Genomic DNA, 56,475 nt, shown 5'->3' on the forward strand with positions numbered 1-56,475 from the left:
CGCGAGCCTGATCAGCCTGGAGCAGGACCTGACCCGGGCCGCGGGACTGCCGGACCCGCAGGGGCCCGCCCTGCTCCACGCCTCGCCCGGGGTGCCGGTCCGGGTGGGGATGTGGCGCCCGTGACCGCGAGGTCACGGGCGCCGCGGGTCACGGGGTGACGGTGACCCGGGTGGGCGGGGACGCGCCGATCCGGACCTCCAGGGTGATCGGGGTGCCGGCGCGCAGGGCCGTGCGGGCGTCGCCGCGGAGGTTCAGCTTCAGGTCCCGGCTCTTGCCGGGCTGGAGCGTGACCTTCTTGGCGTCGACGGGGTCGCCGTCGTGGGTGACGGTGACCTGCTCCTGGCACTTGCTCTTTCCGGCGCAGATCAGGGTGATCGTCGCCTGGGCGGGGGCGTTGCCGGGCTTGAGCGTGGCGGTGACGGTGTCGTCGGCCACGCTCATCCCCGCGCCGCCGGGCTCCCGCGCGAGCAGGGGCGCAGTGTAGCGCTGGGTCCCGGCCGAGGTGTTCAGCGCCAGGACGGTCCCGGCCGGCTCGGCCAGGCGTACGGTCAGGGCGCCGTTGCCCTGCTCGTCGAGCCGGACCTCGCCGAGGTGGGCGATGTCGGCCTCGCCGGGCGCCGACGCCGAGGCGCCGGGTTTCAGCAGGAGGAACGACAGCTGGGCCCCGGCCGCGCCGGCGCCCGCCGACATGGCGACGGTGACCGTCCCGTCGCCTGCGGTCGCCGCGTGGCTGATCCCGCTCCCCGTCGCCGAGGCTGTCGAGGCTGTCGAGGCTGTCGAGGCCGACGACGCGGCCGTGGCCGACAGGGTCGCGGCGGCCGAGAGCTTCGTGGCGGCCGCGGCGGTGGCGCGCAGGGTGGGGTGGCCGAGGGCGGCGTCCCACTGCCAGGTCGAGGCCAGGTCGAAGCCCAGCTCGCCCGACCAGAACGCCTCGGCGGCGGCCTGGTCACGGGTGGCGGTGGCGCCGTTGAGGGTGGCGGGGCCTGTCGTGGTGTCGATCTGGGTGGTGGCCTGGACGGTTTCGAGCGCCCAGTTGTTCTCCAGGGTGGCGACGTGGCCCGCGCCGACGCGGCCCAGGAAGCGGTGCGCCCAGGACGGGGCCGAGACGGCCGGGTTGAGGGCGGCCGAGTCGCGGATGACCGTGCCCGTGTAGCCGTATCCGGCCACGCCGCCGTCGTTGCGGGTGTCCGCGCGGACGGTCCCGGTGGCGAAGACCCGTTCGGTGGTGGAGCCGGCCAGGGCCACGCCGACGACGCCGCCCGCCTCGGTGGCGCGTACGTGCACGTCGGCGGTGGAGTAGGAGTCGCGCACGACGCCCTGGGAGTCGCCGACAAGGCCGCCCGCGCGCGAGCCCGCGGTCACGGACCCGGAGACGAGAACCCGCTCGACGGTTCCGGTGCTGGTGGCGGCCAGGATGCCGGCGCGGGCGGCGGTGGTGTTCACCACGCCGGCCAGGGCGAGGTCGTGCACGCGGCCGGAGACCTGGGTGAACAGCGGGGCGGTCAGGCCCCTGATGCTGTGCCCGGCGCCGTCGAACTCGCCGGTGAACGGCCTGGGCAGGCTGGTGAACGGCGTGCCGGTCAGGTCGAGGTCGGCGGCGAGCGCGTAGTCGTGCGACGGGTGCTCGCCCATCACGGTCAGGTCCGCGGCGCTGTCGACGAGGTGGAAGCCGCGCGGGTCGGTGGGCAGCGGGGGCGCCGGGGCCGGTTCGAGCTTCTCGGGCGCCATCCGCAGGGTCGGCCTCCTGGCGACGTCGTCCCACTGCCAGACGGCGCCGAAGTCCCAGCCGCGCGCCTCGTAGAAGGCCTGCCGCTGGATCTCCGAGGGGGCGACGACGTTGCCCTTCTGGTTGCCGGCCGACGGCGGGTCGGTGATGGTCTGGCCGCTGATCGGCACGGACCTGCTGACGTGGTTGTCCTCCAGGGTGGCGGTCTGCCCGCCGTAGACGCGGCCGACGATGGCGTGCGCGTAGCTCGACGCGGTGATGTTCGCGTTGAGGGCGACGGAGTGGCTCACCTGGGTGCCGGTGTAGCCGTAGGCGGCCACGCCGCCGGCGGAGGCGCTCTGCGCGCTGACGGCCCCGGTGGCGAGCACGTTCTCGGTGACGGAGCCGCCCACGGCGACGCCGACGACGCCGCCCGCGTACTGGGTGGTGGCGCGCACGTCGGCGGTGGAGACGCTGTCGCGCACGGTGCCGAAGTGGTGGCCGGTGACGGCGCCGGCGTAGCTGTGCGCGATCAGCGTCCCGCCGGCGCGGACCCGCTGGATGGTGCCGTGGTTCTGGTCGGCGACCAGCCCGGCGGGGGTGCGGTCGGTGGTGACGTCGCCGTGCACGACGAGGTCCTCGATGGTGCCGTGGTTGTCGGCGAACAGGCCGGGCCCCTGGTCGGGCAGGGCGGCCAGGCCGGAGACGGTGTGCCCGTCGCCGTCGAGGACGCCGGTGAACGTGGTGGCGCGGCCGAGCTGGGCGCGGCTGACGCCGGTCAGGTCGAGGTCGGTGGTCAGCCGGTAGTGGCCGGCCGGGTCGTTGTCGACCTTGGCCAGGTCGTCGGCGGAGTCGATCAGGTAGGGCGACTCGGCGGTGCCCTCGCCGGCCAGGCCCTCGCGCACGGTCATGACCGGCCGCAGCGGCCTGCCGGACGCGAGCGAGTCCCACACGTACAGCTTGACGGTCGCGCTGGGCGCGACCGGCAGCGGCGTGCGGAAGCGGACGTACTGCTCGCGGCCGAGGTGGTCGAACGTGACGTCGGCCGTGCGCACGTCGATCATCCGCTGGTGGGTGTTGTCGTACGTGGCGGCCATGACGGTGGCCTTGTCCAGGCTGCCCGGGTAGGACAGCAGGCCCACGCCGGCGAGCTCGCGGTTCTCGACCTCGGCGGCGGAGACCTTCCAGGAGCCCTGCGGCTTGGTGACGGTCACCTCGTCGACGGGCCGCCCGTCGATCGTGTACGCCGACAGCTTCAGCCCGGCCTCGGTCGCCTCCAGGACGGCGCCCATCTGGACGTTCTCGTCGAAGACCTTGTCGTCCCACCAGAACCGCTGGTTGTCGTAGAACTTGGGCCCGGAGGAGCCCAGGGTCACGAACGTGGTGCCGGCGGCCTGCTCCTCGGGGGTCGTGGCCAGGCGGCCCTCGAAGATCGTGGAGCGCTTGTAGACGTGGTCGTGGCCGCCGAGGTACAGGTCGACGCCGAGCCGGTCGAGCACGCGGGTGACCTTCTCCCGGGCGAGGTCCATGCCGGCGTCGTCGGCGTGCTGGCCGCCGTAGTAGGAGAAGTGGCCGGTGACGACGTTCCACTTGGCGCCGGAGGCGCGCACGTCGTCGACCAGCCAGGCGAGCTGCTCGTCGAGGCGCGTGTTGGAGTTCAGCACGGAGAAGTGGATCTCGCCGCGGTCGAAGGAGTAGTTGCTCTCCCCGATGGCGCCGTTGGCGGGCAGCGCGAACGTGTTCGTGAAGATCGCGGCCGGCTTGCCGCCGACCACGTCGTAGTCCAGGTCCTCGTACGTCTCGTGGTTGCCGACGAGGCCCGCGTACTGCAGGCCGAGGCGGGACAGGAAGTGCTCGTGGACCTCGGCCCACTGCTCGCCGCGGCCGCCCCGGTCGACGAGGTCGCCGACCTGGAGCACGGTGCCGCCGCCGGGCCGCTCGGCCTTGAGCCGGTCGAGCACCTTGCCGGGCAGGGCGAGGGCGCCGGGGTCGCCGTCGGGCACCTGGACGTCGCCCAGGAGGTAGACGGGTCCGGCGTCGCCGGCGAGGAACGGGCCGCGCTCGCCGGTCCAGGAGGAGCGGTCGGCGCTGAGCCGGTAGCGGTAGGCGGTGCCCGTCTTCAGCCCGGTCAGGCGGAACTCGTGGGAACGCAGCGTCCGGCCGGTGATCGCGTGCTGGCGGACGGGCTCGTCGTTGCCGACCACGTCGACCTCGTACGGGCGGCTGTTCTCCGAGGTGAGGACCGGGGCTTCGGCCCAGTCGCCCGAGCCCTCGGGCAGGACCTGCGCGTAGACCTTCCGGATGGCGCGGTCGGTGGTGACGGCGATGCCGGCGGTGCCTGGCTTGTCGCCCACGGCCACGTTGGCGCGCAGGAAGACGGACTCGGGGTCGGGCTTGTCCTGGGAGATCCGGATGCGGAGCAGTTCGGCGTTGGTGTTGCCCAGGTTGTCGGTGGCCTTCACGACGACGAACGCGTCGTCGTACGAGCGGACGCGGAAGGCGCCGCCGGTGACCGGGACCTCGCCGGCGGAGTCGTACACCTCGACGCTGACGGCCGGCCGGGTGCCGGAGTCGTCGGTGGCGGTGGCCTGGGGCAGGGTGATCGTGTCGCCGTGGCGGGCGGTGGCGGGCACGCCGGAGACGGTGATCTTCGGGGCGTAGTTGGCGCCTCGGGTGGTCTCGCCGATCCAGATCGGGGCGGAGACCACGAAGTCGCCGTCGGCCTGGTCGGCGCGGACGTAGAAGAAGTCGCCGTCGCGGACGGCGAGCTCGGCCTTCAGCGTCAGGTCGTTGCCGCTGAGCTTGCCGAAGTCGTGGGCGACGGCGCCGCCGTTGGTGATGAGGCGGGCGCCGGTGAAGGAGTCGCCGTCGCCGGGGTCGGCGAGCCGCAGGTCCACGTTCAGGGCGGTGGTGGCGGCGGGCAGGATCGTGCCCATGGGCTTGTCGTTGCCGCCGAGCGCGACGACAGCGTCGACGTCGGTCGTCGAGTAGAGGGTGCGCTCGCGCATGGCCGCGTACAGGCCCTTGAGCGAGTGCTCCGCGGCCCACACGCCGGTGATCGACGGGTTGCCGGACACCCAGGTGGCGGAGTGCTCGTCGCCGTTCCACACGGGGGCCAGGTGCCAGCCGGCGTCGAGCGCCTTCTGGAACTCCTTCACCGCGTCGGCGGACTTGACCTCGATGAGCTCCATCCGCTCGTCGGCGACGGGGTCGAGGCCCTTGAAGCCGAAGAAGTCGCCCTTCGCGGTCGGGGACGGGTGGTTGAACTGGCCGATCGCGTCCGGGTCCTGCTTGATGCGGGCCAGGAACGTGAAGTAGTCGTACTTCAGGTCGCCGGTGCCGAAGGCGTTGCCGTAGCCGTCGACGCTGCCCTTCTCGGTCGCCCTGGCCGTGGCGTGCCAGTCGGCGTTGAACACGTTGATGTGGCCGGTGCCGTCGTACCAGGTGTTCTCGATCGACGGGACGGCGACCAGCTTGTCCTGGCCGGCGTTGAACTTCTCGGCGCTCTCGTGCAGGTAGCGCCATTCGGCCGAGTCGGCCTCGCGCCAGTCGTCGAGGTAGTCGTCGCCGTTGCGGATGTCCCACATGACGTCGTGCTCGGACACCGTGAAGAAGTCGGCCCCGGTCGTGCCGTGGACGTGCTCGTAGGCGTCCGGCGGCAGCTTGACGCCGTCGCTCACGGAGGTGTGCGAGTGGAACTCGCCGGTGTAGAGGCTCCTGCCCAGGTAGGTGGGCCGGTCCTCGGGGGCCGCGGCGGCGGGTTGGGGGGCCAGTGCGCCGGCCGCGAGGGCGATCGCGGTGATCGCTCCGGGCCAGGCGCGTCGTGGTGCGCTGATGCGCGTCATGTTTCTGCCGTTTCACGTGGGTCCAGCGGGACAAAAGTGCTTTCCACAGAAACCACGACAGGTAGAACGCTTTGTCTCGCACTCATGTGCTAAAGGTGAACGAGGGCCGAAACCATGACAACTACTCCGCTTGGGTCGCGTTCCGGAGTAGGATCCGCCCGTGCGTGATCCAGGTGAGGACCCCAGGCCCGTCCGGGGCGCGGTGCGCGAGATCCACTCCATGAGCGGCGCGGCGACGCTGCACTACTCCCCCGACCTCGACGGTCTCGCCGACCCCGGAGAGATCGTCTGGGCCTGGGTGCCGTACGAGGAGGACCCGTCGCGCGGCAAGGACCGGCCGCTGCTCGTGGTCGGCCGCAGCGGGCGCAGGCTGCTGGCGATGATGCTGTCGAGCCGGGGCGGCGACGGCCCCGACTGGGTGGAGATCGGCGCGTGGGGCCGCGACGGGAAGGTCTCCCACCTGCGGCTGGACCGGGTGTTCGCACTGGACGAGGACGACATCCGGCGCGAGGGCGCGGTGCTCGACGCCGACCGGTTCGCCCGGGTGGCCGCCCGGCTGATGAAGACCTACGGCTGGGCCGCCGGCCGCTGACGCGCGGCGGCGGCCCCCGGGTCAGGGGTGCAGCCAGTGCGGCTGCTGCCCCGGCGCGTGCAGGTGATAGTCAGGGGCGCCCTCCAGCGCCCTCTCCTCGCCGCCCGGCGTGTAGGTGACGATCAGGCGCAGCGGGCGCCACGTGGTGTTGTACGTCGAGTGGAACACCCCCATCGGGATGTGCACCGTGTCGCCCTCGCGGATCGGGAACGGGTCGCCGTCGTCGACCATCTGCTCCGCCTCCCCGGAGATCACGTAGATGACCTCCTCGGCGTCGGGATGGTTGTGGCGGGCGTGGCCCTCGCCCGGGTTGACGACGACCTCGCCGAGCGTGCTGGCCGCGCCGGGGACCAGCGACGGGGTGACGAACCACTTGATGGCGCCCCAGCCGAACGTCATCGTCGGCACCGTGTCCGGCTTGATCAGCATCTACAGCTCCAGGTTCTTGAACGCGGTCACCTGCTCGGTGATGGCCCGCTCGGTGGGGAGACGCTCGACGGAGGAGGCGCCGAAGAAGCCCGCCACGCCCTTCGTCCGCGACAGCACGTACTGGGCGTCGGCGGGCTCGGCGATGGGCCCGCCGTGGCACAGCACGAGCACGTCGGGGCGGACGGCGGCGGCCGCGTCGCGCATGGCCTGCACCCGCGCGACGGCCTCGTCGAGCGTGAGCGCGGTGCCCGCGCCGATGCTGCCCTTGGTGGTCAGGCCCACGTGCGGCACCAGCACGTCGGCGCCCGCCTCGGCCATGGCCCGCGCCTGGTCCTCGTCGAACACGTACGGCGCGGTCAGCAGGTCGCGCTCGTGGGCCAGCCGGACCATCTCGATCTCCAGGTCGAAGCCCATGCCGGTCTCCTCCAGGTTCTGGCGGAACACCCCGTCGTACAGGCCGACGGTCGGGAAGTTCTGCACCCCGGCGAAGCCCATCGCCTTGAGCTGGTCCAGGAAGACCGGCATGACGCGGAACGGGTCGGTCCCGCACACGCCGGCGAGCACGGGCGTGTCGCGCACCACCGGCAGCACCTCGGCCGCCATCTCGACGACGATCTGGTTGGCGTCGCCGTACGGGAGCAGCCCGGCCAGCGAGCCGCGCCCGGCCATGCGGTAGCGGCCCGAGTTGTAGATGATGATCAGGTCGGCGCCGCCCGCCTCGGCGCACTTGGCCGACAGGCCGGTGCCCGCGCCCGCGCCGATGACCGGCCTGCCGTCCGCGACGCCGCGGCGCAGCCGTTCGAGTGCCGTGGTCCGGTTCACCGGTGTCCTCCGATCAGTTCGTGGAGCCGGCCGGCCATGGCCCGGCCGAACTCCGGATCGTTGATGTGCAGGTCGAGCCGCACGGTGTCGGGATGGGCGGCCAGGGCGTCGAAGCACGCCTCGTCCGCCTCCGGGTCGTGGAAGGGCATGCCCTCGGCGTCGAGCGCCGACACTCCCCGGGCCGGGACGAACACGACGGCCGGCGCCCTGGCCCCGGCCAGCTTGGCGGCGACGCGGCGGCCGAGCTCGGCCATCTCCTCGCGGGTGGTGCGCATGAGCGTGACCGCCGGGTTGTGCACGTACAGGGTGCGGCCCTCGAACCGGGCGGGCACGCTGTCGCGCGGCCCGAAGTTGACCATGTCGAGCGCGCCCGGCGCCACCACCTGCGGGACGCCGTGCCGGGCGGCGGCCGTGAGCCGGTCGGGGCCCGCCGACAGCACCCCGCCGACCAGGTCGTCGGCCAGCTCGGTGGTGGTCAGGTCGAGCACCCCGGCGAGCATCCCGCTGGCCGCCAGCCCCTCCATCGCCCGGCCGCCCGCGCCGGTGGCGTGGAAGACGAGCACCTCGTAGCCCAGTTCCTCCAGCCGGTCGCGGGCGGCGTCGACGGCCGGCGTGGTCACGCCGAACATCGTCGCCCCGACCAGCGGCCGGTCGGACGCCTCCGGCCGCTGCTCGCGGTAGGCGAGCGCCATCCCGGAGGCCGCCGCCGCCGCGTTGCCGAGGATCGCCCGCGAGACCCGGTTGACGCCCGCCACGTCGACCACGCTGTACATGATCGTGACGTCCTTGGCGCCGACGTACGGGGACACGTCGCCGGACGCCATCGTGGACACGATGATCTTGGGCAGCCCGATCGGCAGGTCCCGGACCGCACGCGCGGCGATCGACGAGCCGCCGCTGCCGCCCACCGCCAGCACCGCGGCCACCCGGCTCCGCGCGTGCAGGTCCGCCAGGACCGCCGCCGCGCCCTCCCCCATGGCCGTGACGGCGGCTCCCCGGTCGCCCGCCGCGCGCAACGCCGCCAGGTCCGCGCCGCCCGCGGCCGCCACCCGGTCGTTGGGGACGTCGATCGGGTACGACACGCCCGGCTCGCCGGTGCCCGCGTCGATCACGACGACGTCGCGGCCGAGCTCGATCAGCCTGTCACGCAGCCATCCGTATTCGTGCCCCTTGGTGTCCAGGGTGCCGATGAGTACGACTGTCATTCTCCGACGTTATCCCGGCTGCGATCATTGGAGCATGCGTGTTGCAGTGATCGGGAGCGGCATCGTCGGCGCGGCCGCCGCCCACCACCTGAGCGGGCGCGGCGTGTCCGTGACCGTGGTCGACGGCGCCTACCCGGGCGAGGCCACGCAGGCGGGGGCGGGCATCGTCTGCCCGTGGGTGGACCACTGGGACGACGAGGACTGGTACCGGCTCACCCGCGAGGGCGCCCGCCACTACCCGGGGCTCGTGGAGGAGCTGGGCGAGGACTTCGGCTACGCCCGCGTGGGCGCGCTGCTCGTCGCCGAGGAGCCCGCCGACCTGGAGCCGGTGCGCGCCCTGCTGGAGCGGCGGCGGGCCGAGGCGCCGGAGATGGGCGAGGTCACCGACGTGCCGGCGCCGTCGGCGCTCTTCCCGCCGCTGGCCGAGGACCTGGTGGCGCTGCACGTCGCGGGCGCCGCCCGGGTCGACGGCCGGGCCGTCCGCGACGCGCTCCTGCACGCCGCCGTCGCCCGGGGGGCCGAGGTGCGTCCCGGCACGGCGGTGCTCACCCCGTCGGGGCAGGTCCTCGTCCGCGAGACCCGCGCCGCCGACGCCCGCGCCCGCGTCCACGCCCGCCACGCCGCTCCCCCGCGCCCCGCGGGCACCTGGCGCCAGGGAGACCCCGCCCCGGGCGCACCGGAAGGCGCGCCGGCCGAAGGAGCGCCGGGCGAAGGAGCGCCTGCCGAAGGGGCGCCGTCCGCCGGGCCCGCCTTCGGGGTGGGGCGCGAGGTCGAGGGCGGGCCCGGCGGCGAGGCCGGGGAGGCTCTGGAGGCGGACGCGGTGATCGTGGCCGCCGGGGCGTGGGCCGGGGAGGCGTGCCGGCCGCTCGGCGTGGAGCTGCCCGTGTTCCCGAGGCGGGGCCAGATCGTGCACGCCACGCTCGACGGCGTCGACACCGCGTGGTGGCCGATCGTGCTGCCGCGCAGCGGGCCGTACCTGCTGGGCTTCCCGGGGTCGCGGCTGGTGGTGGGGGCGACGGTGGAGGACGTCGGGTTCGCGCCGCGCGTGACGATGGGCGGGCTGGACGAGGTGCTGCAGGCGGGGCTGCGGATCGCGCCGGGCCTGTTCGGGGCGACGGTGACGGAGGCGAGGGTGGGGCTTCGGCCGGTGTACGCGCCCGGCCGGCCGCTCATCGGGCGGCTCACCGACCGGGTGGTGGTGGCGACGGGCCTGAGCGCGTACGGGCTGACGGCGGGGCCGTTCGCGGGCCGGATCGCCGCCGCGCTGGCGCTGGGCGAGGAGCCGCCGATCGACCTCACCCCGTACGCCCCGCCGGTGTGAGGGCCGGGCGTATGATCGTCGTTCCCCCACCGTGCGCGAGTAGGGGGAGGCGGCGATGCGCCCGTTCCTGGTCCTGGCCCTGGTGCTGCTGACGGCGGGCTGCGGCGAGGCGGTCACGCCCGCGGGCCAGCCGGTGGCGGGCGTGGCCGCGACGGCGCCCGGCCCGGAGACCGGGGAGTCCGGGGAAGGCGGGGAGGCCCGGGAGGTCGTGGTGCCGAGGGCGGCGTCCGGGCAGTACGAGGTCGTCGGCGGGAGCGCGGCGGCCCGGCGCGGGCCGGGCCGGGCGGTGCGCTACCTGGTGGAGGTGGAGCGCGGGCTGCCGTTCGACGGCCGGGCCTTCGCGGCGCAGGTGCACCGCACGCTGAACGACCCGCGCGGCTGGACGAGGTTCCGGCGCGTGTCCCGCCCGCCGGTGCGGGTGCGGGTGGCGCTGTCGAGCCCGGCGACGACCGACCGCAGGTGCCGCCCGCTGCGGACCGGCGGCCACCTGTCCTGCTGGAACGGCACCCGCTCGGTCATCAACGCGCTGCGCTGGGCGCGGGGCGTCCCCCAGTACGGCGGCGACCTGGCCGCCTACCGCCGCTATCTGATCAGCCACGAGGTCGGCCACGCGCTGGGGCACCGCCACCGGCCGTGCCCCGGCCCCGGCAGGCTCGCCCCGGTGATGGCGCAGCAGACGAAGTCGCTGGGCCGCTGCCGCCCGAACCCGTGGCCGCACCCCGAAAGGTAGACCGGCCCCATAGCGGAGAAGACTGGTGATCGCAACACGACGACGAGAAGGGCTCACGTCATGCCGACGATCACGACAGGGAAGGTCAGCGGCCTGGAGGACGACGGCATCGCCGTCTTCAAGGGCATCCCGTACGCGAAGATCCCGTTCGGGCCGCTCAGGTTCGCCGCGCCGGAGCCTGCGGACCCGTGGGAGGGCACGCTGGAGGCGACCGCGTTCGGGCCGCGCCCGCCGCAGCCGGCGATCATGCCCGGCCAGGAGCCGTGGGATCCGGCCGCCGGACTGGACATCCTCACGGTGAACGTGTGGACGCCCGATCCCGGCGGCTCCGGGCTGCCGGTCATGGTGTGGCTGTACGGAGGCGCGTACTGGATGGGGTCGGCCGACTGGCCCGAGTACGACGGCGCGCGGCTGGCCCGGCACGGGGTGGTCGTGGTGACGCTGAACTACCGGGTCGGCATGGAGGGATTCGCCCAGATCGAGGGCGCTCCGGCCAACCGGGGACTGCTGGACCAGGTGGCGGCGCTGCGCTGGGTGCGGGAGAACGTGGCGGCGTTCGGCGGCGACCCGGACAACGTCACAGTCTTCGGCGAGTCGGCGGGGGCGGGCTCGGTGGCGGCGCTCATGGTGATGCCGTCGGCGGCCGGGCTGTTCCGGCGGGCGATCGCGCAGAGCGTGCCGGGGCCGTTCCTGACCTCCGAGCTGGCCTCGCGGGTGACCGGCGCGGTGATGGCCCGGCTGGGCGGCGGGTCCCCGTACGAGACGACGCCGGAGGGGCTGGTGGCGGCGTCGGCGGCGTTCGCCCGGGAGGAGCTGCCGGGCGCGAGCGATCGGTGGGGGCTGCTGACGCACATGGGGATGCCGGTGGCGCCGGTGGTCGACGGCGAGGTGCTGCCGGACACGCCGTGGAACGCGCTGGCGGCCGGGGCGGGCGCGGACGTGGAGCTGATCGTCGGGTACAACCGCGACGAGTTCACCGTCTTCCACGCGATGGCGAGCGGGCCGCCTAACCTGGCGGCGGCGCTGGAGGCGCTGGCCCCCGACGGCGCGGACGCCGCCTACCGGGCGGCGCTGCCGGGAGCCTCGGACGGCGACCTGTACGTGCGGCTGATGTCGGACTGGCTGTTCAGGATGCCGAGCGCGCTGCTGGCCGACGCCCATCACGGGACCACGTACGCCTATGAGCTGACCTGGGCGCCCACCCCGGTGCTCGGCGCGTGTCACGGGCTGGACGTGCCGCTGGTGTTCGGCACGACGCGGGGCGAGCTGGCGCTCATGCAGGCGGGCGGCTCGCCGGACACGGAGGCGATGTCGGAGCAGTTCCGCACGGCCTGGACCCGGTTCGCGGCCACCGGCGACCCGGGCTGGCCCGCCTACGACCCGGCGACGGCGGTCACCCACCTGTTCGACGTGAAGCCGTCGGACGTGGCCGACCCGGAGGCGGCCTCGCGGGCGCTGTGGTCGAAGACGGGCGTGCGGGTGATCGGCTGAACGCCCGGCGGTGATCAGCCCGCGTCGCTGAGCCGCTCCGCGCCGACGCCCCTGAGCAGGGTGTCGACCAGGCGGGTGGCCAGGGCGTCGGGCTCGCCGGGGCTCTGCGCGGCCTCGTGGATGAGCGCGTAGTAGACGCGCCTGGCCCAGTCGAGGTCCACGTCGTCGCGCAGCACCCCGGCCGCCTGCGCCCGGCGGAACAGCTCGGCGCAGCTCTCCTCCACCTCGGCGTGGACGCGGGCGACCTCGGGCCCGGCCGTGGCGGCGCGGCTCATGGCGAAGCCCCAGTCGATCTTCACCCGGAGCACGTTGGCGGTGGCCTGGTAGAGCGCGACCAGGGGCGGCGTGGTCTGCGGGCCGGCCGCGGCGACGGCCTCGGCGAAGCGCCGGGTGGCCCACTCGGTCATGGCCTCGACCAGCGCCTCGCGGGAGGCGAAGCGCCGGTGCACGGTGGTGCGGGCGACGCCGGCCGCCTCGGCGATCTGCTCCATGCTGGCCGACGGGTTGCGGCTGAGGACGCGCTCGGCGGCCTCCAGGATCGTGCGTACGGTCCGCTCGGCGTCTGACCGGCGGGCCCGGGTTCCCTGGCTCACGCGTCACGAGGATACAGCACCGTACCGCTTTGCCGAAGAGTTGCATCATCAGTGTCGCATCTTCTATGGTCTACGCATCGAGCTTGTCGCAACTAACGAAGGGCTTCATCATGGACCTGCGACTCACCGGGCAGACCGCCGTCGTCACCGGAGCCGGCCGGGGCATCGGGCTGGCCATCGTCCGCACGCTGCGCGAGGAGGGCATGCGCGTCGTGGCCGGAGCCAGGACGATCACGCCCGAGCTGATCGCCACCGGCGCGACCGGCGTCAGCGTGGACCTGTCCACCCCCGCCGGGCCCGGCGAGCTGGTCGAGCGGGCGCTGGCCGAGCTGGGCGAGATCGACCTGCTGGTCAACAACGTGGGCGGCGGCGACGGCGGCGACGGCCAGACCGGCGGCTTCCTCGGCTTCACCGAGGAGCAGTGGCGGCTCACCCACGACCTCAACTTCCTCAGCGCCGTGCGCGCCACCCGGGCCGCGCTGCCCAGCCTGCTGCGCGGGAGCGGCGCCGTCGTGAACGTCTCCTCCAACGGCGCCCGCATGCCGCACGCCGGCCCCGTCCCCTATACGACCGCCAAGGCCGCGCTCACCGCCTGGAGCAAGGCGCTGGCCGAGGAGTTCGGGCCGCAGGGGGTGCGGGTCAACACCGTCTCACCCGGCCCGGTGCTGACCGCCATGTGGGAGGCGCCCGACGGCTACGGCGCGGCGCTGGCGGGCGCGTTCGGCCTGCCGCACGAGCAGCTGCTGGCCGGGCTGCCCGGCACGATGGGCATGACGACCGGCAGGTTCGTCACGCCCGACGAGGTCGCCTCGCTGGTGGCGTACCTGGCCTCGCCGCTCGCCGCGAGCGTCAGCGGCGCCGACTACGTCGTCGACGGCGGCGCGACGAAGACCGTCTGACGCCGCGAAACGGCGTCCGTCCCCGGGAACACCGGCGGCCCCGCGATCAGTTGAGCTGGTGTACCGGAATTCAGGGGAGAGTGAGCGATGGCAGGTTTTCGGACGGCACGACGCATCCTGGTGGGGGGCGCGGCGCTCGCCGCCGCGGGATGGGCGCTCCGGGACGTGCCCGCCGAGCTGGGCGTGCGCCCGCTGACGTCCGGCCCGGAACGGGCGGCGCGGATCCGGCGCTCACCGCAGTTCAGGGACGGCGCGTTCGTCAACACCATGCCCGAGGGCACCGCGATGATCACCACGCCGCCGGTGGGGCTGCTCGGCGAGCTGGCCAAGGACAAGGAGCTGCGCCGGCCGCCCGGCCGGATCCCGGTGCGCATCCCGCCCGCCGACGCGCCGCCCGCCGACGGCGTCCGGGCCGTCTGGTACGGCCACGCGTCCACGCTGGTCGAGATCGAGGGGCGGCGGGTGCTGTTCGACCCGGTGTGGAGCAGGCGGCCGTCGCCGACGCGGCTCGTCGGCCCCAAGCGCCACCACGAGCCGCCCGTGGGGCTCGGCGCTCTCCCCCAGGTCGACGCCGTGGTCATCTCCCACGACCACTACGACCACCTCGACCTGGCGACCGTGCGCACGCTGATCCGCACGCAGAAGGCGCCGTTCCTGGTGCCGCTCGGCATCGGCGCCCACCTGGAGCGCTGGGGCGTGCCCGCGTACCGGATCGTCGAGCTCGACTGGGACGAGGAGGCCGTGGTCGGCGGGCTGCGGTTCGTCGCGACGGCGGCCCGCCACTTCTCCGGCCGGACGTTCTCCCGCAACGACACGCTGTGGGGCTCCTGGGTCGTGGCCGGGGCCGCCAAGCGGGTCTTCTACGCGGGCGACTCCGGCTACTTCGAGGGCTACAAGGGCATCGGCGCGGCGCACGGGCCGTTCGACCTGACGCTCATGCCGATCGGCGCCTACAGCCCCGCCTGGCCCGACGTGCACATGAACCCGGAGGAGGCGGTCAACGCCCACCTCGACCTGGGCGGGCGGCTGATGCTGCCGGTGCACTGGGCGACGTTCACGCTGGCGCTGCACCCCTGGTCGGAGCCGGTGGACCGGCTGTGGCGCGAGGCCAAGGCGCGTGACGTGCGGATCGTGGTGCCCCGTCCCGGCGAGGCCGTCGACACCGCCGCCGCCCCGGCCGTCGACGGGTGGTGGGAGACGCTCGGCTGAGCAGCGGTGCGGCCGGCAGCCGTACAGTCTCAGGGTGAGCAACCTTGAAACGGACCCGCGCGAGATCCGCTGCGCCGCCGACGGCGGGGGCGAGGAGCTGCTGGAGGGGCGGTCCGTGCCGCTGGGCGGGCCGCGGGCGATGGCGGTGAGCCGCACGCTGCCCGGCGTGCGGCGGCGGCTCATCGGCGCCTGGTGCTTCGCCGACGCCTACGGGCCCGAGGTGACGCGGATGCGGGTGCCGCCGCACCCGCACACCGGCCTGCAGACGGTGAGCTGGCTGCTGGCGGGCCGGGTGCTGCACCGCGACAGCCTCGGCAGCCTGCGCGAGGTACGGCCCGGGCAGCTCAACCTGATGACGGCCGGGCGCGGCATCTCGCACTCGGAGGAGTCGCCGCACGAGACGCTGCACGGGGTGCAGCTCTGGGTGGCGCTGCCCGGGACCGACCGGCGCACGGCGCCCGCCTTCGAGCACCACGCCGCGCTGCCGGAGCTGACGGGCGACGGCTTCTCGGCGACCGTGTTCATGGGGGCGCTGGGCGGGGCCGTCTCCCCCGCCACGGTCTTCAGCCCGCTCGTGGGCGCGCAGGCGGCGGTCGACGGGACGGCCGAACTGCCGCTGGATCCGGCGTTCGAGCACGGGCTGCTGCTGCTCGACGGCGAGGTCGAGCCGCTGCGCGCGGGCCCGCTGCGCTACCTGCCGCCGGGACGTGACCGCGTACGGCTGAGCGGGCGCGGGCGGGTGCTGCTGATCGGCGGCGAGCCGTTCGGCGAGGAGATCGTCATGTGGTGGAACTTCGTCGGCCGCGACCACGACGAGATCGTGGCCTTCCGCGAGGAGTGGGCGTCGGGCGACGGGTTCGGCGTCGTCGAAGGCTTCGACGGCCCGCCGCTGCCCGCCCCCGCCCTGCCCGGCACCCGGCTCCGCCCCCGCGGCCGGGTCCGCGAATGACCTCGGCCGAGGTGGGGGCGTCCGGTCGCGCGCTAGCGGGCGCCGGTGCGTGAGCGGCGGACGAGGTCGCGGGCGGCCTGCGGCCACTGGCCGAAGTCGAACGTGAAACCGGCGTCGAGCAGCCGCCCGGGGACGACCCGGCGGCTCTTCAGCAGCAGCTCGGTGTCCGAACGCATCGCGAGCGCGCCGAGCTCGGCCATCCACCGCGTCGCGGGCAGCCCCACCGGGACGCCCTTCGCCCGGCGCAGCTCCCGCATGAACGCGCGCTGCGGCAGCGGGTCCGGGGCGGCGAGGTTCACCGGCCCGGTCAGGTCGTCGCACCCGGCCAGGAACTCGACGGCGCGGGCGAAGTCGCGCTCGTGGATCCACGACACGTACTGGGCGCCGCCCGCGATCGCTCCGCCGAGGCCGAGCCGCGCCATCCGCAGCAGGACGTCGAACACGCCGCCGCGGTCGGGGCTCATCACCATGGCGGTGCGCAGGGCGACCTTGCGGGTGCCCGGCGTACTGGCCCGCTCCTGCTCCCGCTCCCACGCCTTGGCGATCTCCACGCTGTAGGCCCAGTAGCGCGGGACGCCGGGCTCGCCGCCGCCGATCACGCCGGTCGCCTCGTCGTTGGCCGCGTCGAAGCGGTGGGCGTAGACGGTGGCGGTGCTCATCTGCAGCCACACCCGGGGCGGCCGCGCGGCGGCGGCGATCGCCTCGCCCACCACCCGGGTGGAGCGCACCCGCGACCGCATCATGGCGCTCAGCGTTTCGGGCGTGTAGCGGCAGTTGACGCTCCGGCCGGCCAGGTTGACCACGAGGTCGCTGCCGTCGATCTCGGCCGTCCACGGCCCCGGCGTCTCGCCGTCCCAGTGAACCTCGCCCTCGCGCGCCGGCCGCCGGGTCAGGACCACGACGTCGTGGCCCGCGCCGGTCAGCGCCCGCCTGAGGATCGCACCCACCTGCCCGGTGCCGCCGGGTATGACAACCTTCATCAGGCTCCCCCCTAGATGCCGGGACTGAGCCTAGACGCTCTCCTTCCCAGGGCACCGGGCGCCCCGGCGAACAGGACCTCTCCCCCGGGCCGGCGCCCGGCAGTATATTGATCTTCCCGGCGCGTGAACCGCCCGCCGAGAAAGGTCGTGCGAGTTGCAGAACGTCCTGGCACAACTCCCCGCACTCATCGGCGTTCTGCTGGGCGCGATCGGAACGTACGGCGTCACCGCACTCACCGAACGCACGAGGTGGAAACGACAGCTCGCCACGCGCTGGGACGAGCGGCGCGTGATCGCGTACATGGAGTACGCGCACGCCGTCAAGAAAACCATTTCCATCTGCATGAAGCTGGCATCCCAGCGAGGCGTGGGCGCGGAACTGAACTTTCTCGCCCCGGAATACTCGAAGTCGGATCTGGCGGCGGCGGAAGAAGAACGAACCATAAGCTGGGAGGCCGTGCTTCTGTTCGGGAGCGACGAGGCCATCGTCGCCGGAAGAAAGTGGCACGAAGCTGTTTTCCGGCTGGAATTGATCGCCGACGGGCAGGAGGCGGATCTCACCTGGGATCTCGCCGTCCAGGCGACCAGCCGGGCGCGCGGAGAATTCTATCGAGTGGTCAAGCGCGAGATCGGCATGCGGGGGGCGGGGGCGCCCGGAACCTACGAGTGGCAGCTCAGCACTTTCGCGAGCAAGCTCCCGGCGCACGAAACCCGGCCCGGACTGAACCGCTCAGGTGACGCGTAACTCTCTTACGAACGGCTGAATCGTTCGAGCACCTCCGGACCCAGGGGATCGGGACATCCGCAGTGCCGGTCCTGCCGGACGGCCGCGTCCAGCTCATCGTCGGGGCGCCGGGTGAGCGTACGGACGGCCCGCGCCGCCGGGCGATGGGAGAGCAGGACTCCCCCGACGCCCGCAAGCACCACAGGCAAGGCGCCTGCCGTGCGGGCCAGGAGGTCGCCCATGCGCCGTCGGCCGCTGGCCACGGTGCCCGGCCGCTGCGGATCCGGGCGCACGACGACCCCTGGCACACCGGGCCACCCGGATCTTGTCCAGCACCGTGATGAAACGCGGGCAAAGAACTTCTGGCCAAATAGCCCAGCCTCGCTGATGATGTGGACGATCCCCTCACCTACATAGGCTGCGGAGGGCCCATGAAAGCACTCGGCCGTAGATCGAAGTTATTCAGGGTGCTGGCCCCACTGGTCGCCATCATGGTCATTTCGACTGGGACCGTGGTGTCGACCGCTACCGGGGCACTAGCCGGCATCACGTCGCGCACCGACGACCTGGAGGGCGTTCCGCAGACCAGATGGCAAGGCGGGGGCGACGGCGACGGGATCGCCGGCTATGACATCAACCAGCCCGTAGCGCGTTCGGGGGTGAATAACGGCTGGCTCTACGTCGGCAATGGCTGGGCCGCAAATCGTATTCCGATAACCCTCGACGGCGGCTTCGTCGATCGATACAACTGCGCGGTAGGAGTATGGGTCAACGTTCTGTATTCTGGCGCGTTCGTCGGCCTACAGGTCTGGAATCCGAACGGATGGCATATCATCGCCGAAACCTATCCCTGGGTAACGGGCGGAGGCTACAAGCAGATATCCATGTCCGGATTGAACCTGCAAGGCTACTCGGGCACCATCTACCTACAGGTGATCTTCGGTAACAGCAACGGCGTCAAGACATGGGTGCGCTTCGACGACATGTCCATCGCCTGCACGAATCCCTACTGAACGTCGGCACGAGCCGGCACGGCTCGACGCCCTCGGCGCGCACCGACGGAAACCGGCAGTTCCACCCCGGCGAGGCGCGCCCGCTCCGCAACCAGGTCGGCGAAGTCGTAAGCGCGCTCCACGCGAGCGCTCACGCGTTCGGCGAGCCTGCTTGCGCCATGAGCATCGTGCGCCACCTCGTGCCACTGCTGCCGCGACCTGTGCGTGCGGAGGGCCTGCGAACCCGCGCCCCTCGCAGGTGGCTTCCGGGCGTCATGGCCGAGGACCGGCCCACGCGGAAGACAACAGGCGTGCTGCTCTCGGTCCGGTGGGCCGAGGAACCGGAACAGCACCGGAACAAGCCCCTACATAGGGGAAGATTCGCCTGATAGGGCGGCCGTGTGCGTCAGTAGACCGAGATGTGCGGGTGGTCGTAGTGGTTGGCGGTGGCGCCGCCCCGGTCGGACATGTAGCGCCACGCCCCGGTGCGGACGTGCCAGATGCGCTGGCGGTAGATGATGTACATGATGCCGAGCCGCTTGGCGTTCTTGATCGCCCAGGCGGAGATGTCGTGGCCGCGCTGGATCTCGGCGGCCGACGGCATGGCGCCGCCCCGGCTGAGCATGAAGTCGCAGGCCCGGCCCAGCGGGTGCTCGCCGCCGTCCTGGATCGCCCGGTAGCAGCCGATCCCGAACGGCACCACGAAGCGCTTGGCGATGAGCGTCTTGACCAGCCGCATCCGGGGGGTGATGTTGTCCGGCCCGCCGGGGAGCTGCGGGAGCCAGGTGCCGTCGCCGCGGCGGCCGGGCGCCTTGTGGAGCTGGTCGATCTTGTCCCGGATGCGCTCGATCTGCTTCTCGGCCTTCTCCCGCTTCCCGGCGAGGTCGCCGACGGTGGCCGACAGTTCTTCGGCGCGGGCCTCGGCCTCCTTCTGGGCGTTCAGGTGCCGGTCGCGCACCTGGGTGTAGCCGCTCAGCCTGGCCTGCTGCTGGGCGATCAGGTGGTCGCGCAGCGCCAGCCGGTTCAGCAGGTCGGCCGGGTCCTCCTCCTCGGCGACCATCGTGAGCTCGTTGCGCCTGCCGCTCATGAACTCGGCGACGGCCATCGTCCGCAGGTAGGTGGACTCGCGGTCGAGGATCTCCTGGGCGGCCTCCAGCTTCTCGCGGGCGGCCTTCTCGGCCTTCTCCACCCGTTGCAGCTCGCGGCGGCCGTGGTAGTAGTCCTCGATCATCCGGTCGGAGTCCTTGCGCAGCGCGGCGAGCTCCTTCTCCAGGCTCTTGACCGTCGGCTTCGGGTCGGCGCCCGCGGTGCCGGGGACGATGAGCAGGGCCGCCACGACGGCGAGGACCGCCGTACGGGAACCGAGCGAGCCGCGCCGCCGTCCGGCGGGGGACGCAACCGCCACGCTTCTCCTTTGCCCGATCCGCAGGGCGGAATCCGGTCAGGACGTAAATCAGGCCGGGGGTGCCCTCTATCGAGGCAAGATAGTAGGGGATCCTCCTGCGTGCCCGGCAATTGACGGATTCGGCAGGGGTCGAGGCCGCCTGCTCGATAACGGGTGCCCGAAGATACTGTCGGGGTATGTACGGAAATCGTCCTGCTAGATCATCCGGTCCCCGCCGTGGTCGTGCGCGCTGAGCAGAGCGGCGGCTGGGAGGTCGTCCGGGGGCCCGGTCCCGGCGGCGGCGTGGAACTCGTGGGCTACCGCGACCGCGCCGGGCGGGGCCTGGACATGCCGGTGCTGCCGCAGCCGGGGCTGACGATCGTGCTCGTGCTCGACGGGGAGCTGCGGATCGAGCGGTCCGGCCCGGTGACGGCCGGGATCGTCAGCGGGGTGGGGGTCAACTCGGTACGGGTCCACGGCCGGGACGTGGCCTGCGTGGACGTCCACCTGTCCCCGCTGGCCGCGTACTCCGTGCTGGACGGGGCGGTAGCCGAGCTGGCCGGCACCGTCGCCGGGTTCGAGGACCTGTGGGGCGCCGAGGCGCGGCGGCTCCGCGGGGCGCTCGCGGGCGCGGGGCGGTGGGAGGAGCGGTTCGCCGAGCTGCGCGCGGCGCTCGCCGGGCGGATGCACGCGGGCCGGTCCGTCGACCCGGAGGTGGCCTTCGTCTGGCACGGGCTGGTGGCCAGCGGCGGGCGGCGCCGCACGAGCGACCTGGCGGCCGAGACGGGGTGGAGCCGCAAGCGGCTGTGGACGCGGTTCAAGGCCCAGATCGGGGTGACGCCCAAGCGGGCGGCGATGATCGTGCGGCTGTCCCCCGCGATCGACGCGATCATGGCGGGGACCGCGCCCGCCGAGGTCGCCGCCCGGTACGGCTACGCCGACCAGCCCCACCTCACCCGCGACCTGCGCGAGCTGGCCGGCTACACGCCCGCGTCGCTTTATCGCGCCTGGAACGGGGCCGGGGGCCGGGGAACATTCGTTCAAGACGCCGCCGGGTAGGCCGCGCCAGGGTCGTGGACATGGTTCACGAACACCCTCACGAACACATGCAAGAGCACCCGCGGGTTGCGTCATGAGCGGGCAGGCCGACGACGCCGAGCACCGGGAGGCCGTGCGGGCGCTGCGGGAGCTGCGCCGTCCCGTGGCCGGGCGCGTCCGGCCGGCGTGCGTGCTCGCCGGGCTGGGCGCGCTGGCCGGGCTGGCCCCGTACGCGGGACTGGCCGAGCTGGCGGGTGCGCTGCTGGCCACGCCGCCGGACCGGGACCGGGTGGTCCTGGTGGCGGCGCTGATCGTCCTCGGGCTTCTGCTGCGCGGCGCGTTCATGAGCGCGGCGCTGACGATCACGCACGTGGCCGACGTGCGGCTGCAGGCGGTCCTGCGCCGCCGGATGATCGCCCACCTCGGCCGGGTGCCGCTCGGCTGGTTCTCCCGCAACTCCTCCGGGACGCTGCGCAAGACCGCGATGAGCGACGTCGACGCGCTGCACCAGCTCGTCGCCCACCAGGCCGTCGAGACCACCGCCGCGATCGTCACGCCGCTCGGCGCGCTCGCCTACCTGCTGGTCCTGGACTGGCGGCTGGCCCTGCTCGCGGTGGCGACGGTGCCGCTGTTCGCCGGCGCGTACGCGTACATGGAACGCGGTTCGAACGACGTCATGCGCAGGATCGACGAGAGCAACGCGAAGCTGGGCTCCGCCGTGGTCGAGTTCGTCTCGGGCATCGCGGTGGTCAAGGCGTTCGGCCGGGCCGGCCGGGCGCACGCCGCCTACCGGCGGGCCGCCGAGGAGTACACGGAGTTCTTCGCCGCCTGGGTCCGGCCGATGGACCGGATCGAGGCGCTGGCGGGGCTCGCGGTGTCCGCGCCGGTGGTCGGCCTGGTCGCCGTCGCCGGGAGCGCGTGGTTCACCGGCGCGGGCTGGGTGACGCCGGGCGAGGCGCTGGCCTGCGTGCTGCTGGCGTTCGTGATCCCGATCGCGATCGAGCCGCTCGGCTTCGCCTCGCTGAGCCGCCGCTCCGCCGCGGCCGCCGCGCTGCGCATCCAGCGGCTGCTGGAGGTCGCGCCGCTGCCGGCGCCCGCGTCGCCGCGCCGCCCGGCCGGCCACCGGGTCGAGTACGACGACGTGCGGTTCGCCTACGACGAGCACGACGTCCTGGACGGGGTGAGCTTCACCTGCGAGCCGGGCACGGTCACGGCGCTCGTCGGTGCGTCCGGCTCCGGGAAGTCCACGCTGGCCACGCTGCTGCCCCGCTTCCACGACGTCACCGGCGGCGCGGTCCGCGTCGGCGGCGTGGACGTACGGGAGATCGACCCGGCCGAGCTCTACCGTCACATCGGCTTCGTGCTGCAGGACGTGCGGCTGCTGGGCGGCTCGATCCGCGACAACGTCGCGCTCGGCCGGCCCGAGGCGACGGACGCCGAGATCCACGACGCCTGCCGGGCGGCGCAGATCCACGACCGGATCCTCGCGCTCCCCCGCGGCTACGACTCCGTCGCCGGCCACGACGCCCACCTGTCCGGCGGTGAGGCGCAGCGGGTCGGCATCGCCCGCGCGCTGCTGGCCGACACGCCCGTGCTGGTGCTCGACGAGGCCACCGCGTTCGCCGACCCCGAGTCGGAGGCGGCGATCCAGGACGCGCTGTCCCGCCTGGCCGGCGGCCGGACGGTGCTGGTGATCGCGCACCGGCTCGCCACCGTCGCCGGCGCCGACCGGATCGTCGTCCTGGACCGGGGCCGCGTCGCAGAGACAGGCACCCACGCCGAACTGCTCGCCTCGGGCGGGCCCTACAGCCGCATGTGGGCGGCGCACGAGGAGGTCGCGGCATGATCGCCGATCTGAGGCTGCTGCTCGGCCCGGACCGGGCCCGCATCCTGACCGGCTACCTGGCCTGGACCGTCGTCTACGGCCTGCTCAGCGGCGTCGCCGCGGCGCTGCTCGTGCCGGTGGTCGAGGACCTCGCCGCCGGCGACCGCGACGCGCTCGGCCCGCACCTGCTGGCGCTCGCGGCCGTCACCGCCGTGGCCGCCGCCGTCCGGTACGCGCAGACCGTACGGGGGTCGGCCGCCGCGCTGCACACCATGTCGGCCATGCACCGGCGGCTCGGCGACCACCTGGTGAGCCTGCCGCTGGGCTGGTTCGACGCCGGGCGCACCGGGCGGCTGACCCGCGTGGCCACCGACGGCACCATGATGATCACCGGGATCTTCGCGCACCTGCTGGCGCCCCTGGTCATCGCCGTCGCCTCGCCCGCCGCCGTGACCGTCGCCCTGTTCTGGTACGACTGGCGGCTCGGGCTCGCCGCCGCGCTGTCCGTCCCGGTCCTGGCGCTGGCGTTCCGCTTCGCCGCCGCGAGCCTGTCGCGCGGGGAGGCGCGCAACCACGCCGCCGACGTCGAGGCGGCCACCCGGGTCATCGAGTTCGGCCGGGACCAGCGGGTGCTGCGCGCCTTCGGCCGCGGCGCGCACGGCTACCGTCCGCTGGAGGAGGCGATCGAGGAGCAGCGGCGCACCCGCCGCCGCACCCTGGCCCAAGGCGTGGCGGGGCTCACGGTGGGCGGGCTCGCGGTGCAGCTCGCCGTGACGGCGCTGCTGCTGGTGTGCGTGTGGCTCGCGCTCGACGGGGCCGTCACGCCCGCCGCCGCGGTCGCGCTCATCGCGCTCGCGTTCCGCTTCGCCGGCCCGCTCGCCGACGCCGTCGAGTACGCGGGCGCGATCCGGATCGCCGGGAACGACCTGCGCCGCCTCACCGACGTGCTGCGCGAGCCTGCCGTGCCGGAGCCGGCCGTCTCGGCGCCGCTGCCGCGGCCCGGGCGGATCGAGCTCGACCGCGTCACGTTCGGCTACCGGCCGGGGACGCCGGTGCTGCGCGACTTCTCGCTCACCGTGCCGGCCGGCTCGGTGACCGCGCTGGTCGGGCCGTCCGGGTCCGGCAAGACGACCGTCATCCGGCTCATCAGCCGGTTCTGGGACGCCGGGCAGGGCACGGTCCGCGTCGGCGGCGCCGACGTGCGCGAGCTGCGCACCGAGGACCTGATGGGGCAGCTCGCCCTCGTCTTCCAGGACGTCTACCTGTTCGACGACACGCTGGAGGCCAACATCCGGCTCGGCCGGCCGGAGGCCACCGGCGAGGAGCTGGCCGAGGCGGCCCGGCTCGCGGGCGTGGACGAGATCGTCGCCCGGCTCCCGGACGGCTGGCGTACCCGGGTCGGGGAGGGCGGCGTGTCGCTGTCCGGCGGCGAGCGCCAGCGCGTCTCGATCGCGCGGGCGCTGCTCAAGCGGGCGCCGATCGTGCTGCTGGACGAGGCCACGGCCGCGCTCGACGCCGAGAACGAGCGCTTCCTGCGGCGTTCGGTCCGCGAGCTGGCCCGGCACAGCACGGTGCTGCTCGTCGCGCACCGGCTGGGCAACGTCGTCGAGGCCGACCAGATCGCCGTCGTCGAGGACGGGCGCGTGACCGAGACCGGGACGCACGACTCCCTCGTGGCCGCCGGCGGGCCCTACAGCAGGCTCTGGCAGGCGCAGCGCGGCGGGCGGGGCTGGCGGCTCACCGCCGTCCCGTCCTGACCACCGCGCATCCCGGCGCCCCTGCCCGAGGGGGTCGTCAGGCGTCCGGCGGCCTGTTCCGGCGGGTTCTGCGGACGGCGAGATGCCGGCCGAGGAGCACCGAGCCGGGGACGAGGACGACGCCGAACAGGCTGGTGCCGAGCCCCAGGCCGACGTCGGCGTCGAGCAGCCCGTCGCCCTTGCCGCCGAGGACGGGCACGTCCACCGACACCTTGACCGACACCGAGACCAGCGGCTCCTTGCTCTTGGCGGGCGGCCGGGTGCTGGGAGGGGGCGGCGGGGCGCTGGTGGCGGGCGGGTCCGGGCGCTCGGTGCCGGGCCCGGGTTCGGGCTCGGGCCGCTCGTGCTCGTCGGGCTCGGCGGGGCCCGCCGTGCCGGTCGGAGCGGGGGCCGTGGCGGGGGCCTTGGTGGGCGCGCCGGTGGGCGCGTCGGTGTGCGCGTCGGTGGGCGCCGGGTCGCCGGGGCCGGCGTCGCGGGTGGGGCGGTGCGCACCGGGCGTGCGGGCGGGCGGGGCCGTGGGGCCGAACGTCGCCGCCCGGGCAGGGTCGCGGGCCGGGTCGCGGGCCGGTGGCGTGCCGGGCGGGGCGGTGAAGCGCACCGGGGGCGTCATCCAGCCGGACGCCGTGGGCTCCGGGCTGCCCGTGCCGGGTACGGGCGCGGGCTGCGACGTGGCGGGCGGGGACGCGTACCGGGGGCCGGGTGTCTCGTTCCAGATGAGGAAGACGGAGACCACCGCCACCGCGGTCGCCAGCACGAGCCCGCCGGTCACGGCGAGGCGGGAGGCGGGCGCGAGCCCGGCCGGGAAGGGGAGGGCGCCCGCGCCGGGGGCCGGCTGCGGGGCGCGCAGGGTGAGGAACGGCACGGTGAGCGCGCCCAGCCGGGAGCGGCCCCGCGCCTCCCACCGCGAGCCGTAGGCGACCGACGCGACGCGGTCCAGCTCGGCCAGGAACGCCTCGGCCGAGCCGGGCCGCTCGGCCGGGTCCTTGGCCAGCCCGTACAGGACCAGGCCGCGGACCGGCTCGTCGACCGCGCCCAGGTCGGGGACGGCGTGCCGGTGCTGGTGGGCGAGGGCGGCGACGTTGTCGCCGGTGAACGGGCGGCGGCCGGTGAGGCACTCGTAGAACACCGCCGCGGCCGCGTACACGTCGGAGCGCGGTCCGGCCGGGGCGTCGTCCCACCGCTCGGGCGCCATGTAGGGCGGGGTGCCGGCCGGCGGGCCCGCCTCGCCGGCGCGGGCGGCCACGCCGAAGTCGACCAGCTTGCTGCCGCCGTCGTCGGTGACGATGACGTTCTCGGGCTTGAAGTCGCGGTGCACGATGCCGTGGCGGTGCGCCTCGGCCAGGCCGAGCAGCGCGCCCTTGAGCACGGCGAGCGCGGCCTCCGGGCCGGTGCCGCCCTCCTGCCCGAGCAGGCGGCGCAGCGGGACGCCGTCGACGAGCTCCATCACGATGGCGGCGCCTGCCTCGTCCTCCACGTAGTCGAGCAGGCGGGCGATGTGCGGGCTGTCGAGCTCGGCGATCACCCGCGCCTCGGCGCGGAAGCGCGCGGCGAAGACGGGGTCCTCGCGTAACCGGTCCGACAGGTGCTTGACGGCGACGGCCGTCCCGTCGGAGTCGCGCACGGCCAGCGTCACGTGCCCGGTGCCGCCGCGCCCGAGTTCCCGGATCTCGGTGTAGCCGGGAACTTCCATGACGGAACCTCCGCGTTCGGGGGGGGAAAGATCCTTCTGCGGGGGACGCTAGCCTATCGTCACAGCCTGTGTCGAGAGGTTCCGAATTTGTAACCATGAACCGCTGAGTCGGTATTTTTCCCCTCGCCGATGCGGTCCGGCGAACGCTCAGGCAGCGGGCACGCCGGCTGACCCGCCGATCAGTCCGGGCCGGTTTTCGGACGCCCCCGACAGCAGCCGGCGCACCTCCGCGGCGGCGGTGCGGCCGGCCCGGTTCGCGCCGATGGTGCTCGCCGAGGGGCCGTAGCCGACGAGCTGCAGCCGGGGCTCGCGCACCGCCCGGGTGCCGTCGACCTTGACGCCGCCGCCCGGCTCGCGCAGCCGCAGCGGGGCGAGATGGTCGAGCGCCGAGCGGAACCCGGTCGCCCACACGATCACGTCCGCCTCGTGGTGCCGCCCGCCGGCCCAGGCGACCCCGCCGGCGGTGATCCGCTCGAACATCGGCACCCGCTCCAGCACGCCCTTGGCCAGCGCGTCGCGGACGACGGCGGTGTGGCCGAGCCCGGTGACGCTGACGACGCTGCGCGGCGGCAGCCCGGCCCGCACCCGCTCCTCGACCAGCGCGACGGCCTCCCGGCGGGCCTGCTCGCCGAACTCGCCGTCGCGGAAGTCGGGCTCGCTGCGGGTGACCCAGAGCGTGCTCGCGGCCACCCCGGCCAGCTCCGACAGCACGTGCGCGGCCGAGTGCCCGCCGCCGACCACGACGACGCGCCGCCCGGCGAACTCCGCCGGCCCCCGGTAGGAGGCGTAGTGGAGCTGCCGGCCGCCGAACGCGCGGGCGCCCGGGTAGTAGGGCCAGTACGGGCGCGTCCAGGTGCCGGTGGCGTTGACCACCGCGCGGGCCGCCCACTCCCCCGCTCCGGACACGACGGTGAGCCGGTCACCCGGCAGCACGGCGGTCACCCGGACCGGCCGCAGCACGCGCAGCCCGGCGCTCGCCTCGTAGCCGGCATAGTAGGCGGGCACCACCTCGGCGGCGGGCCGCGCGCCGTCGACCTCGGGCTCGCGGCGCACGCCCGGCAGGTCGAAGATGCCGTGCACCTTGTCCATGGTCAGCGTCGGCGACCGGTGCCGCCACGCGCCGCCAGGCCCGTCGGCCGCGTCGAGCACCAGCGGCTCGAAGCCGAACCTGCGCAGGAAGTACGCGGTGGACAGGCCCGCCTGCCCGGCGCCGATGACCACGACGTCGATCTCCTCCATGTCCTGTCCCAACCACGCGGGCGCCCGCCGTCTTCCTTGACAACCCCACACGTTATGAACGATCGTTCATGAACGTACGTTCACATGGAGGCGCGATGATCGTCAACGAGCACCAGTCCGAGGCGTGGAACGGCTACGAGGGCGCCCACTGGGCCGGCCACCCCGACCGCTACGACGCCGTCAACAGCGGCTTCAACGACCACCTGCTCCGGCACGTCGCCGACGGCGACCGGGTGCTCGACGTCGGCTGCGGCACCGGCCAGATCAGCCGCCTGGCCGCGCGCCGCGCCCGCCACGTCACCGGCGTCGACCTGTCGGACCCCATGCTGGAGACCGCCCGCAGGCTGGCCGCCGCCGAGGGGCTCGGCAACGTCGCGTTCGAGCGGGGCGACGCGCAGGTCCACCCGTTCGAGGCGGGCGCGTACGACGTGGCGACGAGCCGGTTCGGGATCATGTTCTTCGCCGATCCGGTGGCCGCGTTCGCCAACATCGGACGGGCGCTGCGGCCCGGCGGGCGGGTGGCGTTCCTGGGCCTGCGCGACCCGGGCGACCTCGGCACGGTGCTCGCCGCCGTGGCCGCCCACCTGCCGGAGGCGCCGCCGTCGCCCGACGGCACCTCGCCGCTCTCGCTCGCCGATCCCGGCCGCGCCGCCGAGGTGTTCACCGCCGCCGGCTTCACCGGCGTCCGGGCCGAGGCGGTCGAGGCCGAGCAGGTGCTGGGCCGCGACGCGCGCGACGCCGCCGACTTCCTGGCCGCAGGCGGCCCGCTCCGCCACCACCTCCGGCACTCCGACGCCGGCTCCGCCCGCCGTGCCCTCGCCGCCCTGGAGCCCGCGCTGCGCCCCTTCGAACGCGACGGCGCCGTACGGCTGCGCGTCACCGCCACCCTGATCACCGCCACCCTGATCACCGCCACCCAGGACACCGCGACCCTGGACACCGCCACCCTGGACACCGCCACCCGTCCCGCGGGCGGCCGCCCGTGAGCCCGCGCAAGGCGGGGGCGGTGGGCGGGGACGTGACGCTGCCCGAGCACCTGGTCGCCGCCGCCGGACGCCTGATCGCCCGCCAGGGCGCGGCCGGGCTCACCGTACGGGCCGTCGCCCGCGAGGCCGGGGTGGCCGACGGCGTCCTGTACAACCACTTCGCCGACAAGGACGAACTGCTCGCCCAGGCCCTGCACGCGCACGTCCGCACGGTCGCCCGCGCCCTCCCCCCGCTGCCGGAGCCCGGGACGGGCGACCTGGAGGCGAACCTGCTGGCGTACGTGTCCTACGGCGTGGAGTTCCACCGGGCGATCATCCCCGCGTTCGCCGGCCTGCCGGCCCAGCCGGGCATCCTGACCCGGTTCGCCGCCCTCGGCGGCGGCCCGGACCTCAAGGAGACGCTGGCCGGCTACCTGCGCGAGGAGCTGGCCCTGGGCCGCCTCTCCCCGTCGGCGGACCCGGACGCCGCCGCCACCATGATCGTCGGCGCCTGCCACGAGCTGGTCCTCCCCCACCTGTTCGCCGGCGCCCCGGCGGCCGCCGTCGACGTCCCGCCCGGCTTCGCCGCCCGGCTCGTCGCCACCTGCCTCCACGGCATCGGGCCGCACGGTCCGTGACTTATGGTGAGCGAGGAGTGCCGGGGCGTGTCCGGCGATGATTTCGGCCGCGCCCGCGGGTCCATCTCACGACAGGACGGCCGACCCACCGGGAGAACACGTCATGGGCCTCATCCACATCGAGCTGTTCACGACCCTCGACCTTGTCGGGCAGGCGCCCGGCGGCCCCGAGGAGGACCCGCTGGGGTTCTCGTTCGGCGGCTGGCAGGCGCCCCTGCTGGACGAGGTGGCCGGGGCGCAGGTCGCCGCCGCGTACGAGGGGACCGACGCGCTGCTGCTCGGGCGGCGGACGTACGACATCTTCGCCGCCTTCTGGCCGCACCAGGAGGGCGGCGAGGACCACGAGTTCGCGGTGCTGTTCAACCGCGTCCCCAAGTACGTGGCCTCGCGCGGCCGTCCGGACCTGTCGTGGGCCGGTTCGACTCAGCTCGGGCCGGACCTGGCCGGGGCGGTGCGGGAGATCCGGGAGCGGCACGAGCACGTCAAGGTGGTCGGCAGCCTCAATTTGGTGCAGACGCTGCTGCGGGAGAAGCTGTTCGACCGGCTCGACCTGTGGGTGCACCCGATCGTGCTCGGCAGCGGGAAGAAGGTGTTCGACGGCGGCGCGGTGCCGACGAACCTCACGCTGCTCGAACCGCCGGCGGCGAGCCCGAAGGGCACGGTCCTGCTGCGTTACGGGCTGGCCGAGGGCACACCCGCGACGGGCGACATGAGCGCGCCCGGCCGCGAGGGCTGAGAGGCGGCCGTCCGGGGGCGGCCGGGAGTGGCCCGATTGCGGACGAGTCCGTCCGGGCCTCTGTTGGACAGCCCTGACCTGCGGGTTCGCTGGTTCTCGGCAGCGGCGACAGGCGCCGCTCCCCGACAGGGATGAGGAACAGCGATGAACGACATCCGCACGGTCAAGGGTCTCTTCGCGGCGGCGGTGCTCGCCTGCGGCGTGGTCGCCCTGGCTCCGTCGGCCCACGCCGACCACCAGTCCTGCAGCAACCGGAGCGACGTCCCCGGGGTGTGCCTGAAGGTCGTCAACGAGGGCACCCGCGTCACGTACGCCGAGGCGTACCACGACGGCCGCACCGGGGCCTGGGAGGGCCACATCGACCTGCACCGCGAGGGCAGGGCGACGATCCAGCGGGGTGACTCCCGGCCGCCGCAGGCGGCGATCTGGAGCGGCGTCGACGACTACGCGCCCGGCATGCGGATCTGCGCGCAGGGCTGGGAGAAGGTCGGCGCGGGCTGGCGGGCGAAGGGCCGGACCTGCTTCACGCTCTGAGCGTGAAGCGCGGACGCCGGGCGGGCAGCCGGGGGCGCCTGTCCGGCGTCCGCGCGTGGTTTGCTCCATGCCTCCCGTGGCAGGGGGACGAAAGGCATGAAAGGGGGCTAAACCATGACGAAGCCACAGCAGCAGGAGCTCCGCAGGTCCGGAAAGGGCGCCACGGACGACAGCTCCGCGCAGGCCATCCCCGAGAAGCGGCGCGGCACCCGGGGAACCGCCCAGCCGCACGGGACGGACAAGGGCAAGAAGGGCGGCGGCAAGGGCGGCGGCGTGCCTCCCGAGCAGCGGCCGCCGCATCCGGCCTGACCGGCTCCTGGGAGGACCGCCATGCGCGACAACGGGCTGACGTTCATCGGGAACGCCACCATGCTCATCCGGTACAACGGGTTCACGCTGCTCACCGATCCGAACTTCCTGCACCGGGGGCAGGCGGCCTACCTCGGGTACGGGCTCGCGTCGCGGCGCAGGACGGACCCGGCGCTGGAGATCGAGGACCTGCCGACGCTGGACGCCGTGGTGCTGTCGCACCTGCACGGCGACCACTTCGACCGGGTCGCCCGGCGCGGCCTCGACCGCGACACGCCGATCGTCACCACCGGCCAGGCCGCGCGCCGGCTGCGGCGGCGCGGGTTCCGGCAGGCGACCGGGCTGGACACCTGGGGGCAGTACGAGCTGCGCGGCGCCGGGGGGACGCTGACGATCACCGCCACGCCGGGACGGCACGCGCCGGGGCCCGCGCAGTCGCTGCTGCCGCCGGTCATGGGCAGCGTGCTGGAGTTCTGCGACCGGGACGGGCTGATGGACCTGCGCATGCACATCAGCGGCGACACGCTGATGGACCGGCGGCTGGAGTCGATCCCGATCCGGTTCCCCGACATCGACGTGGGCGTCGTGCACCTGGGCGGCACCAGGCTGCTCGGGCTGATGACGGTGACGATGGACGGGGAGCAGGGCGCGAGCTGGGTGGACCTCATGGATCCGGACACGGTGGTGCCGGTGCACTTCGACGACTACACGGTCTTCAAGTCGCCGCTGTCGGACTTCCGCGACCACGTCGAGCAGGCCGGGCTCGGCGACCGGGTCGCCTACCTGCGGCGGGGGCAGACGCTGGAGCTGTCGGGGCGGCGCGCCCGCCAGCACCCCGGCGAATAGCACCCGGCGAGCAAGGCCGACGAGCAGGGCCGACGAGCAGGGCCGGCGAGTAGGCCCGTCAGGCGGGCGTGGCGCCGATCCTGCCGGCCAGGTCGGCGGGGAGCGGGTACGGGCGCTCGGCGGGCAGCCGGGCGGAGATGTCCTGGCCGGCACGCAGGGCCGCGCGCAGGTCGTGGACCCGGGCGGTGATGTCGGTGATCGACAGCGTCCACTCGTCGGCGTAGCGGGCGACGGCCTCGCCGGACAGCCCGATCTGGATCGAGCGGTACGGCAGCGCGTTGTGGTGCGGGTCGCGTTCCGGGTCCCACTGGACGCGCACGGGGCTGCGCCGCAGCCGCTCCGGCCAGTCGCCGCGCCCGTCGTCATGGCTCAGGCAGGAGTGCGCGAGCGCCCAGGCGAGGCCGTCGCGGGCCACCTCGATCGCCAGCACGCGGGTCTGGCCGGGCTTGGCGGCCCAGCCGCAGCGGTACATCATCCACAGGAACGACGGCTTGATCCAGGTCATCCGCTCCCGCTTGAACGGCGGGACGAACCGCTGGGCCGTGATGGCGGGAGCGGCGACGACCGGGGCGGCCGGCGGCAACGGGATTACCGGATGGCCCCGAACGCCACGGCGGTGGTCGAGGCGATCACGGTGGTGAGCACGACCATGAGGAGCACGGTGCCGAGGGGGTTCTCGCGCCGGGGCGGGGGCGCCGGGCGCGCCGCCCTGGCCCGCAGCTCCGACGCGCTGGGCGTCGGGGTCGGCGTGGGCGTGGGGGTCGCGGTGGGCGACGGGGCGGCGGCCGCGCGGGTGGCGGCGGGGGCCGGGACCCGCAGGGTGGCCCGGGGGCGGGCGGTGGCGCGGGCGCGCGGCGAGCGGCACGCGCCCACGTGCACGCTGGAGCCGGGCACGTCCACGCAGACCGCGTCGTCGTAGACCGAGACGCCCGGCACGGAGACACGCGGCCTGGGCGTGGCCTTGCGGGTGCGCGGCGTGCTGCGGATGGTGACGCCGGGCACGTCCCCCTGCCGGGAGGGCACCGTGCGCGGCACCGTGCGCGGCACCGTGCGCGGCGGAGTGCGGGCCGCCTTGCGTGGCGCCTTGACCAGCCGGTCCACGTCCACGGGCAGCTCGCCGGGCGGGGACTCGCGCCGCGCGCCCCCTCCGGACGCGGCGGCCGGGACGGCGGCGGGGGCGGCGGGGAGGCGGACCGGGGTGACGTCGGCGTCGCGGACGCCGTACAGGCCGCCCTCGGTCGCGGTGCGGCGCGGGTGCTCGGCGGTGGCGGGACCGCTCGCGCAGATGGCGAGGAGCGCGGCGGCGACGAGCAGGGGCGCGTGCCTGGCGGCCATGTCACACCCCGCCGGCGATGCGGGCGAACTCCTGCAGCGCCCCGCCGAACGCCTCCGGCCCCACGGCCAGCGGCCCGGCGAAGGCGTGGGAGATGTCGGCGGTCAGGTAGACGCCGAAGCCGAGCATCGCGGCCATCGCGCCGAGCGGCAGCAGCGACGCCCCGCGCGGCCTGGCCCCGGCCAGGAACGGGAAGACCACGACGATCAGGCCGGTGAGGACGGTCAGCAGCAGCAGCCCGTCGGGCGGGGTGGCGGCGGCGTCGGCGGCGCGCTGCGCGCGGGCGGCGGAGACGGCGGCGAGGTGGTCGAGGACGGCGCCCTTGGCCTCCTGCTCGTTCTCGGTGGCGGGCTTCAGCGCGGAGACCTGGGCGCGCAGCGTGTCGAGGCGGGCGGACCCGGACGGGTCGAGCCTGCCCTGCGCCATGACCGGCCACTCGTCCTCGACCACGAACGCGACGTACTCCTGCAGCCCGCCGCGCACCTGGGCGAGGGAGTCGGCGGGCAGGTCGGCGGCGGCCCAGTAGGCGTCGACGGCGGCCCGGCTCTCGGTGTGGGTGTTCTGCCGGGCGGAGTCGGCGGTGGTCCACGGCACGATGATGGCGATGGCGAACACCAGCAGGAACAGCGCCGACAGCATCGCGCCCGCGTGGCCCGCCGACGGGCCGTCGGCGTGCCGGTCGTCGGTGCCCTTGCGCGCCACCCGGAACACCACGGCGGCGGTCGCGACCACCCCGACCGCCGCCATGACCGACAGCATGTACGCCATCATGTGGATCTCCCTCTACCCGACGACTACTGACCGTTATCTGGCTATCACATTGCGCAATGCAAAGGAAGTCATGACGGTCACTGGACGGATCGCCGGAGCGCGCCGTCCACGGGGAAGATCCGTCCAGCCGGGCTGTCAGCCGTCCTTCCGGAGGGCGGCCCGGCCCTCGGCGGCGCCGACGAAGCGCATCTTGCCGAGCGGCACGTCGCCCGGGGCCTCGGGCGCGGGCCGCCGGGCGGGGCGGCTCCTGTCGCCGTCGCCGGGCAGCACGTAGGGCCGTCTGAGCACCTCGTCGAGGATGAACACGGTCTCGGTCGCCTTGACGGCCGGGATGTTGGCCAGCCGGTCGGTCACCATGGCGTGCACCTCGGCGACGTCGGCCACGCGGACCTGGATCATCGCGTCGTGCTGACCGGTGGTGATCGCGCAGTACTCGACCTCCGGCATCCTGGCCAGCTCGGCCCTGAACTGGCGCCACATCTGCTGCCGCACGGTCACGAAGATGAGCGCGGTGATGCCGAGACCGGTCCTGACGTGGTCGATCTCGGCGGTGAAACGCTTGATCGCGCCGTCGGCACGCAGCGCCTCGAATCGGGTGTAGGCGTTCGCGCGGGAGATGCCGACCCGCTCGGCGAGCGCGGCGACGGAGATCCTGCCGTTCTCGCGCAGGACCTCAAGGATCTTCATATGGATGTCGTCCAGCTCGAGACCGATGCCGATCCGTCCAGGCTGAGCGCCGCCCATGCCACCATTTCTGGAAATTTCACTCATTGTTACCTCTCGCCCCTTTATATCCGTCTTGGTGACCGCACGGGGCCTGGACATTCTGCCGGACAATCCTCGGCATCCTCGTTCCGAACGTCCATCTGGAGGACTCACCATGGCGACCCGCTCGCAGACGGCGGCTGTGCTGCTCGCCGGTGCACTCGCCCTCGCCGCCTGCGGAAGCGGCGGCTCACAGGCCCCTGCCGCGCAGAGCGGCGGCAAGACGCTCGTCATCGACACGTCCTTCGACCTCAAGACGGCCGACCCCGGCCGCACCTACGAGCCGACCGGCCTCATCGTGGGCAAGGCCACGTACGAGACATTGCTCACCTTCGACGGCGGCGACGTGACCAAGCCGGTCCCGGCGCTGGCGGAGTCGTACGAGCTGTCGGAGGACGGCAAGGTCGTCACGCTCAAGCTCAAGCAGGGCGCGACCTTCGCCGACGGCGCCCCCGTCACGGCCGACGACGTGGTCTTCTCGCTGACCCGGGTGCGCGACATGAAGGGCACCCCGTCGTTCCTGCTCGACGGCGTCGAGATCGCCAAGACCGACGACTCGACGATCACGCTCACGTCGGAGAAGGCCAACGCGGCGCTGCCGTACATCCTGCCGAACCCGGCGCTCGGCATCCTCAACAGCAAGGTCGTCAAGGCCCAGGGCGGCACGGCCGACGCCCAGGACAAGGCCGAGCAGTACCTGAACGGCAACTCGGCGGGCTCGGGCCCGTACCAGATCGAGTCGTTCAACGTCAGCAGCCAGGTCGTGCTCAAGGCGAACCCCAAGTACTACGGCGCCAAGCCCGCCTACGACAAGGTCGTCATCCGCAACGTCGAGGCGGCCACGCAGAAGCTGAACGTCCAGCGCGGCGACAGCCAGATCGCCCTCAACCTGTCCGGCGACCAGGTGACGAACATGCCGGCGACGCTGCAGGTCAAGAAGACCGCCTCGGCCAACGTCATCTTCCTGCTGGCCAACCAGGACCCGGCGATCAGCAAGACCACCACGAACGCCAAGTTCGTCGAGGCCGTGCGCAAGGGCGTCGACTACGCGGGCCTGCTGGAGCTGGCCGGCGAGGGCTCGACGCGGGCGCCGGGCGTCATCCCGTCGCAGCTCCTCGGCGCGCTGCCGGCCGACCGGGCGCCGGCGCGCGACGTCGAGGGCGCCAAGAAGGCCCTCGCCGAGAGCGGCCTGTCCAATCCGAGCGTCAAGCTGGAGTTCCCCAGCGAGCTGACCGTGAACGGCCTGTCGTTCCAGCCGCTGGCCGAGCGCATCCAGGCCAACCTCAAGGAGGTCGGCATCACGGTGGACCTCCAGCCCGCGCCGGTGACGGTGGCGCTGGACAACTACCGCAACGGCAAGGAGGAGATGGGCCTGTGGTACTGGGGCCCTGACTACCCCGACCCCAACGACTACCTGGCGTTCCTGCCCGGCCAGACGGTCGGCGCGCGGGCCGGGTGGAAGACCGGCTCGGCCAAGGAGATCGAGGAGGCGGGCGAGAAGGCCGCCAAGGCGATCGGCGACGAGGCCCGCACCGCCGCCTACCACGAGGTCCAGGAGAAGCTGAACGCCTCCGGCCCGTTCGTGCCGCTCATCCAGCCGGGTCAGAACATCGTGACGGCCGCCTCGGTGACCGGCGTGGAGTACCACCCGGTGTGGACGGTCGACCTGGCCGACCTGGGCGCGAAGTAAGCCGATGGCCTGGACCATGCCGCCGCTGGCGCGGTTCCTCATCCGGCGGGTGCTCACCGCGATCCTGCTGGCCTGGGGCATCACGGTGGTGACGTTCGTGCTGACGAACCTGGTGCCCGGCGACCCGGTGGCGGCCAACCTGGGCCAGCGGGCCATGAACGACCCGGCCATCGTCGCGCAGTGGCGGGCCGAGCACGGCCTGGACAAGCCGCTGTGGGAGCAGTACTGGCTGCACCTCCAGGGCATGCTCCAGGGCGACCTGGGCACCAGCCAGCAGAGTCACCGGCCGGTCGCCCAGGATCTGGCCGAGTTCGTGCCGGCGACGCTGGAGCTGGCCGGCGCGGCCATCCTGGTGTCTCTGGTGCTCGGCGTGGCGTTCGGCGTGGTCGCCGCGCTGCGCCGCGACCGGCTGCCGGACCACGTGCTGCGCGTGCTGAGCCTGATCGGCATCTCGGTGCCGACGTTCTGGCTGGCGCTGGTGGCGTTCTACGTGTTCTTCTACCGGCTGCAGATCACGCCGGGCAGCGGCCGGGTCGACCCGGCGCTCGGCCTGGCGCCCGGCGTGACCGGGTTGCAGACGGTGGACGCGCTGATCGCCGGCCGGTGGGACGTGTTCGTCTCCGCCGTCGGCCACCTCGTGACGCCGGCGCTGGTGCTGGCGCTCTACACGATCGGGCTGCTGACCCGCTTCACCCGCTCGGCGGTGCTGGAGGTGCTCGGCCAGGACTACGTGCGCGCCGCCCGGGCCAAGGGCCTGCCGGGCCGCACGGTCCTGTTCCGGTACGTGCTCCGCTCGGCGCTGGTGCCGGTCATCACGGTGGCAGGGCTGGCGTTCGGCAGCCTGCTGTCGGGGACGGTGCTGGTGGAGGCGATCTTCGCCTGGCCGGGCATCGGCCAGTACGCCTACAAGAGCGCCACCACGCTCGACCTGCCCGCCGTCATGGGCGTCGGGTTCGTGGTGGGCGTGGTCTACCTCGTCATCAACCTGATCGTGGACGTGCTGTACGGCGTGATCGACCCCCGAGTGAGGCTGCAATGAGACGGGACCCGCTGGCCCGCAAGGGGCTGCTGCGGCGCCTGCCCGAGGCCTGGCGGCAGCCGCTGGCCGTCGTGGGCGTGGTGATCGCGCTCGCCTGGCTGGTGATCGCCCTGGCGGCGCCGCTGCTGGCGCCGCACGACCCGCTCGCCCAGGAACTCCCCCGGCTGGCCCCGCCCGGCCCTGACCACTGGTTCGGGACCGACCAGCTCGGGCGCGACATCCTGAGCCGGGTGCTGTACGGGGCGCGGGTGTCGATCCCGCTGACGCTGCTGCTGGTGGCGCTGTCGGTGCTGGTCGGCGGCCTCCTCGGCGCCTGCGCCGGATATTTCGGCAAATGGGTGGACGAGACGATCATGCGGGTCGCGGACCTGGTGTTCGCGTTCCCGACGGTCATCCTGGCCATGGTGGTCGCGGCGGCGCTCGGCGCGAGCCTCACCAACGCGGTGCTGGCCGTGCTCGTCGTCGCCTGGCCCGCCTACGCCCGCGTCACCCGCGGCCTGGTGCTCGGCGTGCGTGAGCGCGAGTTCGTGCTCAGCGGGCGGCTGCTCGGCTTCTCCGCGTGGCGCTCGCTGCGCGTGGACGTGCTCCCGAACGTGACCGGCCCCATCCTGGTGCTGGCCACGTTGGACATCGGCACCGCGCTGCTGCTGCTGTCGGGCCTGTCGTTCCTGGGGCTGGGCGCCAAGCCGCCGTCGCCCGAGTGGGGCTCGATGGTGGCCTCCGGCATGGAGGTGTTCGACAGCTGGTGGGTGGCGGCCTTCCCGGGCCTGGCCATCCTGACCGTGGTGCTGGCGTTCAACTTCCTCGGCGACACGCTGCGCGACGCCCTCGACCCCCGCACCGCCCGCGCCATCAAGGAGCGTGCCCTGTGACGCTGGACATCACCGGTCTGAAGGTGTCGATCGGCGGCAAGGAGGTGCTGCGCGGCGTCGACCTCACGCTCCAGGAGGGCCGGGTGCACGGCCTGGCCGGGGAGAGCGGCTCGGGCAAGACGATGACCGGGCTGGCCGTGCTCGGCCTGCTGCCGCACGGCTCGCGTACCTCGGGAAGCATCACGCTCGGCGGCCGGGAACTGCTCACGATGCCGCCCGCCGAGCTGAACAAGGTGCGCGGCGGCGAGGTCGCGATGGTCTTCCAGGACCCCGCGACGAGCCTGCACCCGATGCTCACGATCGGCAGGCAGCTCACCGAGCACATGCGCCACCACCTGGGCCTCGGCAAGCGGGAGGCGCGGGCCAGGGCCGTCGAGCTGCTCGGCAAGGTGCGCATCCCGGGCGCGGAGGAGGCCGTCGGGCGCTACCCGCACCAGTTCTCCGGCGGGATGCGGCAGCGCATCGCGATCGCGGTGGCGCTGGCCTGCTCGCCCCGGGTGCTCATCGCCGACGAGCCGACGACCGCGCTGGACGTGACCGTGCAGGCGGGCGTGCTGCGGCTGCTGCGCGGGCTCTGCGACGAGCTGGGCCTGGCGGTGCTGCTGGTCACGCACGACCTGGGCGTGATGTCGGCGGTCGCCGACGAGGTGAGCGTGATGAAGGACGGCCTGGTCGTCGAGACCGGGCCGCGGGGCCGGGTGCTGCGCGAGCCGTCGCACCCGTACACCCGATCCCTGCTGGATTCGCTGCCGGACGCGCAGATCGACGAGGGGGGCCGATGAGCCTGCTGACCATCGACGACCTGGTCGTCGAGCACCGCTCCCCCGGCCGGCCGGTGGTCCGCGCCGTGGCCGGGGCCAGCCTGGAGGTGCGCGCGGGCGAGGTCGTCGGCCTCGTCGGCGAGTCCGGCTGCGGCAAGTCCACGCTGGCCAGGGCCGTGTGCGGGCTGAACCCGATCACCTCGGGCGGCATCTCCTTCGAGGGCGAGGCCGTCACCCCGCTCGGGCTGCGGCGGCGCAGGCTGACCGGCATCCAGATGGTGTTCCAGGACCCGTACGCGTCGCTGAACCCGCGCCGCCGGGTCGGCGACCAGATCGCCGACGGGCTGCGCACCTCGGGCGACACCACCACCCGGCCCGCCGACCTGCTGGAACGCGTCGGGCTGCCGCGCGACTTCGAGCGGCGGCACCCGCACGAGTTCTCCGGCGGGCAGCGGCAGCGCATCGCGATCGCCCGGGCGCTGGCCGCCCGGCCGAGGCTGCTCATCGGCGACGAGCCGATCTCCGCGCTGGACGCCTCGGCGCAGGCGCAGGTCGCCACCCTCATGCGCGACCTGGCGGTGGAGTCGGGGGCGGGGCTGCTGTTCATCAGCCACGACCTGTCGGTGGTGCGGCTGATCGCCGACCGGATCGCGGTCATGTACCTGGGCCGGATCGTCGAGTCCGGCGACACCGCCGAGGTGTGGGCGAACCCCCGCCATCCCTACACGCGGGCGCTGCTGGAGGCGATCCCCGCGCCCGACGGCCTGGGCGTGCTGCCCGCCGAGCTGCCGGGCGACGTGCCGGACCCGGCGGACCCGCCGGCCGGCTGCCGCTTCCATCCGCGCTGCCCGCACGTGATGGACGTGTGCCGGGTCAAGGATCCCACGTTCGGCCCGGTGGCCTGCTGGCTGCACGCCGACGACGGCCCACCGGCCCCGGCGGCGGCCGGGCGGCCCGAGAAGGCGTGATACGGAGGCCGTGGTGACGGGCATTCCCGAAGACGCGGCGCGGCTGGCCCAGGTACGGGCCGCCATGACCGGATCCGAGATCGACGCCCTGGTGCTGCGGCCGTCGCCGGACTTCCGGTTCCTGGGCGGGCGCGGCGGGGCGTTCCTCGTGGTGACGGCGGACGCGGCCGTCGAGACCGCCGACCCCGCGCCGCACGTGCCCGCGGGGGCGCGGCGGGTGGGCGTGGACCCGGAGATGCGGGTGCGGGAGCTGTTCGGGCTGGCGATCGAGGCCGAGCTGGTCCCGGCGGCGGCCGTGCTGGCGCCGCTGCGGCTGCGCAAGCACCCGGCCGAGGTGGAGGCGGTCGCGGCGGCGGCCGGAGCGGCCGAGGCGGTGCTGGCGCAGGCGCGGGAGCTGGCCTGGTTCGGCGCGACCGAGCGGGAGATGGCCGCCCGGCTGCGGCTGCTGCTGCTGGAGGGCGGCTGCGAGGAGGCTCTGTCGGTGCGGGTGTCGGCGGGCGAGCACACCGCCAGGCCCGCGCACCTGCCGGGCGAGCGGGTGATCAATCCGGGGGACGCGCTGCTGGTGTCGGTGTGCGGGCGCTGGGACGGCTGGTGCGCGGAGGCCGCGCGGGTGTTCGCCGTCGCCGAGCCGCCCGAGGACTTCGAGGCCATGTACTCGGTGGTGATCGCCGCGCACCGCGCGGCCCTGGCGGCGGTACGGCCCGCCGCCCCGGCCGGGTCGGTGGCCGCCGCCGCCCGGGCGGTGATCGAGGGCAGCGGCTACGGCCACTTCGCCGCCCCGTCGGCCGGGCGGGGGCTCGGCCTGGGCCACGACGAGGGACCCCGGCTGCGGCCGGGCGAGGACACCGCGCTGGAGCCGGGGATGGTGCTCTGCGTCGAGCCGGCCATCTACGTGCCGGACCTGTTCGGCGCCCGGGTGGCGGACGTGGCGGCCTGCACGGCGCAGGGCGCGGCGCTCCTGACGGCCGGCCCGCAGCCCCTGCTCGTCCTCGACCGCTGAGTCCCGGCTCCCATAGGACGGCTGGACGAAGGTCGGCGCGGTCTTGGTGCTCTGGCACGAATCCGTTCGGCCCCGCCGCGAAGTACGGTCGCGGTGACATCCGATCCAGGGAGAGGGCCGACAGCTTGATCGCCATCAGGGAGCTCCACGACATCGCGGAGTTCAAGCAGGTCATGGCGCTGTTCGAGGACATCTGGCAGTTCGAGCCGGCCGGCCGGCCGATCACCGTCGAGCTGATGCGGGCGCTGGCGCACGCGGGCAACTACGTGGCGGGCGCCTTCGACGGCGAGCGGCTGGCGGGCGCGTCGGTCGCGTTCTTCGGCGCGGGCGCGACGCTGCACTCGCACATCACCGGAGTGTCCCGGGCCCCGGGCACGGGTTTCGCGCTGAAGCTGCACCAGCGGCGCTGGGCCCTGGAGCGCGGCGTGGAGCGCATCACCTGGACGTTCGACCCGCTGGTGCGCCGCAACGCGCACTTCAACCTGGCCAAGCTGGGCGCCATGCCGCAGGAGTACCTGCCGGCCTTCTACGGGGTGATGGGCGACGCCATCAACCAGGGCGACGAGTCGGACCGGGTGCTGGCGGCGTGGCCGCTGACCGCGCCGCACGTGCGCGCGCTGGAGGGCGGCCGGGTGGCGCCGGCGCGGGTGCCGGCGGACGCGGTGGTGGCGCTGGCGGACGAGGGCGGCCGGCCGGTGCCCGGCCGGGCCGACGCGGCGACGGTGCTGGTGGCGGTGCCGGAGGACGTCGAGCGGTTGCGGGGCGCCGACCCGGGAACGGCCAAGGCGTGGCGGCACGCCGTACGGGACACGCTGGGCGAGATGCTGTCCGAGGGCCGCAAAGTCACGGGATTTCACAATAAATCGTTCTATGTAGTGGAGAGAGCGTGAAGATCACAGGAGTAGAGCTGCGCCGGATCGCGATGCCCCTGGTGGCGCCGTTCCGCACCTCGTTCGGCACCGAGACGGCCCGCGACGTGCTGCTGGTCCGGGTGGTGACGCCGGAGGCCGAGGGCTGGGGCGAGTGCGTGGCCATGTCGGAGCCGCTCTACTCCTCCGAGTACGTCGACGGCGCGGCCGAGGTGATCCGCCGCTTCCTGCTGCCGGCGCTGCCCGCGACGCTGGACGCCCAGTCGGCCGGCCGGGCGATGGAGCACGTCAAGGGGCACCGGATGGCCAAGGCGGCCGTCGAGACCGCGGTGCTGGACGCGCAGCTCCGGGCGTCGGGCGAGTCGTTCGGCCAGTATCTCGGCGCGGCCCGCGACCGGGTGCCGTGCGGGGTGTCGGTCGGCATCATGGACTCGGTGCCGCAGCTCCTCGACGCGGTCGAGGGCTACCTGGACGAGGGCTACGTGCGGATCAAGCTCAAGATCGAGCCCGGCTGGGACGTGGAGCCGGTCCGCGCGGTGCGCGAGCGCTTCGGCGACGACCTGCTGCTCCAGGTCGACGCGAACGCCGCCTACACGCTCGTCGACGCCCGTCAGCTCGCCAGGCTGGACGACTTCGGGCTGCTGCTGATCGAGCAGCCGCTGGCCAACGACGACTTCGTCCAGCACGCCAAGCTCGCCAGGCAGCTGCGCACGCCGATCTGCCTGGACGAGTCGATCGAGTCGGCCGAGCACGCGGCGGCGGCGATCGCGCTCGGCTCCTGCTCGATCATCAACGTCAAGCCGGGCCGGATCGGCGGCTACCTGGAGGCCCGCCGCATCCACGACCTGTGCCGGGCCAACGGCGTCGCCGTGTGGTGCGGCGGCATGCTGGAGACCGGGCTGGGCCGGGCCGCGAACGTGGCGCTGGCCGCGCTGCCCGGCTTCACGCTGCCGGGCGACACCTCCGGCTCGCGCCGCTACTACGCCACGGACGTCACCGAGCCGTTCGAGCTGCGTGACGGCCACCTGGACGTGCCGACCGGCCCCGGCCTGGGCGTGGAGCCGGTCCCGGCGATCCTGGACGAGGTCACCACGGCCACGGAGTGGATCCCGCTGTAGCGAGACGGCGGTAGTACGGCGGCAGGGCCGCCTTCCGGTGCGAAGGCGGCCCTGCCCGCTTCGCGGGCTCAGCGGCGCAGGCGGGGCACCGCCTCCAGGAGGGTGCGGGTGTAGTCCTGGCCGGGCGAGCCGACGACGTCCTCGGTGGGGCCGTGCTCGACGAGCCGGCCCCGGTGCATGACGGCGACCTCGTCGCACACGTACCGGACCACGGCCAGGTTGTGCGAGATGAAGAGGATCGGCAGGCCGAGCCGGTCGCGCAGCGAGCGGACCAGGTTGAGCACCGCGCCCTGCACGGAGACGTCCAGGGCGCTGGTGATCTCGTCGGCCACCAGCAGGTCGGGCTCGGCGCCGAGGGCGCGGGCGATGGCGACGCGCTGCCGCTGGCCGCCCGACAGCTCGCGCGGGTAGCGGCCGGCCGCCTCGGCGGGCAGCGACACCAGGCCGAGCAGCCGTTCCACCTCGGCGGCCCTGGCCTGCCTGGGCATCCGCAGCAGCGCCTCGGCGACCGACTCGCCCACGCGCATGCGCGGGTCGAGTGAGGCGTACGGGTCCTGGAAGACCATCTGGACGCGGGAGGCGCCGGTGACGCTGCCGGTGTGCGGGACGAGCCCGCACACGGCCTTGGCCAGCGACGACTTGCCGCTGCCCGACTCGCCGACGAGGCCGACAATGCGGCCGGGCGGCACCTCCAGGGTGACGGAGTCGACCGCGGTGAACGCGCCGAAGCGCACGGTCAGGCCGTCGATGTGCATGTGACCTCCCAGCAGGCGACCCGGTGGGCGGGGCCGTGCTCGACGAGCGGGGGGCGCCCGGTCGCGCACGCGCCGGTGGCGAGCGGGCAGCGGGGGGCGAACGCGCACCCGTCGCCGACCTCGGCGGGGGCGGGCTGGCGGCCGGGGATGCTGGCCAGGGGCAGCGACCGGTCGGTGTCCATGTCGGGCAGCGAGGCGATGAGCGCCCGCGTGTAGGGGTGGGCGCCCTCGGTGAGCCGGTCGGCGGGCAGTTCCTCGACGACGCGGCCGGCGTACATGACGACGACGCGGTCGCACAGCTCGCCGACGACGGCGATGTCGTGGGAGATGAACAGCACGGCCGAGCCGGTCTCCTCGGTGACCTCGCGCAGCAGCCGCAGGATCTGCCGCTGCACGGTGACGTCGAGCGCGGTCGTGGGCTCGTCGGCGATGATCAGGCGGGGCGTGCCCATGAGGCCCATGGCGATGACGGCGCGCTGGCGCATGCCGCCGGACAGCTCGTGCGGGTGCCTGCGGGCCTGGCGTCCGGGCTCGGGCAGGTGCACGTGGCCGAGCCGGTCGACGGCGCGGGCGCGGGCCTCGGCGCGGGTGGCGCCCTGGTGGACGACGGCGACCTCGGCGAGCTGGCCGCCGACCTTGAGCGCGGGGTTGAGCGAGGCCATCGGGTCCTGGAAGACCATGGCGAGCGAGGTGCCGAGCTCCTTGCGGCTGAGGCCGGCGACGTCGCGGCCGTCCAGCCGCAGCCGGGCGTGGCCGACGACGCCGGGGTAGGGGACGAGGCCGCCGATGGCGGCGGCGGTGAGCGACTTGCCGCTGCCGGACTCGCCGACCAGGCCGACGATCTCGCCGGGGGCGGCGCTCAGCGACACGCCGCGCACGGGCGTGACGCCGCCGGGGAAGGTGACGGTCAGGTCCCGCACGTCGAGCACGGCGCCCGGCTCGGGCTCGCCGGGGTCGGCGCTCTCGGGCGCCACGGCCTTCGTCCGGGGCGCGGAGGTGCGCGCGGCGCCTCTGGCCAGGGCGTCGCCGAGCAGGTTGAAGCCGATGCCGGCCAGCGCGACGGCCAGGGCGGGCCCGAGCGCGACCTCCGGCGTGACGTAGATGCGGCCGAACCCGTCGAACAGCAGCCGTCCCCAGTCGAACGAGGGCGGCTGCACGCCCAGGCCGAGGAACGACATGCCGGCCAGGCCGAGCAGCGCGCCGCCGAGCGCCTGGGTGAGGTGGAGGATGAGCGGTTCGGCGATGTTGGGCAGCACGTGCCTGGCCAGGATGCGGCGGCGCGGCACGCCGAGCATGCGGGCGGCCGAGACGTAGTCGGCCCCGGCGACGGAGGCGGCGAGCGTCTGGGTGAGGCGGGCGAAGCCGGGCGCGATGGCGGCGCCGATGCCGAGGACCGCGCCGCGCGCGCCGAGCCCGGCGACGACCGCGGTGAACATGGCCAGCAGCAGCCCGGGGAAGGCGACGAGCGCGTTGACGGCGCCGGTGACCAGGCGGGCGGGGCGGGCGGGCAGCACCGACGGCAGCGCGCCGAGCACGATCCCGGCGGTGGCGCCGATGAGGGCGGCGGCCAGCGCGAGCAGCAGCGAGTAGCGGCCGGCGACGAGCACCCGGGCGAGCAGGTCGCGGCCGAGGTTGTCGGTGCCGAGCGGGTGGGCGGCCGAGGAGCCCTGGAGGATGGCGCCGGCGTCGATGTGCTCGGCGGCCTCCCCCCAGATGGGCGGCCCGATGACGGCCAGCACCACCATGGCGGCGACCAGGACGGCGCCCGCGACGGCCGCGGGGGTGCGGAACATCACGACTCCTTGATCGAAGAGGTCGGGTCGAGGACGCCGAGCGCCAGGTCGACGAGGAGGTTGACGAGCAGCACGATCGCGCCGTAGACGAGGATGACGCCCTGGGCGACCGGGTAGTCCTTCTGCGTGATCGACTCGACGATCTTCATGCCGAGGCCGGGCCAGGCGAAGACGTACTCGACGAGCACGCTGCCGGCGATGAGCGCGCTCAGCATCAGGCCGCCGAGCGTGAGGGTGGCGGTGAGCGTGTTGGGCAGCACGTGCCGCAGGTGCAGCCGGGCGGCCGGCAGCCGTTTGGCCCGGGCCAGGCGGACGTAGTCGGTGCCGAGCGCGCGCAGCGTCTCGACCCTGGCGATGCGCGCGATCGTGGCGGTGGGGCCGATGGCCAGCGCGAGCACGGGCAGCACGTACGAGACGGCGCCCTCCTTCCCGGCGGGCGGCAGCACGCCGAGGCCGATGGCGAAGACGGTGACGAGGGCGATCGCGTACAGGAACTCGGGGACGGCGACGGCGGTGCCGGTCACCGAGCCGAACGCGGCCTCGGTGCCGCGGTTGCGGCCGTTCTCGGTGCGGACGGCCGCCCACATGCCGAGCGGCACCGCGGCCAGCAGCGCGACCGCGGTGGCGATCAGCGCCAGGCCCACCGTGTTCGGCAGGCGGGTGGCGATCACCTCGGCGACGGGCTCGCCGGTGAGGAACGAGGTGCCGAGGTCGCCGGAGAACAGCCCGGCGACGTAGGCGGCGAACTGGGCGGGCAGCGGCTGGTCGAGGCCGAGCGCGGCCCGGCGGGCCTCGATCAGCTCGACCGGGGCGGCCGGGCCGAGCGAGGCCCGCACGGGGTCGCCGGGGATCAGGTGGATCATCGCGAACGCGGCCACGACGAGCACCGCGAGCGACACGGCGAACCGGACGAGCCTCCTCAGCACAAGGCGTGACACTCAGGTCCCCGTGACGCGGATCGACGTGGGCACCAGCGCCCCGGCATCGAAGGCGAACGTGGCGCCCTTGGTGGCGACGAGCAGCGTGTTCTCCACGACGGGCACGAGGTCGACGTTGTCGAACAGCGCGGACTCCGCCTCCAGCCACGACTTGCAGCCCTCGGCGCCGGGCACCGGCATGGCCTTGGCGACGAGCTCCTCGTAGCGGTCGTTGGACAGGTGCGCGAAGTTGGCGCCCTTGGGCGCGGCGGGGCCGGACAGGAACCCGATGAGCTGGGAGGGCAGGGTGACGGTGATCGGCAGCCAGACCACGTCCCAGTCCTGGGTGGCGTTGAGCGACTCCGACAGCTTGGTGTCCAGGACGCCGTTGAGCTTGACGTCGACGCCGATCTTCTTCCAGGCGGCGGCCATGTACTCGACGGCGGCCTGCACGCCGGGCCCGCGGGTGGTCGCGTACAGGACGCGCAGGCTCAGCTTGTCGCCGTCCTTGGCGCGGGTGCCGTCGGGGCCGGCCTTCCAGCCTGCGGCGTCGAGCGCGGCGGCGGCCGCGGCGGCGTCGAAGGCGGGCAGGTGGCCGGTGACGCTGTCGCCGGGGCAGGGGCGCGGGTCGATGACGAGCCCGGTGACGGGCCTGCCGGTGCCGCTGGAGGCGATGCCGGCCAGCTCCTGGAGGTTGAGCGCCTGGGTGAGGGCCTTGCGCACGGCCACGTCCTCGGTGGGCCGGCCGTCGCCCTGATGGAAGAGGAACTGGCCGTTGCCGCCGGGCGGCGTGAGCTTGCCGAGGCCGGGCGTGGACTCCATGCGGGCGCGGTCGGGGCCGAAGAAGGTGGCGCCGTTGATGCTGCCGGCGACGAGCAGGTTGGCGGCGGTCTGCTCGTTCGGCACGACCTTGAGGACGACCTTGTCGGGCAGGTCCTTGCCGGTGGCACCGCCGGGCCCCCAGGCGTACTCGCGGCGCGGCTCGAAGGTGTAGTGGTCGCCGGGCGCGGCCTCGGTGAGCACGAACGGGCCGGAGCCGGAGGTGCCGCGGGCCAGCACGGACCGGTCCTCGACGCCCTTGCCGCAGACGATGAACAGGTTGCGGGTGGTCTCCAGGATGAACCCGTACGGCTCGGGCATGGACAGCGTGACGGTGCCCGCGGCGTCGTCGGCCTCGGCCTTCATCCCGGTGGGCAGCAGGACGCCGTAGACGGGCGACTTGGTGGCGGGGTCGGCGATGTGGTTGACGTTCGCGGCGACCTGGGCCGGGGTGAGCTTGGAGCCGTCGGAGCAGGTGACGTCCTTGCGCAGGGTGAAGGTGACGGAGTCGGGCTTCACCTCCCACTTCTCGGCCAGCCCGGGGATGATCTCCCCCTTCTCGCCGACGTTGACGAGCGTGTCGTAGGCGAAGACGAGCAACGAGTTCGTGGCCGACAGCACGGCGGTGGCGGGGTCGAGCACCCCGGGGTCGGCGGGGATGGCGAAGGTGAAGGTGCCGCCGCCCCCGGCGGGCGTGGTCTCGGGGGCGCCGCCGCAGGCGGTGGCGAACAGGGCCAGTGCGGCGGCCACTGCTGCTTTTCTCATGGTGACTCCGGGAGTCTGGGGGTGATGCCTCACCCTGTCCGCTCACCGGCGCGCGTTCTTCGTTCCCTGCGACGAAATGTACGGGCGGCGTCGTGCTAGGGGCCGAAGATCCGCATCTGCAGCATGACGGTGAGCCGGGCGTCGGGGTCGGTCAGGTCGAGGCCGCTGATCTCGACGAGCCGCTTGAGCCGGTAGCGGAAGGTGTTGGTGTGCACGTGCACCCGGGCGGAGGCGGCGTTGACGTCGCCGAAGGCGTCGAGGTAGGCGCGCAGGGTGGCGACGAGCTCGCTGCCGTGCTCGCGGTCGTGGGCGAGCAGCCGCTGGTAGGGGCCGGTGGGGGTCTGCTCCTCGGCGTTGACCACGTCGGCGACCTGGAGGAGCAGCGACTCGAAGTGGACGTCGGCGTAGCCGGCGGCCTCGCCGGAGGCGCCGCGCGAGCGCAGCACGCGCAGCGCCCGGTCGGCGTCGGCGCGGGACCTGGCCACCTGGGCGAGCGTGCCGGCCAGCCGGCCGACGCCGACGTTGGCGGGGTGGCGGGGGCCGACCCTGGCCAGGAAGCTGCGCGCGATGCGGACGGCGCGGGCCTCCTCCTCGCCGCCGGGGTTGAGCGGCAGGACGGCGTAGGCGACGGAGCCGACGAGCGCGGCGGCGGCCTTGGGGTGGATGGTGGCCACGTGCAGGGCGAGCGCGTCGCAGAAGCGCTGCCGGTCGCTCTCGCCGCGTGCCGGGTCGCCCTCGGGCTCGCCGGTGAGCTGGGCGGCCAGCACGCACAGTCGCTGGGTGGCGACGCCGAGCCGGCCCGCGGCCTCGGCGGCGTCGGCGCCGCCGGCGAGCACGGTGGACAGCAGGTCGGCGCGCAGGCGGCGCTGGGTGTCGGCGCCGGCCCGCTCGCGCAGCAGCCGCAGCGCGACGATCTTGGCGGCGTCGGCGAGCGCCCGCTGGCGCTGCTCGGTCAGCGGCTCGTGCACGGCCGCCCAGATCGAGCCGAGGATCTCGTCCCCGGACCGGACGGCGACGGCGGCCCGGTTGATGCTGTCGCCGGGCAGCTCCATGTAGATGGGGTCGCGGCTCTGGTAGAGCTGCTTGATCAGGCCGCGCTCGTCGAGCATGCGCTGGTAGCGCTCGGGCACCTGGCGGCCGAGCACGGTCTCGACGCGGCCGGGGTCGGCCTCGTCCTGGCGGCCGGAGTAGGCCAGCACCCGCGAGGAGCGGTCCTCGATCGTGACGGGCGCGTCGAGGAGCGCGCACACGGCGTTGGCCAGCGAGAACAGGTCGCCCTGCGCCTCCTCCCCCGCCTCGGCCAGGTCGCCCTCGGCCAGCAGCGAGCGCAGCAGCGCGGCGACCTGCGCCCAGGAGGCGGCCCGGGTGAGCCCGAGGACGGCGACCCCGGTCTCGGCGACCGCCGCCCGGACGCCGTCGTCCACGTCGACGGGCAGCTTGACCACCACGCCGGCCGCGGCCGGCACGGACTCCAGCAGCGCGCGGATGCCGGCCGCGCCGTGGATGCCGACGGCCAGCACGATCCCGCCCGGCGGCACGTGCGGCTCGTCGAGCGGGTCGTGGATGTGCACGCCGGTGACCTCGGCGTCGAGGTCACCGGGCGCGGCGGCGACGTCGAGCACGGTGCTGCCGAGGTCGTCCAGGATCCGCCGCAGGCTGGCACGTGGGCGGGTGGTCATCCACACACCATAGGCGGCGTTCGTCATCGCCTGCGCAACCGGTCCACCGCGTGGCGGGCGGCGCGGCCGATGGCGGCGTCGGCCTCCGGGTCGCGGCCGCCGAGACGGGTGGTGCGCAGGAAGACGGCGACGGCGTAGCGGCCCCCGTCGGGGTACTCCACGACGCCCGCCTCGTTGCGGATGCCCCACAGGGTGCCCGTCTTGCCGGAGACGCGCACCTCGTCGCCGAACCCGGCGGCCAGGCGGTGCGACCAGATCTGGTTGCCCATGATCGTGCGCACCTCGGCGCACGCCTCGGGCGGACCGGCCTCGTCCCGCCAGATGGCCGCCAGCAGCGCGGTCGTCTCGCGGGGCGTGCTGGACGTGGTGCGCTCCGGGTCGCGCACCGCCAGCGGCTCGATCCGCTCGCGCGGCATGCCGTCGGTGTCGATCGTGCCCAGCTCGGCCACCACCTGGGCGAACAGCTCGGCGCAGCCGCCGATCAGCCGGGTCCGGCGCAGGCCGAGACCGGCGAGCGTGGCGTGCACGCGGTCCAGGCCGACCCGGCGCAGCAGCACGTCGGTGGCGGCGTTGTCGCTCATCGTCAGCATGAAGTGGGCCAGGTCGCGCAGCGTGAGCGAGACGTCGTCGGCGCAGCCGGAGGTGCCGATGCCGCCGTCCTTGTCGGCGGCGGTGACGGTCAGCCGCTCGGTGCGCGACAGCTCGCCCGCCGCGGCCTGGCGGGCGTACTCCAGCGCCACCGCGATCTTGAACACGGAGGCGAGGACCACCGGCTCGTCCGGGTCGAGGCCGAACTCGGCGTCGCCGTCGATGTCGCGGGCGTGCACGAAACCGCGCGCGCCCGCGAGCATCTCCCGCACCGCTCAGCTCACCTTGGGGGTCGCCCTGGCCCCCAGGTGCACGTACGGGGATCCGTCGGGGAGTTCGTAGAACACCGCGGACATCCAGTCGGGGTCGCCGTCGCGGCGGCCGACGAACGTGGTCGCGTCGACGGGGACCAGGCCGAGCTCGACCGGCTCCTGCAGCTCGGCGAGCGGGCCGGTGGCCTCGATGCGCAGCTGGAGGCCGCCCTCCCGCTCGCTGATCGTCATCCGGGCGCCGGCGCGCTCGTAGACGCCCGCGTAGCGGGACGCGTCGACCTCGACCGGCGTCGCGGGCGGGCCGAGCGTCGGCGGCACGGTGATGCCGTCGAGCTCGGCGAACAGCTCGGTGGCGACGGCGTGGGTGAACGCGCCGCTGTGGCCGCCGTTCGCCACGACCGCGACGACCGTGCCGGTGCTGGGCACCACCCACAGCATCGCGTGCTGGCCGATGGTGTTGCCGCCGTGCGAGATGACGCGGTGGCCGTCCCACTCGTCCAGGATCCAGCCGATGCCCCACTGCTTGCCGAGCGTGTGCGGGTTGGGGATGTCGATCTGCGGCTCCCACATGGCCTGCGGGTCGTCCAGCAGGCCGCCCTCCAGGTGGGCGCGGCCGAAGGCGACGACGTCGGCGGGGCGGGCGCAGATGAGCCCGGCCGGTCCGGCGGAGCGCATCAGCCCCCACACCGGGGCGACCTTGCCGCCCTCGACGTGGCCGATGGCGGCCCGGTGGCGCAGCACGTCCTCGGGGAGCGTGCAGGTGTGGGTGAGGCCGAGCGGCTCGATGATCCGCTCGCGCAGCACGGCGTCCCACACCTTGCCGTCGAGCTTCTCCAGGATGCGCCCGGCGACGGTGAACCCGGAGTTGCAGTAGGACTGGGTGACGCCGAGCGGGTGGTTCTGCACCAGGTCGGCGCAGGCCTCGACATAGCGTTCCACGCAGTCGTCGCCCCGGCCGGTGTCGAGGAACAGGTCGCCGTCGATGCCGCTGGTGTGCGACAGCAGGTGGCGGATCGTGACCGTCTTGGTCACCTCGGCGTCGGCGACGCGGAACTCGGGCAGCACCTCGGCGACGGGCGTGTCGAGGGTGAAGGTGCCCGCCTCGACGTGCTGCATGAGCATCGTCGCGGTCCACACCTTGGTGACCGAGCCGATCTGGAAGAGCGAGTCGGGGGTCGCCTCCACGCCGGTGTCCGCGTTGAGCACGCCGGCGGCGAACTCGTGGACCTGGCCGTCGTGCAGGTAGGCGAGGGCCGCGCCGGGCACCTCGTACTGGGTGATCAGCTCGGCGAACCGGTGACCCATTGCTCCAGCCACGCGATGATCCTCTCGTTGTAGTCCAGGCGGTGTGAGGGGCGTCCGTTGAGAATGAACAGGTGGGAGGCGTTCGGGTAGCGCACCATGCGTACGGGGACGTTCCGCTCGCGCAGCGCGCCGAACCACTGCTCGGCCTGGCTCACCGGGCATCGGTCGTCGGCGTCTCCGTGGAGGATCAGGGTGGGGGCCGTCACGTCGCTCACGTGGGTGAACGGGGACTGGGCGACGACATCACCTCCACATTCAAAGGTTTTCAGGAAATATCCCATATCGGAGGTTCCTGCCATGCTGACCAGATCGGTCACGGCTCCGCCGGGGATGGCGGCCCTGAACCTGCCGGTGCGCGCCGACAGCCAGCACGTCATGTAGCCGCCGTAGCTGTAGCCGGTAACGGCCTGCCGCTCCGGGTCGGCGATCCCGTCGGCGATCAGGTCGTCGAGCGGGCCGAGGAAGTCCTGCTCGTCGGCCAGCCCCCAGGCCCCGGCCGCCGCCGTGTAGAACGCCTCGCCGTACCCGTCGCTGGCGCGCGGGTTCATGGTGAGGACCGTCCAGCCGTTCGCGGCGAGCACCTGGTGGTAGAGGTGCGCGCCGTCGAAGACGGGCGCCCACGCGTTGTGCGGCCCGCCGTGCACGTCGAGCAGCACCGGGCCCGGCCCGTCCCGCGTCTGGTCCCGCAGCACGAAGCCCTCGACCGGCGTCCCGTCGGCCGCGGTGAACGTGCGCCGCACCGGCTCGAACAGCTCCACCCCGTCCAGGGCGTACGCGGTGAGCGGCCTGCCGGGCAGCGCCTGGCACGGCTCGTCCGTCGGGAGGCCGGCCAGGTACACGTCCCCGGCGCTGCGCGGCGTCGACGCCACGTACGCCATCACGCCCCCGGCGACGCTCGCGCCCGACACCACCGCGTCGCCGCCCGCGACCTTCACGGCGGCTCCCCCGCCCGCCGGCAGCGCGTACAGGTGGGTGCAGCCCGCGTCGCGGGCCGCGAACAGCAGGCGGTCGCCCGCGAGCTGCGGCGCCGCGCCCGGGTAGCCGGGGGCGCCCACCATGACGTTGCGGTCGAGCCCGGTCTCCAGCTCCTCGGCCCCGCCCTCGCCGACCGTGTACAGCCGCGTGTGGGCGACCGGCCCGCGCATCCCCGCCACGACCAGCCGCTCGCCGAGCCACCACACGCCCACGGCGATCATCTCGGGCCCGGTGAGCCGCTTGGGCTCGCCGCCGGCCGCCTCGACCGTGTAGACGGAGCTCGACAGGTCGAGGTCGCCGTCGGGCTCCATCCCGGCGGTGAACGCGAGCCGCTCCCCGTCCGGCGACCACGCCGGCTGGCCCGCGTGGAAGCCGCCCTCCGTCAGCCGCACCGGCTCGCCGCCGGCCTGCCCCGCTGCCACGACGAACACGTGCGTGGTGACCCCGCGCAGCAGCCCGGCGCCGTCGGCCTTGTAGTCCAGCCGGTCGGCCACCACCGGGGCGTGCGGGTCGGCCTCGCCGTGCGGGCCGGCGTACGCGATCCTCGTGCCGTCGGGCGACCACACCGGCGCGCCCGCGCCCAGCGGCGCGGACGTCAGCGCGACCGGCTCGCCGCCGTCCATCGGCAGCAGGCAGATCTGCGGCGGCCCGCCGTCGGCGCGCAGGTACGCCAGCGTGCGCCCGTCCGGCGACCAGCGCGGGCACGAGCCCTCGGCCAGCCGCCGGGGCTCCGCGCCGGGCGCGGCGAGCCAGATCTCGGCACGGTTCTCGTCCGGCTCGCGCCGGGAGGTGGTCAGGGTGTACGCGACCGCGGAGCCGTCGGGCCGCGTCTGGGGATCGGACGGTACGGCGATGCGGAACAGGTCGTCCAGCGTGAGGCGGGGCATGAGGCGAACGCTAGGCCAGCGCCGCCCCGCGTTCTTCGGTCTGCACGACGAAGGCGAGCTCCGACCTTGTACGGCCGGCCAAAGGGAATATCCCGTTGCCCGGGAACGCTCACTCCCTCACTATGGTCACCATGATCCGGCACGCCCTCCTGACGACGCCCCGCACCGCGGGCGCGTCCGGGCTTGCCTGCGACGGCCTGGAGCGCTGACCTCTTCCCGTATGTCCCGAGTGTGACCCGGCGGGGGGAGGTAGCGGCCCGTACGGGTCACCACGGATTCCAGGCGTCAAGAAGGAAGGATCATGGCGAAGCAGGCTTACGCCCGCACCAAGCCGCACCTCAACATCGGCACGATGGGCCACGTCGACCACGGCAAGACCACGCTGACGGCGGCGATCACCAAGGTGCTCGCCGAGCGGGGCCAGGCGACGTACACGCCGTTCGAGCGGATCGACCGGACCCCGGAGGAGCACTCCCGGGGCATCACGATCAACATCTCGCACGTCGAGTACGAGACCGCGACCCGGCACTACGCGCACGTGGACATGCCCGGGCACGCCGACTACGTGAAGAACATGATCACGGGGGCGGCGCAGCTCGACGGCGCCATCCTCGTCGTGTCCGCGCGTGACGGCATCATGCCGCAGACCAGGGAGCACGTGCTGCTCGCCCGGCGCGTCGGCGTCGAGCACCTGGTCGTCGCGGTCAACAAGGCCGACGGCGCCGACCCGGAGCTCACCGACCTCGTCGAGCTGGAGCTGCAGGACCTGCTCGGCGAGCACGGCTACCGCGGCACCCCGATGGTGCGGGTGTCCGGGCTGCGCGCGCTGGAGGGCGACCCGTACTGGACGGCGTCCGTCGAGGCGCTGCTCCAGGCCGTCGACGACCACGTGCCCGTCCCGGTGCGTTACGTGGACGCGCCGTTCCTCATGCCGGTGGAGAACGTCCTGACCATCACCGGCCGGGGCACGGTCGTCACCGGCGCCATCGAGCGCGGCGCCGTGCGCGTCGGCGACACCGTCGAGGCCGTCGGGCTCGGCGGCGAGCTGACGGCCGTGGTGACCGGCGTCGAGACGTTCGGGCGGACGATGGAGCGGGGCGAGGCGGGCGACAACGCCGCCGTGCTGCTGCGCGGCGTCCGGCGCGAGCAGGTGCGGCGCGGCATGGTGCTGGCGGCCCCCGGCCACCAGCGGGCGCACCGCACGTTCACCGCCCGCGTCCACCTGCTCACGGCGGACGAGGGCGGGCGGCGCACGGCCGTCGCGCCGGGCTACCGGCCGCAGTTCTACCTGCGCACGACCGACGTGCCGGGCGAGCTGCTGCTGCCCGGGCCCGTCCGGCCGGGCGACACGGTGGACGTCAGGGTCGAGCTCGGCAAGCCGGTCGCGCTCGACCCGGGGCTCGGCTTCGCCATCCGCGAGGGCGGCCTCACGGTCGGCGCCGGCACCGTCCTCACGGTGGACGACTGACCCTCCCGCCGCCACCACGGGACGCCCCCAGCGAGGACCGCCCGGCACCGGGCCGGGCGGTCGTTGCCGGGGGCCGGTCGGGTCAGATCGGGGCGAAAGTGAAGGTGAAGGTGGTGGGGGCGGGCCTGAGTTCGTAGCGGGGCAGGGTGCCGGGGCCGCAGGCGGCGGTGCCGATGCCGTGCTGGGCCGCGTCCAGGTGGACGTGCACCCGGTCACCCGGCACGAGGTCGGGCAGGTGGGTGGCGCGGTCCAGGTCGGCGGTGCTCCAGCGGCGGGCGGTCAGCCCGAACACGGGGTCGCCCGTCACCCGCAGGCCCGCCGCCGGCCCGGTGAGCTCGGCCCAGCGCACGTCCGCGCGCTGCCCGTTCTCCTGCGGGTAGACGTACGGGGTCTGGAGCTCGTCGACGGTGGCGCTCCAGCGGCCGACCCGGGTGGCCATCCCGGTGTCCGGGTACGCCTCGCCGGGCCCCCGGCCGAACCAGGTGACGCGGTCGAAGGCCGCCGGCAGGGTCAGGGCCACGCCGAGCCTGGGCAGCGGCTCGGTCCAGTCGCCGTCGGGCTCGACGTCCACGGTGAGGCCGAGGACGTCGCCGCCGGCGCTCCACCGGTAGGTGACGCGCAGGCCGACGTCGGTGGCGGCGGGCGCGACGCGGGTGCGCACGACCAGGCCGTCGCCGGTCTCGACGGCGTCGACCCGGTGGGTGAGCCGGTGCAGCCCGAGCCGCCGCCAGCGCCCTTCGGTGTCGCTGTAGCGGTCGTTGTCGATCGGCGCCCGCCACAGCTCCAGTCGCGGCCCCTCGACGTCGATCCCGAACAGGCGGGTGAGCCGCCCGCCGACCGGGTCGAACACGCCGCCGCCGAGCACGAGCTCACCGCCCGGCGCGGCGGTCACGGACCCCGGGGCGGAGATCGCGGCCGGCGCGGGCCGGGCTCCGCCGTCGTGGTAGGGGGCTCCGCCCGTGCCCAGGCGGACCTGGCCGAACGCCACCTCGTGGCCCGCCGGCGCCCACGCCTCGTCGCGGGCCAGCACGGCGCGCACGGTCAGCCACCGCTCACCGTCACCCTCGGGCAGGTCGGGCAGCTTCACCTCGCCCCCGCCCGCGGGCACCTCCAGGGCGAACGCGGCGACCTCCTCCCCGTCGATCTCCAGCAGGGCGGAGAAGGCCAGCCCGGTCAGGTCGCGGAACCCGTACAGGCAGGTGATCGACACGGCCCCGGCCGAGAAGGCGAACCGGACGGGCTCGTACACCTTCTTGAGGTCCAGCAGCCCGGGTGACGGCGTCCGGTCGGGGAACAGCAGGCCGTCGATGACGAAGTTGCCGTCATGGACCGGCTCGCCGTAGTCGCCGCCGTAGGCGTGGCCGAGAACCGGGTGGGTGAGCCCGTGGTCGATCCACTCCCAGACGAACCCGCCGGCCAGCCTCGGGTAGCGTTCGAACAGCTCCTGGTATTCGGCCAGGCCGCCGGGCCCGTTGCCCATCGCGTGCGCGTACTCGCACTGCAGGAACGGCATCGCGCGCCGCCGGGCGTCGAGCGCCGGGTCGTCCAGCGGCTCCTCCACGCCCCGCCCGATGGCCTCGACCTCGGCGTGGGAGGCGTACATGCGGGAGTAGAC

50 protein-coding genes (2 of these 50 only partly in view) are annotated in these 56,475 nt (G+C 74.1%); 28 read left to right on the plus strand and 22 right to left on the minus strand.

Annotation, left to right across the window (positions count from 1 at the left end):
• Positions 1 to 124, plus strand: partial view of a DUF2071 domain-containing protein gene (locus AB0G11_RS24205; RefSeq protein WP_357588354.1) — the 3' end only. The gene continues 587 nt to the left of window position 1, outside the view; 124 of the gene's 711 nt are visible here — the last part of the coding sequence; its start codon lies beyond the left edge, outside the window; its stop codon occupies positions 122 to 124.
• Between the two features lie 24 nt (positions 125 to 148).
• Here AB0G11_RS24205 and AB0G11_RS24210 read toward each other — a convergent pair whose 3' ends face one another.
• Positions 149 to 5,551 carry a metallophosphoesterase gene (locus AB0G11_RS24210; RefSeq protein WP_357588355.1) on the minus strand — a complete coding sequence of 1,801 codons (5,403 nt, stop codon included), beginning with the start codon at positions 5,549 to 5,551 and terminating at the stop codon, positions 149 to 151.
• A gap of 160 nt (positions 5,552 to 5,711) precedes the next feature.
• Here AB0G11_RS24210 and AB0G11_RS24215 point away from each other — a divergent pair, with 160 nt between their 5' ends.
• On the plus strand, positions 5,712 to 6,143 hold the full coding sequence (locus AB0G11_RS24215) for a type II toxin-antitoxin system PemK/MazF family toxin (protein WP_357588357.1): 432 nt from the start codon (positions 5,712 to 5,714) through the stop codon (positions 6,141 to 6,143).
• A gap of 21 nt (positions 6,144 to 6,164) precedes the next feature.
• On the opposite strand, the gene AB0G11_RS24220 is transcribed toward AB0G11_RS24215, so the two are convergent.
• From AB0G11_RS24220 to AB0G11_RS24230, 3 genes are read right to left on the minus strand one after another with little or no spacing between them, the layout of a single operon-like run.
• Positions 6,165 to 6,572: a cupin domain-containing protein gene (locus tag AB0G11_RS24220; protein WP_357588359.1), complete on the minus strand. Its 408-nt coding sequence runs from the start codon at positions 6,570 to 6,572 to the stop codon at positions 6,165 to 6,167.
• Complete coding sequence (locus AB0G11_RS24225) at positions 6,573 to 7,394, minus strand: phosphoenolpyruvate hydrolase family protein (protein ID WP_219509483.1); 822 nt, start codon at positions 7,392 to 7,394, stop codon at positions 6,573 to 6,575. It abuts the gene before it with no gap.
• Positions 7,391 to 8,599 (minus strand): Tm-1-like ATP-binding domain-containing protein, encoded by a 1,209-nt coding sequence (locus tag AB0G11_RS24230; RefSeq protein WP_357588361.1) that lies wholly within the window; start codon positions 8,597 to 8,599, stop codon positions 7,391 to 7,393. The genes AB0G11_RS24225 and AB0G11_RS24230 overlap by 4 nt, the downstream gene beginning before the upstream one ends.
• A 34-nt stretch (positions 8,600 to 8,633) precedes the next feature.
• Here AB0G11_RS24230 and AB0G11_RS24235 point away from each other — a divergent pair, with 34 nt between their 5' ends.
• From AB0G11_RS24235 to AB0G11_RS24245, 3 genes are read left to right on the plus strand one after another with little or no spacing between them, the layout of a single operon-like run.
• A complete protein-coding gene (locus tag AB0G11_RS24235; protein ID WP_357588363.1) occupies positions 8,634 to 9,920 on the plus strand; it encodes an FAD-dependent oxidoreductase in 1,287 nt (428 codons plus the stop codon).
• A gap of 55 nt (positions 9,921 to 9,975) precedes the next feature.
• Positions 9,976 to 10,650, plus strand: coding sequence for a DUF3152 domain-containing protein (locus tag AB0G11_RS24240; protein ID WP_357588365.1), 675 nt, complete (start codon positions 9,976 to 9,978; stop codon positions 10,648 to 10,650).
• A gap of 60 nt (positions 10,651 to 10,710) precedes the next feature.
• A complete protein-coding gene (locus AB0G11_RS24245; RefSeq protein ID WP_357588367.1) occupies positions 10,711 to 12,141 on the plus strand; it encodes a carboxylesterase family protein in 1,431 nt (476 codons plus the stop codon).
• A gap of 14 nt (positions 12,142 to 12,155) precedes the next feature.
• Here the strand turns inward: AB0G11_RS24245 and AB0G11_RS24250 are convergent, their stop codons facing one another.
• Positions 12,156 to 12,734, minus strand: coding sequence for a TetR/AcrR family transcriptional regulator (locus AB0G11_RS24250; RefSeq protein ID WP_219518031.1), 579 nt, complete (start codon positions 12,732 to 12,734; stop codon positions 12,156 to 12,158).
• Between the two features lie 110 nt (positions 12,735 to 12,844).
• On the opposite strand from AB0G11_RS24250, the gene AB0G11_RS24255 reads away from it, so the two are divergent.
• The 3 genes from AB0G11_RS24255 to AB0G11_RS24265 all read left to right on the plus strand — a co-directional run bounded on the left by AB0G11_RS24255 (position 12,845) and on the right by AB0G11_RS24265 (position 15,791).
• Positions 12,845 to 13,633: an SDR family oxidoreductase gene (locus AB0G11_RS24255; protein ID WP_357588369.1), complete on the plus strand. Its 789-nt coding sequence runs from the start codon at positions 12,845 to 12,847 to the stop codon at positions 13,631 to 13,633.
• A gap of 87 nt (positions 13,634 to 13,720) precedes the next feature.
• Positions 13,721 to 14,842 carry an MBL fold metallo-hydrolase gene (locus AB0G11_RS24260; RefSeq protein WP_357588371.1) on the plus strand — a complete coding sequence of 374 codons (1,122 nt, stop codon included), beginning with the start codon at positions 13,721 to 13,723 and terminating at the stop codon, positions 14,840 to 14,842.
• 34 nt (positions 14,843 to 14,876) lie between these two features.
• Positions 14,877 to 15,791: a pirin family protein gene (locus AB0G11_RS24265; protein WP_357588373.1), complete on the plus strand. Its 915-nt coding sequence runs from the start codon at positions 14,877 to 14,879 to the stop codon at positions 15,789 to 15,791.
• Between the two features lie 32 nt (positions 15,792 to 15,823).
• Here AB0G11_RS24265 and AB0G11_RS24270 read toward each other — a convergent pair whose 3' ends face one another.
• Positions 15,824 to 16,771: a DUF1731 domain-containing protein gene (locus tag AB0G11_RS24270; RefSeq protein WP_219518027.1), complete on the minus strand. Its 948-nt coding sequence runs from the start codon at positions 16,769 to 16,771 to the stop codon at positions 15,824 to 15,826.
• Between the two features lie 154 nt (positions 16,772 to 16,925).
• On the opposite strand from AB0G11_RS24270, the gene AB0G11_RS24275 reads away from it, so the two are divergent.
• Both AB0G11_RS24275 and AB0G11_RS24280 read left to right on the plus strand, forming a co-directional pair.
• Complete coding sequence (locus AB0G11_RS24275; protein ID WP_357588375.1) at positions 16,926 to 17,516, plus strand: hypothetical protein; 591 nt, start codon at positions 16,926 to 16,928, stop codon at positions 17,514 to 17,516.
• A gap of 410 nt (positions 17,517 to 17,926) precedes the next feature.
• Positions 17,927 to 18,508, plus strand: a complete 582-nt coding sequence (locus AB0G11_RS24280; protein WP_219518025.1) for a hypothetical protein — start codon at positions 17,927 to 17,929, stop codon at positions 18,506 to 18,508.
• Between the two features lie 385 nt (positions 18,509 to 18,893).
• On the opposite strand, the gene AB0G11_RS24285 is transcribed toward AB0G11_RS24280, so the two are convergent.
• Positions 18,894 to 19,892: a hypothetical protein gene (locus tag AB0G11_RS24285; RefSeq protein ID WP_308126205.1), complete on the minus strand. Its 999-nt coding sequence runs from the start codon at positions 19,890 to 19,892 to the stop codon at positions 18,894 to 18,896.
• 216 nt (positions 19,893 to 20,108) lie between these two features.
• Between AB0G11_RS24285 and AB0G11_RS24290 the strand changes: the two genes are divergently transcribed.
• From AB0G11_RS24290 to AB0G11_RS24300, 3 genes are all read left to right on the plus strand, one after another.
• Positions 20,109 to 20,930 (plus strand): helix-turn-helix domain-containing protein, encoded by an 822-nt coding sequence (locus tag AB0G11_RS24290; protein WP_219518023.1) that lies wholly within the window; start codon positions 20,109 to 20,111, stop codon positions 20,928 to 20,930.
• A gap of 73 nt (positions 20,931 to 21,003) precedes the next feature.
• Positions 21,004 to 22,755 carry an ABC transporter ATP-binding protein gene (locus AB0G11_RS24295; RefSeq protein WP_357588377.1) on the plus strand — a complete coding sequence of 584 codons (1,752 nt, stop codon included), beginning with the start codon at positions 21,004 to 21,006 and terminating at the stop codon, positions 22,753 to 22,755.
• A complete protein-coding gene (locus AB0G11_RS24300) occupies positions 22,752 to 24,491 on the plus strand; it encodes an ABC transporter ATP-binding protein (protein WP_219518021.1) in 1,740 nt (579 codons plus the stop codon). Before AB0G11_RS24295 ends, AB0G11_RS24300 begins: the two co-directional genes overlap by 4 nt.
• A gap of 37 nt (positions 24,492 to 24,528) precedes the next feature.
• On the opposite strand, the gene AB0G11_RS24305 is transcribed toward AB0G11_RS24300, so the two are convergent.
• Positions 24,529 to 26,181 (minus strand): protein kinase, encoded by a 1,653-nt coding sequence (locus AB0G11_RS24305; protein ID WP_357588379.1) that lies wholly within the window; start codon positions 26,179 to 26,181, stop codon positions 24,529 to 24,531.
• A gap of 147 nt (positions 26,182 to 26,328) precedes the next feature.
• Entirely contained in the window at positions 26,329 to 27,420 is a 1,092-nt protein-coding gene (locus AB0G11_RS24310) for an FAD-dependent oxidoreductase (protein WP_219518019.1), read from the minus strand.
• 95 nt (positions 27,421 to 27,515) lie between these two features.
• Here AB0G11_RS24310 and AB0G11_RS24315 point away from each other — a divergent pair, with 95 nt between their 5' ends.
• From AB0G11_RS24315 to AB0G11_RS24340, 6 genes are all read left to right on the plus strand, one after another.
• Positions 27,516 to 28,406, plus strand: coding sequence for a class I SAM-dependent methyltransferase (locus tag AB0G11_RS24315; protein ID WP_357588381.1), 891 nt, complete (start codon positions 27,516 to 27,518; stop codon positions 28,404 to 28,406).
• Positions 28,403 to 29,023 carry a TetR/AcrR family transcriptional regulator gene (locus AB0G11_RS24320; RefSeq protein WP_357588383.1) on the plus strand — a complete coding sequence of 207 codons (621 nt, stop codon included), beginning with the start codon at positions 28,403 to 28,405 and terminating at the stop codon, positions 29,021 to 29,023. The genes AB0G11_RS24315 and AB0G11_RS24320 overlap by 4 nt, the downstream gene beginning before the upstream one ends.
• Positions 29,024 to 29,126: 103 nt before the next feature.
• Positions 29,127 to 29,759 (plus strand): dihydrofolate reductase family protein, encoded by a 633-nt coding sequence (locus tag AB0G11_RS24325; RefSeq protein WP_219519879.1) that lies wholly within the window; start codon positions 29,127 to 29,129, stop codon positions 29,757 to 29,759.
• A 144-nt stretch (positions 29,760 to 29,903) separates the two neighbouring features.
• Positions 29,904 to 30,293 carry a hypothetical protein gene (locus tag AB0G11_RS24330; RefSeq protein ID WP_219519876.1) on the plus strand — a complete coding sequence of 130 codons (390 nt, stop codon included), beginning with the start codon at positions 29,904 to 29,906 and terminating at the stop codon, positions 30,291 to 30,293.
• Between the two features lie 114 nt (positions 30,294 to 30,407).
• The gene (locus AB0G11_RS24335; RefSeq protein WP_219519873.1) at positions 30,408 to 30,602 is read left to right on the plus strand and encodes a hypothetical protein; all 195 of its coding nucleotides are present in this window, start codon (positions 30,408 to 30,410) and stop codon (positions 30,600 to 30,602) included.
• A 21-nt stretch (positions 30,603 to 30,623) separates the two neighbouring features.
• Positions 30,624 to 31,448, plus strand: a complete 825-nt coding sequence (locus AB0G11_RS24340; protein ID WP_357588385.1) for an MBL fold metallo-hydrolase — start codon at positions 30,624 to 30,626, stop codon at positions 31,446 to 31,448.
• A 58-nt stretch (positions 31,449 to 31,506) separates the two neighbouring features.
• On the opposite strand, the gene AB0G11_RS24345 is transcribed toward AB0G11_RS24340, so the two are convergent.
• The 4 genes from AB0G11_RS24345 to AB0G11_RS24360 all read right to left on the minus strand — a co-directional run bounded on the left by AB0G11_RS24345 (position 31,507) and on the right by AB0G11_RS24360 (position 34,377).
• A complete protein-coding gene (locus tag AB0G11_RS24345) occupies positions 31,507 to 32,031 on the minus strand; it encodes a DUF4291 domain-containing protein (protein WP_357588387.1) in 525 nt (174 codons plus the stop codon).
• 5 nt (positions 32,032 to 32,036) lie between these two features.
• A complete protein-coding gene (locus tag AB0G11_RS24350; protein WP_357588389.1) occupies positions 32,037 to 32,783 on the minus strand; it encodes a hypothetical protein in 747 nt (248 codons plus the stop codon).
• A gap of 1 nt (position 32,784) precedes the next feature.
• Entirely contained in the window at positions 32,785 to 33,552 is a 768-nt protein-coding gene (locus tag AB0G11_RS24355; RefSeq protein WP_219519861.1) for a DUF4239 domain-containing protein, read from the minus strand.
• A 135-nt stretch (positions 33,553 to 33,687) separates the two neighbouring features.
• A complete protein-coding gene (locus AB0G11_RS24360) occupies positions 33,688 to 34,377 on the minus strand; it encodes an Lrp/AsnC family transcriptional regulator (protein ID WP_357588391.1) in 690 nt (229 codons plus the stop codon).
• 55 nt (positions 34,378 to 34,432) lie between these two features.
• Between AB0G11_RS24360 and AB0G11_RS24365 the strand changes: the two genes are divergently transcribed.
• The 8 genes from AB0G11_RS24365 (at position 34,433) to menC (ending at position 42,637) form a co-directional block, all read left to right on the plus strand.
• The gene (locus tag AB0G11_RS24365; RefSeq protein ID WP_219517719.1) at positions 34,433 to 36,007 is read left to right on the plus strand and encodes an ABC transporter substrate-binding protein; all 1,575 of its coding nucleotides are present in this window, start codon (positions 34,433 to 34,435) and stop codon (positions 36,005 to 36,007) included.
• Between the two features lie 4 nt (positions 36,008 to 36,011).
• Positions 36,012 to 37,046 (plus strand): ABC transporter permease, encoded by a 1,035-nt coding sequence (locus AB0G11_RS24370; RefSeq protein ID WP_219517720.1) that lies wholly within the window; start codon positions 36,012 to 36,014, stop codon positions 37,044 to 37,046.
• A complete protein-coding gene (locus tag AB0G11_RS24375; RefSeq protein WP_246646768.1) occupies positions 37,043 to 37,918 on the plus strand; it encodes an ABC transporter permease in 876 nt (291 codons plus the stop codon). The genes AB0G11_RS24370 and AB0G11_RS24375 overlap by 4 nt, the downstream gene beginning before the upstream one ends.
• Positions 37,915 to 38,700: an ABC transporter ATP-binding protein gene (locus AB0G11_RS24380; RefSeq protein ID WP_219517722.1), complete on the plus strand. Its 786-nt coding sequence runs from the start codon at positions 37,915 to 37,917 to the stop codon at positions 38,698 to 38,700. Before AB0G11_RS24375 ends, AB0G11_RS24380 begins: the two co-directional genes overlap by 4 nt.
• The gene (locus AB0G11_RS24385; protein WP_357588393.1) at positions 38,697 to 39,647 is read left to right on the plus strand and encodes an ABC transporter ATP-binding protein; all 951 of its coding nucleotides are present in this window, start codon (positions 38,697 to 38,699) and stop codon (positions 39,645 to 39,647) included. Before AB0G11_RS24380 ends, AB0G11_RS24385 begins: the two co-directional genes overlap by 4 nt.
• 13 nt (positions 39,648 to 39,660) lie before the next feature.
• Positions 39,661 to 40,650, plus strand: coding sequence for a M24 family metallopeptidase (locus AB0G11_RS24390; protein ID WP_357588395.1), 990 nt, complete (start codon positions 39,661 to 39,663; stop codon positions 40,648 to 40,650).
• A 125-nt stretch (positions 40,651 to 40,775) separates the two neighbouring features.
• Positions 40,776 to 41,540, plus strand: a complete 765-nt coding sequence (locus tag AB0G11_RS24395) for a GNAT family N-acetyltransferase (protein ID WP_219517724.1) — start codon at positions 40,776 to 40,778, stop codon at positions 41,538 to 41,540.
• Positions 41,537 to 42,637 (plus strand): o-succinylbenzoate synthase, encoded by a 1,101-nt coding sequence (menC, locus tag AB0G11_RS24400; protein WP_357588396.1) that lies wholly within the window; start codon positions 41,537 to 41,539, stop codon positions 42,635 to 42,637. Before AB0G11_RS24395 ends, menC begins: the two co-directional genes overlap by 4 nt.
• A 68-nt stretch (positions 42,638 to 42,705) precedes the next feature.
• Here menC and AB0G11_RS24405 read toward each other — a convergent pair whose 3' ends face one another.
• From AB0G11_RS24405 to AB0G11_RS24440, 8 genes are all read right to left on the minus strand, one after another.
• A complete protein-coding gene (locus AB0G11_RS24405; RefSeq protein WP_357588398.1) occupies positions 42,706 to 43,392 on the minus strand; it encodes an ATP-binding cassette domain-containing protein in 687 nt (228 codons plus the stop codon).
• On the minus strand, positions 43,374 to 45,185 hold the full coding sequence (locus AB0G11_RS24410; RefSeq protein WP_357588400.1) for a dipeptide/oligopeptide/nickel ABC transporter permease/ATP-binding protein: 1,812 nt from the start codon (positions 45,183 to 45,185) through the stop codon (positions 43,374 to 43,376). Before AB0G11_RS24410 ends, AB0G11_RS24405 begins: the two co-directional genes overlap by 19 nt.
• Positions 45,185 to 46,123 (minus strand): ABC transporter permease, encoded by a 939-nt coding sequence (locus AB0G11_RS24415; protein WP_219517728.1) that lies wholly within the window; start codon positions 46,121 to 46,123, stop codon positions 45,185 to 45,187. The genes AB0G11_RS24410 and AB0G11_RS24415 overlap by 1 nt, the downstream gene beginning before the upstream one ends.
• Positions 46,124 to 47,686, minus strand: coding sequence for an ABC transporter substrate-binding protein (locus AB0G11_RS24420; RefSeq protein ID WP_357588402.1), 1,563 nt, complete (start codon positions 47,684 to 47,686; stop codon positions 46,124 to 46,126).
• Positions 47,687 to 47,781: 95 nt separating this feature from the next.
• Positions 47,782 to 49,365, minus strand: a complete 1,584-nt coding sequence (locus AB0G11_RS24425) for a helix-turn-helix domain-containing protein (protein ID WP_246646769.1) — start codon at positions 49,363 to 49,365, stop codon at positions 47,782 to 47,784.
• Positions 49,366 to 49,388: 23 nt separating this feature from the next.
• Entirely contained in the window at positions 49,389 to 50,216 is an 828-nt protein-coding gene (locus AB0G11_RS24430; protein WP_357588526.1) for a serine hydrolase, read from the minus strand.
• Between the two features lie 12 nt (positions 50,217 to 50,228).
• Positions 50,229 to 51,542, minus strand: a complete 1,314-nt coding sequence (locus AB0G11_RS24435) for a serine hydrolase (protein ID WP_357588404.1) — start codon at positions 51,540 to 51,542, stop codon at positions 50,229 to 50,231.
• Positions 51,506 to 53,392, minus strand: a complete 1,887-nt coding sequence (locus tag AB0G11_RS24440) for a S9 family peptidase (protein ID WP_357588406.1) — start codon at positions 53,390 to 53,392, stop codon at positions 51,506 to 51,508. Before AB0G11_RS24440 ends, AB0G11_RS24435 begins: the two co-directional genes overlap by 37 nt.
• A gap of 301 nt (positions 53,393 to 53,693) precedes the next feature.
• Between AB0G11_RS24440 and tuf the strand changes: the two genes are divergently transcribed.
• A complete protein-coding gene (gene tuf / locus AB0G11_RS24445; protein WP_357588408.1) occupies positions 53,694 to 54,860 on the plus strand; it encodes an elongation factor Tu in 1,167 nt (388 codons plus the stop codon).
• 82 nt (positions 54,861 to 54,942) lie between these two features.
• Here the strand turns inward: tuf and AB0G11_RS24450 are convergent, their stop codons facing one another.
• Positions 54,943 to 56,475, minus strand: the 3' portion of a protein-coding gene (locus AB0G11_RS24450) for a glycoside hydrolase family 2 TIM barrel-domain containing protein (protein WP_357588410.1). Its footprint extends 1,287 nt past the window's final position; only the last 1,533 of its 2,820 coding nucleotides appear in the window; the start codon falls outside the window, past its right edge — the gene reads right to left on this strand; the stop codon is at positions 54,943 to 54,945.

The sequence above is a fragment of the Nonomuraea sp. NPDC023979 genome, assembly GCF_040639085.1.
GTDB lineage: Bacteria > Actinomycetota > Actinomycetes > Streptosporangiales > Streptosporangiaceae > Nonomuraea > Nonomuraea ceibae.

Bases quoted from the DNA above. Each gene is read 5' to 3' on its own strand.
- AB0G11_RS24385 (WP_357588393.1), top strand. From the start codon at position 38,697: ATGAGCCTGCTGACCATCGACGACCTGGTCGTCGAGCACCGCTCCCCC.
- AB0G11_RS24280 (WP_219518025.1), top strand. From the start codon at position 17,927: ATGAAAGCACTCGGCCGTAGATCGAAGTTATTCAGGGTGCTGGCCCCA.
- AB0G11_RS24255 (WP_357588369.1), top strand. From the start codon at position 12,845: ATGGACCTGCGACTCACCGGGCAGACCGCCGTCGTCACCGGAGCCGGC.
- AB0G11_RS24325 (WP_219519879.1), top strand. From the start codon at position 29,127: ATGGGCCTCATCCACATCGAGCTGTTCACGACCCTCGACCTTGTCGGG.
- AB0G11_RS24350 (WP_357588389.1), bottom strand. From the start codon at position 32,783: ATGGCCGCCAGGCACGCGCCCCTGCTCGTCGCCGCCGCGCTCCTCGCC.
- AB0G11_RS24300 (WP_219518021.1), top strand. From the start codon at position 22,752: ATGATCGCCGATCTGAGGCTGCTGCTCGGCCCGGACCGGGCCCGCATC.
- AB0G11_RS24410 (WP_357588400.1), bottom strand. From the start codon at position 45,185: ATGTTCCGCACCCCCGCGGCCGTCGCGGGCGCCGTCCTGGTCGCCGCC.
- AB0G11_RS24365 (WP_219517719.1), top strand. From the start codon at position 34,433: ATGGCGACCCGCTCGCAGACGGCGGCTGTGCTGCTCGCCGGTGCACTC.
- AB0G11_RS24355 (WP_219519861.1), bottom strand. From the start codon at position 33,552: ATGATGGCGTACATGCTGTCGGTCATGGCGGCGGTCGGGGTGGTCGCG.
- AB0G11_RS24405 (WP_357588398.1), bottom strand. From the start codon at position 43,392: ATGCACATCGACGGCCTGACCGTGCGCTTCGGCGCGTTCACCGCGGTC.
- AB0G11_RS24295 (WP_357588377.1), top strand. From the start codon at position 21,004: ATGAGCGGGCAGGCCGACGACGCCGAGCACCGGGAGGCCGTGCGGGCG.
- AB0G11_RS24370 (WP_219517720.1), top strand. From the start codon at position 36,012: ATGGCCTGGACCATGCCGCCGCTGGCGCGGTTCCTCATCCGGCGGGTG.
- tuf (WP_357588408.1), top strand. From the start codon at position 53,694: ATGGCGAAGCAGGCTTACGCCCGCACCAAGCCGCACCTCAACATCGGC.
- AB0G11_RS24440 (WP_357588406.1), bottom strand. From the start codon at position 53,392: ATGCCCCGCCTCACGCTGGACGACCTGTTCCGCATCGCCGTACCGTCC.
- AB0G11_RS24375 (WP_246646768.1), top strand. From the start codon at position 37,043: ATGAGACGGGACCCGCTGGCCCGCAAGGGGCTGCTGCGGCGCCTGCCC.
- AB0G11_RS24315 (WP_357588381.1), top strand. From the start codon at position 27,516: ATGATCGTCAACGAGCACCAGTCCGAGGCGTGGAACGGCTACGAGGGC.
- AB0G11_RS24360 (WP_357588391.1), bottom strand. From the start codon at position 34,377: ATGTCCAGGCCCCGTGCGGTCACCAAGACGGATATAAAGGGGCGAGAG.
- AB0G11_RS24230 (WP_357588361.1), bottom strand. From the start codon at position 8,599: ATGACAGTCGTACTCATCGGCACCCTGGACACCAAGGGGCACGAATAC.
- AB0G11_RS24330 (WP_219519876.1), top strand. From the start codon at position 29,904: ATGAACGACATCCGCACGGTCAAGGGTCTCTTCGCGGCGGCGGTGCTC.
- AB0G11_RS24270 (WP_219518027.1), bottom strand. From the start codon at position 16,771: ATGAAGGTTGTCATACCCGGCGGCACCGGGCAGGTGGGTGCGATCCTC.
- AB0G11_RS24420 (WP_357588402.1), bottom strand. From the start codon at position 47,686: ATGAGAAAAGCAGCAGTGGCCGCCGCACTGGCCCTGTTCGCCACCGCC.
- AB0G11_RS24220 (WP_357588359.1), bottom strand. From the start codon at position 6,572: ATGCTGATCAAGCCGGACACGGTGCCGACGATGACGTTCGGCTGGGGC.
- AB0G11_RS24210 (WP_357588355.1), bottom strand. From the start codon at position 5,551: ATGACGCGCATCAGCGCACCACGACGCGCCTGGCCCGGAGCGATCACC.
- AB0G11_RS24340 (WP_357588385.1), top strand. From the start codon at position 30,624: ATGCGCGACAACGGGCTGACGTTCATCGGGAACGCCACCATGCTCATC.
- AB0G11_RS24430 (WP_357588526.1), bottom strand. From the start codon at position 50,216: ATGCTCGCGGGCGCGCGCGGTTTCGTGCACGCCCGCGACATCGACGGC.
- AB0G11_RS24425 (WP_246646769.1), bottom strand. From the start codon at position 49,365: ATGACCACCCGCCCACGTGCCAGCCTGCGGCGGATCCTGGACGACCTC.
- AB0G11_RS24305 (WP_357588379.1), bottom strand. From the start codon at position 26,181: ATGGAAGTTCCCGGCTACACCGAGATCCGGGAACTCGGGCGCGGCGGC.
- AB0G11_RS24310 (WP_219518019.1), bottom strand. From the start codon at position 27,420: ATGGAGGAGATCGACGTCGTGGTCATCGGCGCCGGGCAGGCGGGCCTG.
- AB0G11_RS24240 (WP_357588365.1), top strand. From the start codon at position 9,976: ATGCGCCCGTTCCTGGTCCTGGCCCTGGTGCTGCTGACGGCGGGCTGC.
- AB0G11_RS24260 (WP_357588371.1), top strand. From the start codon at position 13,721: ATGGCAGGTTTTCGGACGGCACGACGCATCCTGGTGGGGGGCGCGGCG.
- AB0G11_RS24235 (WP_357588363.1), top strand. From the start codon at position 8,634: ATGCGTGTTGCAGTGATCGGGAGCGGCATCGTCGGCGCGGCCGCCGCC.
- AB0G11_RS24335 (WP_219519873.1), top strand. From the start codon at position 30,408: ATGACGAAGCCACAGCAGCAGGAGCTCCGCAGGTCCGGAAAGGGCGCC.
- AB0G11_RS24245 (WP_357588367.1), top strand. From the start codon at position 10,711: ATGCCGACGATCACGACAGGGAAGGTCAGCGGCCTGGAGGACGACGGC.